Raw genomic sequence first — 57,671 nt, 5'->3', positions numbered from 1 at the left:
ACAAGCGACTTCTCATTTTCTTCCGATATTATTAATGGTTATTATTCCGGTAGTTGCCTGGTTGGTTTGGAATGTGAAAACAGGGAGATATACCAATATGGATGTTTCAAACCGGGTGCAGAGAAAATCTTTATATATTTTTATTGCAGTCTTCATTATTGCTTATCAAATTTACCATTATGTAATGAATGGTTTTCTTGATTTTGTCATGCTTTTTATTTTAATCTTACTTTTTGCACTTCAATACAGTAATCTATATATTAAAAGTTCGATGCACACTGCCTTTAATGTGTTTGTTGCCGCATTGTTTTATGCATTCGACTGGAAAGCAGGAATTTTTTGGTTCGGAATTGCAACTTTGGTAGGAATTACAAGAGTGATTTTAAAAAGACACACCATAAAAGAGGTATTTATGGGCGCAGGAATAGCTTTTCTGGTATCTTTTATTTATCTTTATTGCAATATTCAATTTCAACACTAAGAATTTTTTATGAAAATAAATCATCTTACTTCTGCCGAAGAAAATTTAATGAAGTTATTCTGGAAGCTCCAAAGCTTTTATTTAAAGGACGTTATGGAGCAGCATGCGGAACCAAAACCGCATCAAAATACTGTTTCAACTTACCTGAAAATACTGGTTGAAAAAGGCTATTTGTCCACCGAAAAAGAAGGCAGAATTTTCAAGTACTCAGTAATTGTACCTTTTGATGATTATAAAAAGTTTTTATTGAAAGAACTTTCACATAATTTCTTTAACGATTCAGGAAAAGAAATTCTGGAATTTTTATTTAATGAAAATTTGATTTCACAGAATGACCTTAGAACTTATTTTGACCTTAAAATCGAAATGAAACCTGTAAAAGTAAAAGAACCTAAATTGGAATATGCTGAAGAAATCTTAAATCCTAAAAAAGACAAGAAAGGAAAGGATAAGAAAAAGAAGAAGAAAAAGAATGAAAATTAGTTGATGGTTATTGGGTTTCTGGATTTTAAAGTTGAATAAAAGGTTTATTATAAAAACGCTTCGACTCCGCTCAGCGTGACATAAATTCAAATAAACTTTGATCAGACAATTATTATTAGAGATGTCATGCTAAGCGAAGTCGAAGCATATATTTAAAATAAAGACATAAAAAAAGCGGCTTAAAAAAGCCGCTTCAATTTTTTACCAACGACTTCCGCCGCCTCCGTTACCTCCACGGTTGTTGTTTCCGTAACCACCTCCAGAGTTACCTCCTCCACGGTTGTTACCATAACTTCCACCACCGCTTCTGTTATTATCAAAACTTCTTCTTGGTTTTTCTTCTCTTGGCTTAGCCTCAGAAACGTTAAGAATTTTTCCGTTAAATTCTTTCTGGTTAAGAGCCTCAATAGCTTGACCTCCTTCTTCGTCACCCATTTCGATAAAACCGAAACCTCTAGAACGACCAGTCTCTCTGTCTGTTACAATTTTAGCTGATGATACATCGCCAAATTCTGCGAATAAATCGTGCAACTCATATTCTTTAGTTGCGTAATTGATGTTTGAAACAAAAATGTTCATTTTAAAAAAAAATTAAAAATTAATATATAAAATTGGTATATAAAAGAAAAGCAACATAATAATGAACATGATATTGATTCCAAATATAAACAGGTGCAAGATACAATTAAAAACTTCAAATCAAAACTTTTTAAAGGTTTAATTCACTTCTATTCAAAACTTGTAATAATATTGCAAAAAAATGATGAATTTTTCATTAAATAATCTTTTGAAAAGCTTTTTTTTAAAACTAAATTTGTACTGAAAATAATCATAAAATGAATTATCATACTCGAAAATGGGTAAAACCAGAAGATCTAAACCCAAACCAATCATTATTCGGAGGAAAACTATTACAATGGATTGATGAAGAAGCAGCCTTATACGCGGTGATTCAGTTGGAAAATAAAAAAGTAGTTACCAAGTTTATTTCAGAAATAAATTTTGTGAGTTCAGCAAAACAGGGCGATATTATCGAAATTGGAATTGAAGTTTCATCTTTTGGCTCCACTTCTCTTACACTGAAATGTGATGTAAGAAATAAAATGACCCATCAAACAATCATCACCGTTGATAAAATTGTAATGGTGAATCTTGATGAAAACGGTAATCCTGCAGCACACGGAAAAACAAAAGTAGAATTTGTGAAAGACAGACTGAACAATTCATTATGAAAATTTTCATAAAAAATATGGTCTGTGGAAGATGTATTGCTGCAGTTTCAAATATTTTTAATGAACGTAATATAAAGATTACTCAAATTAGCTTAGGTGAAGTAGAAACCGAGGGTGAAGTTTCAAAAGCAGACATTCAATTCATTGAAAATCGATTAGAGGAAACAGGTTTTGAAAGAATAAAAGATGCAACGCACCAATTAGTCGATAAAATTAAAAACCTGATCATCATTAAAATCGGAAAACTTGATATTGATGAAAACTTTTTACTGTCGAAATTTTTAAGTGTAGAATTCCATAAAGATTACAGTTCATTATCAAAAGCCTTTTCACAAAATGAAAACATTACGGTTGAGCAGTTTTTTATTCTTCAGAAAATTGAAAAAGTAAAAGAACTTCTTCTTTATAATGAATTCAATTTAACAGAAATTGCCGGAAAACTAGGCTACAAAAGTGTGCAACATTTATCATCACAATTTAGAAGCACTACAGGATTTACACCTACGGAATTTAAAAAACTGAAAGTTCATAACAGAAGATCTTTGGATATGGTGCAAGAAACTGATACTAAAGATCAATAAAAAAAACCAAAGTTTTAAAGCCAAATAAAGAAAACACAAAATACAACAAAGTGAAAATAATAATTACTGGAACAACAGGAATGGTTGGAGAAGGCGTTTTAATTGAATGCCTTCAAAACAATAAAGTATCCGAAATACTAAGCGTAAGTCGTAAATCTTGTGGAATAAATCATCCTAAACTGAAAGAACTTATCATCAGTGATTTTTTACAGTTAGACAATTTCCATGATCAGTTGACAGACTATGATGCCTGTTTTTATTGTGCCGGAATTAGTTCGATAGGTTTAGACGAAGACAAATACACAAAAATAACTTTTGACACTACTCTTCATTTTGCTAAAACCCTGTTGGATTTGAACCCAAATATGACATTCAATTATATATCCGGTAAAAGTACAGACAGCACAGAAAAAGGTAAAGTAATGTGGGCAAGAGTAAAAGGAAAAACTGAAAATGCCTTAATGAAATTGAATTTTAAAGGACAATACAATTTCCGACCAGGTTTTATGAAACATTTTAAAGAGCAGAAAAACGTAAAGACTATTTTTAAAATTTTCGGAGCATTCTACCCTACACTTTTTCCGAAAAGCTCATTAACACTACAAGAAGTCGGTAGAGCAATGATTAATATTTCAGAAAAAGGCTATTCAAAACAAATTCTGGAAGTAGCAGATATTAAAAAAATTGCTCAATAAAACTTTTTATTTAACCACAAAAGAGGCAAAAGATTTAGATGCTTCTATTTAGCTAATGAGTATTGAGAAAAAAGCACACAAAAACCTTTAAAAATCTTTGATTTTTTGTTCTTTTGAGAACTTTGATTATCTAATAATAACTTTATAATTGTCTTTTGTTCCTTTTGTGGTTAAATCTCAAATTATTTTAAATAGACTTTCTATTAATACTATTTATAAAATTTCAACCACAAAATTTTATAACAATTATCCTTAAATCTGTAACAGCCTTCAATCTATATTTTGGAAATTTGTACCATAAATTATGACTTATGCTACAAAAATATAATATCCTCGGAATGACCTGTTCTGGTTGCCAGAAAAAAATTTCAGAAAAACTGAACAGTGTAAACGGAATTTCGGCTGATGTCAATCTTGAAACCAGCTCTGTTGAGATCACTTCTGATGCAGAAATCGATCTGAATGAGTTGAATAAAGCACTTTCAGAAATTGGAAATTATAAATTAGAAGATCCCAATAAACCTGAAAATACTTTTCTAAAACCTCAAGACCGGGTTTCACCTTCTTCCGTTTATTATTGCCCGATGGAATGTGAGGGTGATAAAGTATATTTCCAACAGGGAAAAAGATGTCCTGATTGCAATATGTATTTGGTTCCGATCGAGGAAAAATTAGCAAAAGATCCTAATCATAAACCAACATATTCTTCTACCAACTTGCCTGAAAATTTCAAAGACCATGTCGGAAGCTTTTATTGTCCGATGTTCTGCGAAGGCGATAAAGTGTACGAAGAAAAAACAGATTGCCCGGTTTGTCACATGCATTTAGAAGAAATTACCGAAGATTTGGTTAAAAATTCAGCTTCCCATTCACATCATCATCATCACAATCATCAACAACACGAAACCCCAAAAGTTACGGATGATATGGCAGGAAGATATTACTGTCCGATGTTTTGTGAAGGTGATAAAACTTACGACAGCAATGTTGGCTGCCCGGTTTGCGGAATGGATTTGGTAAAATATCCCGAAAAAGGCGAAGAAGAAACTGATGATACTTATCTTATTTTAAAAAGAAAATTTATTATTTCTTTGGTTTTCACTATTCCCGTTTTTATTCTTTCGATGGGTGGAATGTTGATTGATTTTCCTTTTTCACATGATATTCAGGGGATTTTTGAATTGATTTTAACAATTCCTGTTTTATTTTATTCCGGGTGGTTTATTATGAAAAGAGGTTGGGTTTCATTTAAAACATGGAACCTGAATATGTTCAGCTTAATTGCTTTAGGTGTTGCTGCAGCCTTTATTTTCAGCATCGTTGCTTTAATTTTCCCAGATTTGCTTCCTCATGAAATACAAGGTCACAATCAAAAAGCACCATTATATTTTGAAGCCGTTTCCGTTATTCTGACTTTGGTTATTTTAGGTCAGTTAATGGAAGCTTTAGCGCACAAAAAAACAGGAAATGCCATCAAAGAATTGATGAATCTTTCTCCTGATGAAGCTAATTTAATTGTAAATAATGAAGAAAAAAGAGTTCCGCTTTCTGAAGTAAAAATTGGAGACCTATTGAAAGTAAAACCAGGTGAAAAAATTCCTGTTGACGGAAAAATAATCGAAGGAAATTCTGTAGTTGACGAAAGCATGATTACCGGAGAACCGATTCCTGTTGAGAAAAATATTGATGATCAGGTAACTTCAGGAACAATCAATGGAAATCAGGTTTTCCTGATGAAAGCAGAAAAAGTAGGTGACGAAACTTTGCTTTCAAAGATTATAAAAATGGTGAACGACGCAAGCAGAAGCCGTGCTCCGATCCAAAAACTGACTGATAAAGTGGCTAAAGTTTTTGTTCCGACAGTTATTGTTGTTGCTGTTGTTACTTTTATTTTATGGCAATTTTTCGGCCCAGAAGGCCAGAAAACTCTATTTGCTTTTATTAATGCAGTTGCGGTTCTCATTGTGGCTTGCCCATGTGCTTTAGGCTTGGCTACTCCGATGTCTCTGATGGTCGGAATCGGTAAAGGCGCTAAAAACGGAATTCTTATAAAAAATGCCGAAGCGCTTGAATTAATGCACAAAGTAAACGTCTTAATTACAGATAAAACGGGAACTTTAACCGAAGGAAAACCATCTTTAGAACACATCGAAACTATTAATAATTCTTCTGAAAATACAATTTTAAAATTAGCTTATTCTTTAAATCAAAACTCAGAACACCCTTTATCAAGTGCTGTCATCAAGAAAGCAAAAGCCGATCATATTTCAGCTGAAAAAGTTGAAAAATTCGAAAACATTTCCGGTAAAGGCGTGAAAGGAATCATTAATGGAAAAACTGTTTATTTAGGAAACGAAAACCTTTTAGTTTCTAATGGAATTCAAATTCCGGAAAATTTAAAATTAAAAGCGAAAGAAGTTCAGTCAAAAGCACATACCCTTTCTTATATTGCTCAGGAAAATGAGACTTTAGGTTTTGTAAGTTTCAGCGATAAAATTAAAGAAAGTTCCAGAAAAGCTGTTCAGCATTTAATGAATGAAGGGATCGAAGTGATTATGATGACCGGTGACAACGAAAATACCGCAAAAGCTGTTGCAGATGAATTAGGAATTAAAAATTACAAAGCAAGCTGTCTTCCTGAAGATAAATTAAATGAAGTGAAAAAACTTCAGGAACAGGGAAAAATAGTAGCCATGACCGGAGACGGAATTAACGACTCTCCTGCTTTAGCACAATCCAACGTCGGAATTGCAATGGGAACAGGAACTGATGTTGCGATAGAAACTGCAGAAATCACATTACTAAAAGGTGATATTTTAGGAATTGCCAAAGCAAAAATATTAAGCGAAAAACTCTTAAGAAACATTAAAGAAAACCTGTTCTTTGCTTTTATCTACAATGTTTTAGGAATCCCGGTTGCAGCAGGATTGTTGTATCCATTTTTCGGAATTCTTTTATCACCAATGATTGCAGCAGCGGCAATGAGTCTTAGTTCTTTATCGGTGATTTTAAATTCATTACGACTGAATTCTGTAGATTTAGATATAAAAACTTCTCACTCTGATTAGAGTGAGAAGTTTTATTTCCAGCAAATATTTAGGTTGTATCTTTATGTTTAAATGATGTTTTTTATTTAGCTCTGCTTTTAGCTTTGATCATTTTACCACATTCAAAAACTCATCCTGATTAGAAATAACGATGATAGATTTTATTTTTCCATCTGCACCCACTTCGATATGCAGTGCCTCTCTTATTTCAAAGTCTTTTTGTGTAGGTTGATACGTATTATTTTTATAATTAAAAACGCCATCGTGCTTGCCGTGCATCGTATATCCAATAGACGATCGATTGGCTTCTACAACGCTTCTGTCAAGTTGGTAGGTGATGTTTGAAAATGAAGCGACACGACTTTTTATTCTTTTTATAAATGTATCGGCACCTTCAAGCATTTCTCCATTCATATTCACTTTAATATTATCTGCGAAAAGCTTTTGTAAACCTTCCCAATTGCGAAAATTAAAATGTCTTATATACAAATCAGTCGTTTTTGCCGTGGTTTCTTTCGGTACTGAATTATCAATGGGATAAAGCGTCACTTGTTGATGTTCTTTAACGGTTTCTTCACCTTTTATCTGTGCTTTTAACTTATCCAATTGTGTGATAGTAAGCAAGTCTTTCATCAGACCATTTTCGTCCATTACAAAAAATTCGGCACTCATTGCCTCCACATTTTTTCCGGTAGGTTCCAGGTCGCCGTATTTTCCGTTTTGCTTACCTTGTAATAAATAATGAACGGCAGCAATATTGTCTTCAACAATAACAATTCGGTCGGCTAGTTTCATTCCGGGAAATGGACCGTCGTAACGCTTAATTCGGGTTACAAAATTGTCTCGGCCTACCAAAATAGAATTGTTTGAGTTGACATAAATGTCTTCCGTTACCAACAAGCCGTTTTTATCAAAATCTCCCGCACTAAAGTTGATATGAAATGCAGCTCCGTTTTCTCGTACCAGTTGTGTGTATTCGGATTTTGTGTTTTCTTTTTTAATCATTGTTTGTTTGTTTTCTTTTGATTGATTGCAAGAATAAAATGTAAGTATTGTAATTACAAGTAGAGATAATTTTTTCATTTTTAAAATGTTTTTTTGGTTTTCATAATTTATATGTCATAAATGGTATAATCTATGCATCTATTTTTTTTACAAATAAATGCATGAAAAGAGATGGATTTACAGATCAATTAATTCTTCCTGCAAATGTATTTTTTACATTTTTCAGGTTATAGAAATAAGAAGGAATTTTAATTTTAGAAAAGATAATTTTTACTTATTTCTATAAATATAGGTTTTTTTTTATCAAATATCTAAAAAAAAGCCCTAAAATTTTATTTCTTTTAAATAATCTAAACCAAAACAGTTAAATTAAAGTATGAAAAAAGATAGTTTTTACATTGGCTGTTCAGGTTTCTATAACAACGATTGGAAAGGTTCTTTGTACCCTGAAGATGCTAAAAGTAAAGACTTTTTAATTTTATATTCAAAAGAGTTTAATGCTGTAGAAATTAATTCTACATTTTACAGAAAGCCAACCGCAAAAACATTACAAAAATGGTTTGATGAAACTCCTGTCAATTTTAGATTTTTCATTAAAATTCCTAAAACAATCTCTCACGAAAAACGATTGAAAGATTGCAAAGAAGAAATTTTAGAATTCTGCTTACATATTCAAAATAATTTAGGTGAAAAACTCTCAGGATTTTTATACCAGTTTCCACCATCGTTTAAAAATACAGAAGAGAATCTGAATTTAATTTTAAATAATTTAGATTTTCATTATTTGAATGTCATTGAATTTCGTCATGAATCATGGTGGCGTGATGAGATTTACAAAATTTTAAATTCAAAAAATATAATCTTTTCGGGAGTAAGCTTTCCAGGAAATCTTCCTGATGATTTCATTACCAATCATTCTGAACTATTCTATTACCGTCTTCACGGAAAACCAATCCTTTATAAATCTGAATATTCTGAAGATGAAATAAAATATTTAAGTGAAAACATCTTAAAATCAGGAAAGAAAGGCTTTATCTTTTTTAATAACACTTGGGGAAATGCAGCAGTAAAAAATGCTATTCAGCTAAAAAAATATTTAAGTAAATAATTTTAATTAAAAAATCCTTAAAAAGTGATATTTATATAAAAATTGGCATTATCTTTGTTAACTAAAATTTGTAAAATTTAACAATTTTTAACAACTTAATTTCCATCAATTTTTATGAAAAAAACTTTTGCGGAAAAGTCTGTAGGCAAGACTTTTCTAAGGATGATTACAGCGATGACTGTAACATCAACCCTATTTACAGGATGCAACCAGAAAACCGAAGTAAAAGAAACTGAAAAAGTTCTTGTCAAACTGCCTCCCGTCGCAAAAGTCTCCAAAATAGATGATGAAAATGTACCCACAGATAAAAGAGTGATTTACCTTACCTTCGACGATGGCCCAAATCGCGGCACCGAAAATCTTTTAAAAATATTACACAAAAGAAACGTTTGTGCAACAGCTTTTCTTGTCGGAAAACATGCAACAGACAGTAGAAAGCAAAAAGAAGATCTCGAAAAAATGAGAATCGATCATTTAATCGAGCTTGCTAATCACAGTCATACTCATGCACACAACAAATATTCAGAATTTTACAAAAATCCTGCAGCGGTAGTTAATGATTTTAATATTGCCAAAGACAGTTTAAAACTCCCCGGAAAAATCGCAAGAACACCCGGAAGAAATATTTGGAGACTCAATAATATTAATGTTACCGATATAAAAAGTTCTTCTGCGGCTGCAGACAGACTAAAAAGTGCAGGTTACAAAGTGATCGGTTGGGATCTGGAATGGAAACCGACTAATAAAATGACTTTAAAAGGAAATCATGAAGCAATGCTTAAAAAAGTAGACAGTATTTTCTTTAATGACCTTGAAAAAACATCAAGACATTTGGTTTTGCTTACCCATGATCAATATCTTAACGATTCAGATTCGATTAACGAGCTTGATTTATTTATCGAAAAACTACAGAAATCAAACCGATTTGTTTTCAGAAAAGTTTCGGCTTATCCGAAAATCAATGAGATTTTGAATTAATATTTCTCACACAGATTTTATAAATATTTTACAATAATAACTTTTAAAATTGAACCATTAAGGAAATTTAAGAAGTTAAGCATCATTAAGAAAAATCAAATAGATTTTAAAAAAGCAAAGCTCAACTTAATATTCTTAACTCCTTAATAAAACCTTAATGGTTTAAAAAATTATTTAAATCCTTAAAATTTATTTTAAAATTCAGAAATTTGCAGTTATGAGTATTCAGGAAAATTACAGAGATATAAAAAGCCGTCTTCCGGAAAATGTACAATTGGTTGCCGTTTCAAAAACGCATCCTTCTTCTGCTATTAAGGAGGTTTATGATTTGGGACAGAAAGTTTTTGGTGAAAATAAAGTTCAGGAATTGGTTGAGAAATACCCACTCCTTCCGAAAGATATTCAATGGCATATCATCGGGCACCTTCAGACCAACAAAGTAAAATATATTGCAGAGTTTGTTGATACCATTCAAAGTGTAGATTCTGAAAAGGTTTTAAATGAAATCAACAAAGAAGCGGGAAAACACAACCGTAAAATAAAAGTTTTACTTCAGGTAAAAATTGCTGAAGAAGACACAAAATTCGGACTTGAGATTTCTGAAGCTAAAGGTTTATTTCAAAAATTTATTAATGGAGATTTTCCCAATATCGAAATTACAGGTTTGATGGGAATGGCAACTTTTACTGAAGATGAAAATCAAATCAAAAAAGAATTTTCAGTTTTAAAAAATCTGTTTGATGAACTAAGCCAAATCAAAAAACTGGAAACATTATCGATGGGAATGAGTGATGACTTCCCGATCGCCATTGAATGCGGTGCCAATTCTGTGCGTGTAGGATCTGCAATTTTTGGAAGAAGAGATTACTCAAACTAAAGATTTAGGAATGATATTTGCTAATACTCAAGCAAAAAATACCTAAATTTGCAACTATGCAAAAAATCCTTATTGTAGAAGACGAAAAAGCAATTTCCGGAGTACTTCACAGTATCCTTTCGGACGAACTAACTGACTATGAATTTGTCATTGCCGACGATGGCTTAGAAGGCTATAAACAAATAGAGAAAGAAGATTTCGCATTGGTGATCTCAGACATCAAAATGCCAAAACTTTCCGGAACTGAGCTTTTAAAGCAAAGTTTAGCTCTTAAACCCGAGACTACTTTTATTATGATTTCCGGGCATGCCGACATTGATTCTGCGGTTTCTTGCTTAAAGGACGGTGCATACGATTTTATTTCTAAACCAATTGATATCAACCGATTGATTACAAGTGTGAAAAATGCTTTGGTGAAAGAAACATTAAAAAAAGAAAATAAAAATCTTCAGACCGAAAATAAAACCCTGAAAAAGAAAGTCAACAAGAAATACCAAATGATTGGTGAATCTGCGGCTTTGAAAAAAATTCAGGAAATGATCGAGAAAGTAGCTGTTTCTGATGCAAGAGTTTTGATTACCGGACCCAATGGAGCTGGAAAAGAATTGGTAGCTCATGCTATTCACAATTTAAGTGAAAGATCGAGAGGACCAATGGTGGAAGTAAACTGTGCGGCAATACCTTCTGAATTGATAGAATCTGAACTTTTTGGTCACGTAAAAGGATCATTTACAGGAGCTATCAAAGATAAGCAGGGAAAATTTGAACAAGCGAACGGCGGAACCATTTTCTTAGATGAGATTGGAGACATGAGCTTAATTGCACAGGCAAAAGTTTTGAGAGCATTGCAGGAAAGTAAAGTTTCTCCGGTAGGAAGCGACAAAGAAATCAAAGTTGATGTAAGAGTTTTGGCTGCAACCAATAAAAATATGCAGACAGAGATTGAAGCTGGAAGATTCAGAGAAGATTTGTATCACAGACTTTCTGTAATTGAAATCTATGTACCTCCTTTGGATGACAGAAAAGAAGATATCAGTCTTTTGGTAAGCCATTTTTCGGGAATGATTGCTGATGAGCACGGTACTGCTTTGAAAAAATTTGATGAGTCTGCAATTGACGCATTAAAAGCCCTTTCCTGGACAGGAAATATCAGAGAACTGAGAAATGTTGTGGAAAGATTAATTATTCTTGGAGGAGCTACGGTTTCTGAAGAGGACGTTGCAAGTTTTGTTAGAAAATAATTTAATTATTAATTAAAATACATTATAAAAATTTGCAGTACCTATACTGCAAATTTTTTTTGAACTATTATGAGCTTTTTAAATAAAAATTACACGAAAGAGGCCTTAACGCTGGCTCTTCCGGTAATGCTTACGCAAGTGGGACAGGTATCTGTCAACCTTTTTGATAATATCATTGTAGGAAAACTCTTGGGAGCAGATGCTTTGGCGTCGGTTTCTTTGGGAAATGCCGTGTTTTTCTCGATGTTTGTTTTGGCATTGGGTTTCTCTTTTGCCATTCCGCCATTGGTTTCTGAGGCACATTCCAGAAACGATCACAAAACGATTAACTCTGTTTTCAGTCACGGTTTTATCATCAATATGTCGGTCGGAATTATTCTAATGCTGATTTTATTTTTAGGATTACCGCTACTCTATCACTCAGGTCAGCCGGCAAAAATTATTCCTGATACGGTAGATTTCTTATGGATTATGGCAATCAGCATTGTTCCGTTTATGGCATTTCAGACTTTAAGAGAAGTTTCTGAAGGTTTATCTTACACAATTGGTGTAACGAAAGCAACGATTATTGCTAACGTAATCAACATCGTTTTAAACTATGTTTTCATTAAAGGTATTTGGATTTTCCCAGAAATGGGCGTAAAAGGTTCTGCTTTAGCAAGTTTAATTGCCAGAATTTTTATGGTGGTCTTTCTTTATTTTGTTTTAATGAAAGAGCCAAAAACCAAACAGTACATCAAAGATTTTTCATTAAAAATGCAGGTTTTTTCTAAGAAAATGTTCGAAAAAATGGTAAGATTAGGCTTCCCTACTGCATTGCAAATGTTTTTTGAAGTAACGGCTTTTGCAGGAGCAGCGTTTATCTGTGGACTGATTTCATCGCACGATATTGCTTCACACCAGATTGCTTTGAGTATGGCGTCATTTACCTTTAATTTATGTATTGGTTTTAGTGTGGCTTCAACGGTTATGATTGGTAGAAAATTGGGTGAACAAAATTTTGTGGAATTAAGAAAAATAGGAATTAACAATTTAAAAATAGCATTTCTTTTTATGTGTTTTTGTGGAGTTATATTTATTTTAGGACGAAATATTTTACCTACATTTTTCACAAAACTCGAAGAAGTAGAAGTAATTATGTTGGCTTCAAAACTAATGATTATTGCAGCATTATTCCAGCTTTCTGATGGAATTCAGGTAACAGCTTTAGGAATGTTGAGAGGTTTACAGGATGTAAAAATCCCGTCAATTATTACGTTTATTGCGTATTGGTTAATTACAATTCCTCTAGGATATTTCCTTTGTGTAACCTTGGAAATGGGTGCTTTCGGAATGTGGATCGCACTTGGCTTAGGATTAACGATTTCAGCTTTTATGCTCGTGAAACGTTTTCTTAATATGTCTGCCCGAAGAATTAAGGCAAACAAAATATAATATTGAAAGCGGTCTTTAGATCGCTTTTTTTATCTTTAAAATTCAAATATTTACCATGAAAACAATATTAGAAACCGACCGTCTTTTGCTTAGAGAATTTGAAGTTAGTGATGCAGAAAGTTTTTATGAATTAAATTTAAATCCAAACGTTATAAAATATACCGGAAATTCTGCTTTTAAAGATATTGAAGGGGCTAAAGTTTTTCTGGAAAACTATTCAGATTACCAAAGAAATGGTTTTGGAAGATGGGCAGTGATTAATAAATCTACTCAACAATTTATCGGTTGGTGCGGATTAAAATATGATGAAAATCTAAATGAAACCGATATTGGTTTTCGTTTTTTTGAACATTTCTGGAATCAGGGATTTGCTACCGAAAGTTCAAAAGCCTGCATCGATTATGGTTTTGAGATATTAAATTTAAAAACAATTGTAGGAAGAGCAATGAAAGAAAATACAGCATCTGTTAAAGTTTTAGAAAAAATCGGGCTTCGATATGAAAAAGGCTTCGATTTTGATGGGCAAGAAGGTGTGATTTATACAATTAAAAATAAAATGATAAGATAAATATGGAAAATATAGTCATTGAAAAAATTAAGATCGACGATATTGAAAAGCTTCAGCGCGTCGCGAAAAAGACTTTTTTCGAAACCTTTTCGCCCTATAACAGTGCAGAAAACATGGAAAAATATCTTAACGAGAAATTTTCTGAAGAAAAATTGCTGTCAGAACTTAAAAATAAAGATTCTGAATTTTTCTTTACTATCTATCTTGGTGATGTTGTCGGCTATTTGAAAGTCAACTCAGGAGATGCACAAACTGAATTACAGGATAAAAATGCTCTTGAAATTGAAAGAATTTATGTTTTAAAAGACTATCACGGTCAGAAAGTTGGGCAGATTTTATACGACAAAGCATTAGAAATTGCACAAAAAAAAAATCTACAATACGTTTGGTTAGGCGTTTGGGAAGAAAACCAAAGAGCCGTTCAGTTCTATAAAAAGAATGGTTTTGTAGAATTTGATAAGCATATTTTTAAGTTTGGTGATGAAGAACAGACTGATTTGATGATGAGAAAAGAGTTGTAAATAGTATTCATAAAAAAGTTTCAAAACAAAAAAAGTCGATAGATTTTAGATAATCTATCGACTTTTCTCTTTTCAGAATTACTTCTCAAAGTTTTACTTTTTCTTTACTATAAAACCTTGAGAAATAATTCTTTAAAATAAATTTACCACTCTATTTCATAAGAAACCTGAATCGATCAATATTTTTAAGGGCAATACCAGTTCCGCGAACTACAGCTCGCAGAGGATCTTCGGCTACAAAGATAGGCAACCCTGTTTTTCTGTGAATTCTGTCCGCTAATCCGTTAAGCAAAGCACCGCCTCCTGCAAGGAAAATCCCTGTTTTATAAATATCGGTTGCCAATTCTGGTGGTGTGATAGAAAGTGTTTCCAAAATAGCATCTTCTATTCTCATGATCGATTTATCCAAAGCTTTAAAAATCTCCTTATAATTCACCATAATTTCTTTTGGCTTTCCGGTTAAAAGATCTTTACCTTGTACCGAAATTTCATCTAAAGGAAATTCTAATTCTTCCAAAGCAGAACCAATTTCAATCTTTATTTTTTCAGCCGTTCTTTCACCAATATCCAAATTATGCTGTGATCTGATAAAATAAGCAATATCATTCGTGAAAACGTCACCTGCTAATTTCAGTGATCTGTCGCAGACAATTCCTCCCAGTGCAATTACAGCAATTTCTGTAGTTCCACCCCCGATATCAACAATCATATTCCCTTCCGGACTTTCAACATCAATACCTGCTCCAATAGCTGCAGCCATTGGTTCGTAGATCATGATAACTTCTTTGGCATTTACTTTTTGCGCAGAATCTCTAACCGCTCTTTTTTCAACCTCAGTAATTCCTGAAGGAATACAGATTACGATTCTGAGTGCAGGTTGTATGAATTTACCCTTGATTTCCGGAATTTTTTTCACAAATTCTTTAATCATATGTTCAGATGCATGAAAATCTGCGATAACCCCGTCTTTCAGCGGTCTGATTACTTTAATATCTTCATGTGTTTTACCCTGCATTAATTTTGCTTCCTGGCCTACAGCAATTGCTTTTCCGGTCAAACGGTCAATGGCAACAATAGAAGGTTGGTCAATGACAATTTTATTATTGTATATAATTAGGGTATTAGCCGTTCCTAGATCAATTGCAATCTCCGCTGTAAACATATCAAATAGCCCCATCTTTCATTTAAATTTATAGATGATAAATGTACGGCTATTCCTGATATATTCCCGCTAAAATAAATGGTTTAAGAAGTTAAACAAACGTTAAAATAAAGTTATGAATGCTAAGTTTTTGAATGTCATTAATGTAGCAACTACCTTAGTTTCTTTATTAAAATTCACATATACTCTATTATCCATTATAGCTTCAAATATTTAGTTTTTAAAACTTTATAATATTAGAAAAGAAAATTAAATTTAAAATTTTTCAGAAAAAACTTGTGTAGTTATTTGACTACACTTAAATTTGTAGTCAAATAACTTCATAATGAATTTAAGACGCGATGTTTTTCAGGCCATTGCCGATCCTACAAGAAGATCAATTTTGGCGTTGGTTGCAGCACAATCGATGACAGCCGGAGCAATTGCTTCAAATTTTGATACCGCAAGACCAACCGTTTCAAAGCATATTCAAATCTTAACAGAATGCGAGCTCTTAACTTCCGAACAAAACGGAAGAGAAATAATTTATCACCTAAATCCACAGAAAATGAAAGAAATAGCCGAATTTATCGAACCTTTCCGAAAAATGTGGGATGATCGTTTCAATACTTTGGAATCTATTATGAAAAACCACAAAAACAAAAATTAATATGGAACTTAAAACAAAAATTAAAGCAGAAGAAAACACGCAGGAACTTTTCATTACAAGAGAATTTGACCTGCCTTTGGAACTGCTTTTTAAAGCGTATGAAGATGCCGAAATTGTAGAACAATGGATGAATACAAAAGTAATAAAGCTTGAAAATCATAAATACGGAAGCTGGAGATTTGAAACTTCTCATGACGGACAAGTTGTCTTTTCGGCAAACGGAGTCATTCTGGAATTTATTCCGAACGAAAAGATTACCCGAACTTTCGAAATGGAAAACAGTCCTTTTCCGGTACAGCTAGAGTTTCTCACTTTCGAAGAAATTGGAAATGAAAAAAGCAAACTGACAATTCAGCAGATATTCAAATCGGTAGAATACAGAAATCAGCTTTTAAAAATGCCTTTCGCAAAAGGTTTGAGCATGGCGCACGACAAGCTTCAAAATATTTTCACCAATTAAAATAACCTAAAATGGAAAAAAGAAACAAAATCATTTATTGGATTCTCACAATTTTTCTTTCCATCGGAATGTTGGCAGGAGGAATACAACAAGCGCTTCAGATAGGCGGTTACAACGAAATCATTACCAAATTACATTATCCTTTATATGTATTATCAATCTTGGGAGTCTGGAAAATTTTGGGTGTAATCGCAATTCTCATTCCTAAATTTCCTTTGCTGAAAGAATGGGCTTATGCAGGGTTTTTCTTTGCAATGTCGGGTGCAGCAATCTCTCATTTTGCAGTAGGACAATCTTTTACAGAAGCATTTCCCGCTTTGATCTTATTGATTGTAACGATTTTATCGTGGTATTTCAGACCTTCAGACAGAAATATAATTTCTAAAAACATTTAAAATGAATCTACAAGCCGAACAATTTTTTGAAAAAGCCAAAAAATGGAAAGAAGAATTCTATTTGTTGCGGGAAATCATTTCTGAGATTGATTCTCTGGAAGAAGATTATAAATGGATGCATCCTTGCTACACATTAGAGGGAAAAAACGTGGTGCTCATTCATGGTTTTAAAGAATATTTTGCCTTACTTTTTCATAAAGGAGCATTAATGAAAGACCCTGATCATATTTTAATTCAGCAGACTGAAAATGTACAATCGGCAAGACAAATCAGATTTAAAAATATTGAGGAAGTAGAAAAACAGCGAGCAATTATCAAAAAATACATTCAGGAAGCTGTAAAAATAGAACAGTCAGGACAAAAAGTAGAATTGAAAAAGGCATCGGAATATCCTGTTCCTGAAGAATTCCAAAGAGCTTTGGATGAAGACAAAACTTTAAATGAATCATTTTATGCTTTAAGTCCGGGAAGACAAAAAGGATATTTATTCTATTTTAATCAGGCGAAACAATCAAAAACCCGCGAAACACGAATTGAAAAATATTATCAAAATATTCTCGACGGAAAAGGAATTGACGACTGATTTGACTACGCAACTGTCATTCTGAATGCAGCGAAGTGGAATGAAGAATCTCACGAATAAAGAGATTTCTCCTTCGTCGGAAGGACATTTAAAAATCATCTTTAAAAACTAAAAGAAAAAGAGGAATTTCTAAAATAGGAATCCCTCTTTTCTTTTGAAATAAACGATTATTTTTATTTTTCTTTTAAATCTTTGCTTACTTGTTTTTCAGCATTTTTAGCTTTCTGCTCCTGAGCTTCTTTTTCTTTTCGTTGCTGTCTTTTTGTTTTTTTCTCGGCACGTCTTTCTTCACGAATTACTTTGTTTGATTTTTCATTATACAAAGCATCAACAATTCCCTGCCCTTTTTTACTGAATATTTTTACCTGAGGTTTTTCGTGAGTTCCGGTAACAACAATTGGGAAACCAATCAATCCTCCCGGAAGAATTCCGACACGAACTCTCAAATCAAGCAAGCCATTAAAGCTGGTTGTTCCACTGATGGTAGGTCTTAAAATCGAAACTTTAAAAGTAAATTTATCAACGTGAATCAGATTATTTTTGATGTGCGTTTCAATATTCACTCCTTTCATATCGGGATTATTGAAAGCTTTTGCTCCAATATTATCTCCAACTGCAGAAAGCATTTTAAGATTTTTCACTTCTACGTCACGAAGATTCACCACTCCTCCGCCTTCTAAGGACGGATAAATCGGGGTCATATTTTTATCAAAATCTCCTTTTAATTTATAATCCAAAGAAACAATTCCTTTCACATTTTTAGCTGCGGTTGCCATTTCACGAACCATATCAATTTCATTATACGCTCTTTGAACATCAAAATCTAAAACATTCAAAGCAATATCATAATTCGCTGTCAATGGAGACTCATCCTGATAACGCGCATCTATTTTCATTCTGCTTCCTACAACATCAAATGAAGTATTTTTAAGAAAAACTTCACCTTTATTGACAGAAGCCAAGCCGAAAAGATTATTAAGATTCAAACCTTTAAACTCAACATTTTTCGCATCTGCTTCCAACGAAACATCCAGGTTTTTTGGGATAATCACGACGCCACTGCTCTTTGGGTTTTCAACTTTTGCATAATCAACTTCAATTGATTTTTTTGAATTATCACCGTCTTTCAATGCCATAAATTCATCAATGAGAATGTATCTCGATTTTAACTTAAATTTCCCGTGAAGCGTGCCTTTTCTTTCAATAAAATAATTGATTGTGTTTAAAAGATAGCCGTTTAAAGCAAAATCAGATTTTCCGTAGTTTGCAAAAAACTTTCTGAACCACATTTTTTCATTCTCAAACTCGAAGTTTCCTTCTTTAATGTAAAATGATTTCGGAAGATATTCTGTCGTGGCTTTTATATTCTTTAAAATTAAATTCCCACGATTGTCTAATCTGCTGTACTGACCGGTTGTTGCATAACTTTGTCGGCCGTTCAGAGACAAATCTGCCATAATTAATCCGCTTACATCTAAACCTTTTTTAGCAAAAACTTTATAAATTCGTCCTACATTCAAAGTTCCTTTTGCACGAACTTTATACAGAACATCTTCAAAATTCTGAAGATCGGCATTTACGAAAACAGGATTTCCTTCAAAATCAAATTTAAAAGGATCGAGCTTCACCCCTAAACTTTTAAAAGTACCGTCTGTATTGATAATATTTGCAACAATATTGATATTCTGAATCGGATTTGGATAATATTTTGTTTTCAGCCATCCATTTTTAAGATTGAGATAACCATTCGTTTTCGGGAATAATTTTTTATCTAAACTAAAAACTCCATTGGCTTTAATATTCGTATCCATCAAACCTCTCGCATCAATATCTTTTAAACCTAAAGCCTGACTTAAAGTCTGTAAATTCACCGCACCTTTTACATCTGCATTAATCTGCATTTCGTCTAAACCTTTTGTTTTTACAACGGCTTTGAAATTATTGTTCGGACCGAGATCGAAGTTTAGATTTTTCAGGTCAAGTCCCAATTTTTCAGTATTTAAATCGGGTAAATCTACATTAAGATCCATATTAAAATTGTTCATCGGAACCGGAGCTTTTCCATTGGAAACAAAACCATCTTTTAGCATTAATCGTGCTTTTAATCTTGGTTTTTGATTTTGCGGCTCGCTAAATCTGCCTTTCAGACTGAAAAACAAATCACTTTTCCCTTCAATTTTGGTGTCTTTTGCCCAATCTAAATATTGTGGTGGAAGTACAGAAATCATATCCCGAATCGTGGTTTTCTCAGATGCCGCATTGATGTCGAGATTGTAACCATCCTTTAGAATACTTACAAAACCTGTAAATTTTAATGGAAGATCATTAATTCTCAATTCATTTTTTCTCAACACAAAAGTCAACGCATTGGTATTGATTCTGGTAATTAAATCTGCGTGTAAAGTTTTTTGTTTGGCGTAATAAATTCTGTTTAAACTGAAATCTAATTTATCAATATCCAAATCGGTTTCAAGGTCAAAAATATCTTCACTTAACCCTCCTTTTCCAGTGTAATTTAGTCCTTTAGCATCAACCAAAACTCTTGCAGCGTGATCGTTATATTTGATATTCCAGTTTCTTAGTTTAATTAAATCAAGCTTTATTGAAGCTCCTGTACTTGTTGTATCTTTTGGTTTTTCTGAAGGTTTTGAAACATATACATTATAGTTTGCTTCACCTTTTGTGTTAACGAAAACATTCGCATAAGCGTCTGTAACATAGATTTCATCAATTTTCACTTCACCATCAAAAATTAAATTTTTAAGATTAATCCCGACTGCCACTTCTTTTGCTGCAAGCAAAGTGTCATTCTGAAAAGGTTTTGAACCTTTCAATAAAAAATCATCAACTGAAACCGTCAATGAAGGAAAATGCCTAAAAAAAGTAAGATGCGTTTTTTTATAGTCAAGTTTACCTGCAAGATGCTTATTAGCAAACAATTTTACCTGCTCAGAAACTTTTCCCGGGAATAAAATCGGAATGATGAACATCAAAAAAAGAATGGAAGCAATGGAAATTCCTATCCATTTCAGAATTTTCAAAATTATATTTTTAAACCTTTGCATGGCTGAATTATTTTGTGATTATACGTACGAATTTTGCACTAATATTTGATTATTATCTAAAATCGAGCCATTGAAAACCTTTTCTAGTATGTAAAACGTTTTATATTTCTAAAAATATTCGTCATTTATATTTACTGATGTAATACTTTAATCATTATGATTGTTAATAAGAATATAACCCACACTCGAATGACTAAATACCAAACCTTCTTATTATTCATTTTCAATTTTTTATTTTTTTCTGCGCAGCAAAAATTTAATATTAACGGAACTGTTTCAAATAGTAATAACACTAATTTGAGTACACCAATTGAGATCTATTTATATGACAACGAAAATCAACTCATTAAAACGATTATAACAAAAGAGTCTAAGTTTGAATTTAATGATCTGAGATCAAATACCTATTATCTTCAAATCTCTTCCGGCGAAACGGAACAAAAAGAAAAACCATTCTTACTGAATCGCGATGAAAATTTTAATATAATTTATCACCCGAAAATAAAAGATATTGAAGCGATAACCATCACCCGTGAGAAGAAGAAATTCAGTGTAGAAAACGGAAATATCACATTAGATATTACAGATTCACCTTTAAATAAAGTGGCTACTTCTTCAGAATTATTAACTAAATTACCATTTGTAACACTCGATGCCAATGGCGAAGGTGTTTCTGTTGTCGGTAAAGGAAATCCTTTATTGTATGTTGATAATCAACGGGTAGATTTTTCTACTTTGTCCGGAATTTCCGTGGAAGATATAAAATCTGTTGAAATTATCAGAAATCCGTCTGTAAAGTATGAATCTGAAGGTAAAGCAGTGATTAAAATCAATTTAAAAAAGAGCAAAAAAGACGGCTCTAAACTATCATTATCTGAAACGGCAACCTTTCAAAAAAGATTCAGTAATTATTTTAATGCTAATTTTCAACAGAAAAAAAATAAAACAGAATGGAAAATCAATGCTGCATTCAATGCTGTTCAACATTGGGAAAGTAACGGTTATAACTATACTGTTCCAAGCAAAAATATTTCTTCAGATTATACCATCGTTTCTATTACCAATCGCCCACAAACTATTTTCGGAGCAAGTTTGTATCAGGAATTAAGTAATGACGGAGATTATCTTACTTTGTCTTTCAACGGTAATTTCCGCCCGGATAAAGGTGATAACAATACCCATACAAAATACACTGAAAATGGAGTTTCTTCAAATATACTCACCTTAAATCATCAGGATAATAAACGGGCATCGATTAACTCGGTTTTTAATTATAATAAAAAATTGGCAGATTGGGACGCCAATATTTTCACAGGATTTCAATATACAAGAGAAAGCCGCAACGTTGACTACGAGTTTCTAAATAATATTGATGATTCCGGGTATGAATTCAGTCAATTCCGAAGACAATTATATTCCGGTGATGTTTATTCTGGAAGAATTGATTTTGAAAAAAAACTCAATGAAAATTATAAATTAGAATTGGGTACAAGCTTTACAAAAGCAGAAACTACTACTGATAATGTTACTAATTATGCTTCCATAAAAGTTCCAGAATTTTTTAATTACCTCTTTAAAGAAAGCAATACAGGATCATATGTCAATGTAAATGCTGAAAAAAACAAATGGAATTTTAAGGCAGGAATTCGCATGGAAACCACTTCTGCCAAAGGTTTTGATAATATTTTGAAAGACACTACTCTTTCCCGAAATGCTGTAGACTGGTTTCCGAATGCAGAAATTTCTTTTCAACAAAATAAAGATTATGTTTATACTTTAAATTTCAGAAAAACAATCTCAAGACCTGGTTACGGCAATCTCTCTTCAGGAGGATTATACGGAAGTCCGTACATAGAATATGAAGGAAATTCGAATTTAATACCGACTTATACCAATACTCTATCTTTTACTACAAGTTTAAAAAAATGGTCGCTTAATGCATCAGTTTACACCAGTAAAAATCCGATGGGTTATACTTTGGTTTATGACGATGCAAAAAATATTTCAAAATTTACACTGATCAATTTTGAAAAAGAAATTGGCGCAAGTCTCGGTGTAGACGTTCCTTTTGAATGGAAAATTTGGTCTTCACAGAACAGTATGTCTGTCAATTATGGTAAGACAGAAGACAGTTTAGCCTTCGTTAAAAGATCGACTCCATATCTTTATATTTATACCAATAATACGTTGAAAATCGCTAAAAACTTTTCGTTGTTGATGGATGGATATTACATCACCAAACGTACAGAAGGTTTATATGATAATAATGCCGTTTGTGTTGTTAATTTCGGAATCACCAAGTCTCTGTCTGATTTTGATTTTACGTTTAGATATAATGACCTTTTTAAACAGATGAATTATATTCAAAGTATGACGTATGATAAAATTAGTTCTACAGGAAATTTCTATGGAAATACACCTACAGTTTCGGTTGCTGTAAAATATAATTTTGGCAAGCTTGAAAAATCGAGTTATAAAGAAAATAAAGTTAATGAAACTTCAAACAGATTATAATTAAAAACTTGTGATAACTTTGGAAAGTTATCACAGACTTTAAATAAAAAGGGTTATTTGCACATTAATTTACAAATAAACCTTTTTAAATATTTTCTAAAAAATGATTATTTCAGATTTGTTTTAAAGAAACTTTCCAGTTTATCAAAAGGAATAACATCTACTTTATCATACAAGTCAACATGTACCGCATTAGGAATAATCATTAGCTCTTTCGGCTCAGCTGCAGATTTATAAATATCTTCACTGAAATACCTTGAATGGGCATTTTCACCCGCAATCAAAAGCATAGGTCTTGGCGAAATTTCTTTCACATACATTAATATCGGCATATTCATAAACGACAGCGGATTGGTAATCAACCACGCTCCATTAGAATTAAGCGAATTGGCATGAAAACCACGAGGTGTTCTGTAATAATCAAAATATTCTTTTACAAATTGCGGCTCGTCACCTTTCAAAGTTTCGGGTAAATTTCTTGTACCTTTGGCTGGTTTTCCGTTTTCAGCATCTTTCCATCGTTGTTGGTTCAAATCTTCCAAAGTCTGATTGCGCTGTTTTGGTGTTACAGAATCATTATAACCTTTCGACATTACTCGTGTCATATCATACAAACTTGTTGTAGCAACAGCTTTCACTCGTTTATCTGCCGCTGTTGCATTAAGTGCAAAACCACCAAAACCACAAATACCGATAATTCCTACCCTATTTCTGTCTACATTCTTTTGAAGACCCAGAAAGTCAACCGCTGCACTAAAATCTTCTGTATTGATTTCAGGTGATGCTAAATTTCTTGGCTCACCACTACTTTCTCCTGTATAAGATGGGTCAAAAGCGATGACTGCAAAACCTCTTTCGGCCATTTCGTTGGCGTACAAACCTGATGATTGCTCTTTTACCGCACCAAATGGACCACTAATTGCCAATGCCGCTAATTTTTCATTTCCCACGTTTTTTGGAAGATATAGATCTCCGCTCAATGTAATTCCGTATCGGTTTTTGAAAGTTACTGAGGTTCTGATTACTTTATTACTGAGCTTGAAAGTATAATGTTCTGTTGTATTCATTTTCTTTGAGCTTTTATCTAATGACTTTTGTTTGGTTTGAGCCGAAAATTGGCTTAAAGACAATATTATTGTCGCAAAAATTAAGGTGAGTTTCTTCATTTTATTTTTCATGATTAGCTTCATTAAATTCTTCATCTGTCACAGGTTTTAACCACGTTACCTGTACATCTTCTTTAAAGTTGGTGATAGCAATATGCGTCATTGCCGTCTTAGCAGATGCACCGTGCCAATGCTCAACATTTTCAGGAATATTTATAATGTCCCCTTTTTTGATGATTTGTGGCTGTTTCCCTTTTTCCTGATAAAAGCCGGAACCTTCCGTTACAATCAAAACCTGACCTTTCGGATGCGTATGCCAATTGGTTCTTGCTCTAATTTCAAACGTTACTGCGCCTGCAGAAAATTCATTATTTTTATCTTTACTTACCAAAGGTGATAAAAATGCATTTCCGGTAAACCATTCTTTGGGTAATTGGTCGCCTTTCGGAAAGAGTGCTGCGGTATTTTCTTGATCCATTTTTTCTTGATTTTTGTTATTACACGAGACTATTGTTATCACTATGAATGCAGATAGCAATAATATTTTATGATTAAATTTAAATAATTTCATTCTCAATTTTTTTGATGATTTTTGCAGGAATTCCACCAGCAACCACATTGTCTGGAACATCTTTGGAAACCACGGCTCCGGCCGCAATTACAGCATTCTCACCAATTGTAACTCCTGGTAAAACAGTGACATTTGCGCCGATCCACACATTTTTTTTAATATGAATAGGTTTGCCAATTAGTCCGTTTCTTAATTTCGGATCTAATGGATGGTTTTCAGTAATAAGACTCACTTTCGGACCTATCAATACATCATCTTCAATCGTTATTCCGCCTAATGCAAGAAAAGTACAGTCGAAATTGATGAATACATTTTTACCAATATTGATATTCTTACCGTAATTGATATAGAGTGGCATAAATACTGCGACATTTTGAACTTCCTGATTTAAAATTTCACTCAACAGTTTTGTAATCTCATCAGAATTTGATGAGTTATTCATTTCTATAAGTAATTTTTTGACTGCAAAAGATTCATCTCTTAATCGGGGCATTTCCGGATCATTGGGTAAGATCGTTTCTCCCCTCAATAATCTTTCAAAAATATCTAGTCGGGGCAGAATGGAAGTGGAAGTATTTTGTGAATTAGGCATCTTAAATTGTTTTGATAATAGAATACAAAGGTATTACGGCTTAGAAATAAGCCGTTAAAGATTATCAAACCAAAAAATAAGAATTTCAAACCTCAGTTAATCGAAAAGACTTGGGATTAGTTCCTGTTTGTTTTTTAAAAAAGTTGTTGAAGTAAGTTGGATATTCAAATCCGAGAGAGTAAGCAATTTCTGAAACACTCCAATCTGTGTGTTGCAAAAGTGCTTTGGCTTCTGTGATGATGCGCTCTGTAATATGATTTGTTGTTGATTTTCCGGTTATCTCTTTTACAGCACGATTTAGATAATTTATATGTACATTCAAATGCTGAGCATAATCTTGCGCTGTTTTTAGCTGAAGAGGATTTGCTGTTGTTTCAATTGGAAATTGTCTTTCCAGTAACTCCAGAAAAACTGAAGATAATCTTGAAGACGCATTTTTATTTTGTTCGTAATTTTCAGAGGGTTCCATCTTGAGAGATTCATGAATAATAAGACTGATATAATTTCTAATTAATTCATCTTTATACACATAATCACTTTCTTGTTCGGTAATCATTTTATGAAAAATAGTATTGAGAAAATCTCTTTGCTCAGATGTAATTTTTAAAACCGGGGTTCCGCCAATTTTAAAAAAAGAAGACTGCTGTAAGCTCTCCGAACGCTCTGAATTCTTAAAAAATTCAGCAGAGAAAAGAATTGTATATCCCACATATGTTGTAGAAATAGTTTCCCAAGAATAAGGGATATGCGGATTACCAAAAAATAGAATTGTACCTTCCTGCTCAAAGGTTTTATCAGAATAATGAATCTTGCTTTTTCCGGTGGTAAGACATATTTTATAGAACTCTTTTCGGCTGTAGGTACGTGTGTCATTGCTGTCATTTTCAATTTGAAATGCCTTAAATCCCTGAAGCTTCAGTTCACTATTAAATTCTGAAATTACTCTGATAATCTTCTCTTTCATTTGATAAAGTTAAGAAATTCAAACTTTAAAATACCATTTCATGTTCTTAAGTTTACTATCTACTCAGGAATATTTATTTTATAATGAAACATAAATTTTGCCATTTAAAATCATTTATATAATTTTGCATAATCAGTTATGTAATTAATTATGGAAATATTTAACCGTACAGGAAAAATGGCTTTAGGAAGCAGATTAAGATTGCTGACAAGCAAAGTTACTGAAGATGCAGCTCAAATTTATGAACTGTATAATATTGAAGGCTTTTCTCCAAAATGGTTCCCCGTTTTCTTTGTTCTCTCTGAAACAGAAGAAATAACCATTACCGAAATTGCTAAAGAAATCGGGCATTCGCAACCTTCTGTTACAAAGATCATCAAAGAGATGGCCAAGGCAGGCTTGGTTAATGACAAACTTAACTCCAATGACAAACGAAGAAACGTTGTTGGTCTTACAACTGAAGGAATTTCATTAGCCAAGAAAATGATTGAAGAACAATGCGCCGATATTGATGTGGCGATTGATGAGATCATCAGTGAAGCGACTAACAATCTTTGGGAAGCATTGGCAGAATGGGAGTTTTTACTGGAACAAAAATCTTTATTAAAAAGAGTGAAAGATCAAAAAAAGCTGCGTGAAAGTAAAGATGTTAAAATTGTAGAATACGAACCCAAATATCAATCAGCTTTCAAAGCTTTGAATGAAGAATGGATTTCTACTTTTTTTGAAATGGAAGAGGCCGATTATAAAGCATTAGACAATCCCAAAGAATATATTCTGGATAAAGGCGGAAAAATATTTGTCGCTCTTTATAAGAACGAACCTTTAGGAGTTTGCGCTTTAATAAAAATGAATGACCAAAATTATGATTTTGAAATGGCAAAAATGGCTGTTTCACCAAAAGCTCAGGGTAAAAATCTGGGTTGGCTTTTGGGACAGGCGATTATAGATTCTGCGAAACAATTGGAAGCATCAAAAATATATTTAGAAAGCAATACTATTCTGAAACCAGCCATTAATTTATATCATAAAATGGGTTTTGAAAAGATTGTGGGTCATCAAACGCCTTACAAACGCTGCAATATTCAAATGGAATTAAATTTAAAAAAATAATCAAAATCTAATTTTAGAGATTTTATTATCTTTAAATAATTTCAACTATCAAATTCTAAATAATGACTGAAGAACAAAAGATTAAAGTAAGAGAATTTAATAATCAAATCATAGCCGATAAAAATTACAGATTTAATTCGTGGCTTCCGGTTTTGGAAGATCCTAATATGAGAAGTTTAGACGAAATAAAAGGTAGAATGTCTGTAATGAATGCTTTGATTAATATTTCATTTGAAGCACCCATAACTTTCATCAGAAAATGGATTGAAAAGCATGATCTGACTTCACATCTTTCTAATTGGGAAAACGAGATTCTGCTTAAAGATAATGATGAATTAAGTGATTACGAAATCAATTCTCTACGTTGGTATCTTGAAGGACTTTGGGCATTAATGTGGGCAACAAAAACAGTTCCAAATCTTGATGAAACCGAGTGGTGTGGCGAAAATATGGCAACTTTTTTACCTGATCTTGAAGAAAATGAAACTAATGAAAAAATCAGCCAGTTAAAAGAACTGAGAACTGATGATGAAGTTTACAATATGCTTGATCTATATTACCGTTTTCATTGGTATTGTGTTGATGAGAGAATTAAAGGTGTAGAAGCTAAAATAAACGAAGGCATTGTCTACGAAAGAAGAAAGGCTTTGGAATGGCTCATCAACAAAGATTCTGATTGGGATGATATAGAAATGGGAACTTAAGGAATTTTTAATATTAGCCGGACAATAAAATAATCGTAACCCCGTTGTTTAGGCAAATGTAAGCTTATATTTCTCAAATCGATGAGTAAATAACAGGTGTTTAAATTTTAAACACTTGATTTTTTTTAATGATCAGAAACTTTAAGCTTATACTTCTATAAAAAAATAAACTAAAAAAATTGATACAGAAAACATCATTAAGAGCGGCAACAACAATTGCTGCGGTCTGCTTTAGTTCGGTCGTTTTTGCCCAGCAAAAGTACTCGGTAAGCGGTACCGTCAAGGATCATAAAAATGGAGAATTACTTCTCGGGGTTATCGTAAAAGTTGCAGAAGACCCTACCATATCAGTTGTAGCCAACGAATACGGATTTTACTCTCTTTCACTTCCTAAAGGTTCTTATACATTGGTGGTTTCCAATCTTGGGTTTAAAGATTTTCAACAGGTTATTAATGTTGAAGACGATATTAAACTTAATCTTCAGCTGAATCAGGACAATGATGAAAGAACAGCCAAAATTGACGAGGTTATAATTTCCGGTGTTAAAAAAGACAAAAATCTTTCATCAGCACAAATGGGAACCGAAACTTTAAGCATTAAACAAATTGATAAACTTCCTGTTTTGTTTGGTGAAAAAGATGTGATGAAAACCATTCAGCTTTTGCCCGGAATTAAAAGCAACGGTGAAGGAAGCAGCGGATTCTCTGTGAGAGGTGGCGCAACAGATCAAAATTTGATCTTATTGGATGAAGCAGCAGTTTACAATGCTTCGCATTTGCTTGGGTTTTTCAGTACATTTAATAGTGATGCATTGAAAGATGTAAGCATCATCAAAGGAAATAGTCCGGCTCAATATGGAGGCAGACTTTCGTCTGTTTTGGATGTAAAAATGAAAGACGGAAACAACAAAGATTACAACGTCAACGGAGGAATTGGTTTAATAAGCAGCCGTTTGAGTGTAGAAGGACCTATTCAAAAGGAAAAATCTTCATTCATTGTTTCGGGAAGACGAACGTATGCAGATGTTTTTCTGAAAGCAACAGACGATTTTAAAGACAGTAAACTGTATTTTTATGATTTAAATCTAAAAGCCAATTATCAAATCAATGATAATAACCGTTTATATCTATCTGGATATTTTGGAAGAGATGTTTTAGGTTTGGGCGATACTTTTTCGACAGATTGGGGAAATACAACCGCTACTCTACGCTGGAACAGTATTATCAACAGTAAATTATTTTCCAATACTTCATTTATTTACAGCAACTACAATTATAATGTAAGCTTAAGCAGCAACAACAATACTTTCGGATTGGATTCTGAAATTGAAGACTGGAATTTGAAGCAGGATTTTTCTTGGTTTGCAGGAAATAAGCATTCTGTTAAATTTGGTTTACAATCTATTTATCATACAATTACTCCAAGTAGCGCTTCGGGAACAAGTGTAAGCAGTTTTCCGAGAAATCCGAGATATTCTTGGGAAAATGCAGTCTACATCAATGATGATTTTAAAGCGACAGAAAAGCTGACGATTAATTACGGAGCAAGATTGGCAATGTTCTCTGTTTTAGGAGGTGATACTTTTAACACTTATGAAAATGGAGTATTAACAGATTCTGAATATTTAGAAAAAGGAAAATTCGGGAAAACGTATGTCAATATTGAGCCGAGAATTACAGCAAATTACAGAATTAATGAAGTAAGCAGTATCAAAGGAGGTTATTCCAGAAACACTCAAAATTTACATTTATTAAGCAACAGCGGAAGCGGAAACCCAACCGATCAGTGGATTGGAAGCAGCTATACCGTAAAACCTGAAATTGCAGACCAAATCAGTGCAGGTTACAGTCGAAACTTCAACAATAATAATTATGAATTGAATGCTGAGATTTATTACAAATCAATGCAAAATCAAATTGATTATAAAAACGGAGCGCAAATTTCTTTCGATACTGCAGCAGATGTTGAAAGTGAATTGCTATTCGGAAAAGGTAGAGCTTACGGTTTAGAATTAATTGCCAAAAAGAAAAGCGGAAAACTGACCGGATGGATTTCTTATACTTTATCTAAAACTGAAAGAAAAATCAACGGAATCAACGATAACGAATGGTATGATGCAAGACAAGACAAAACACATGATCTTTCTATTGTAGCAACATATCAGCTCAATCCGAAATGGTCTTTCTCAGGATTATTCCTTTACAGCACAGGAAATGCAGTGACTTTCCCAACCGGAAAATACGAACTGAACGGACAAACTGTTTTCCAGTACAGCAGCAGAAATGCAGACAGAATGCCCGCTTATCACAGAATGGATCTGAGTGCAACGTATGAACCAGGATCCAACAAACGTTTTAAAGGTTCTTGGTCCTTCGGAATTTACAATGTCTACGGAAGACAAAATGCTTACACCATTACGTTTGAAGACAATCCTGACAAACCAGGGACAACAAGAGCCATGCAGACATCATTATTCCGTTGGGTCCCGAACATTACTTATAATTTCAAATTTTAATTTATAGTAATTTAACAATATATTTTAGATTTAAAATTTTAGTGTTCAACTAATCTCTAAGATCTAATTTCTAACTTCTCTTTAATTTATGAAAAATATATTTTTAATCATATTATCCTTCTTTTTGGTAACCTCTTGTGAAAAAGAAATTGATCTCGATCTGGAGGACCAAAGCGGAACTATCGTAATAGAAGGAAACATAACCGACCAGGATGGCCCATATTATGTGAAAATTACAAAATCTGTGGCTTTTACTCAAGAAAATGAATATCCACCAGTAGAAGCTTCATTTGTGAATATAAGTGATGATTTTGGACAATCTGAGGTTTTACAATATGTGGGTAATGGATTTTACAAAACTAATTTTATTGAAGGAATCCCAGGCCATACTTACACTTTACAAATAATAGCAGAAGGAAAAGAATATTTTGCAAAAAGTAAAATGCCTGAAGCTGTTGATTTTGAAGGTTTGGAACAGGATTCTTTTATGGTAGGTGGTGAAACCAGCTATACACTTTTACCTATATTCACAGATCCCCAAGCTTTAGGGAACCGCTATTTATTCAGCTATACTGTAAATTATAAGCCAAAAAGATATTTTTCAGAGTTTTCTGATAATATTAATAATGGAATTCCTAATCAAAGACCTTTAATACTTCCAAACGATGAAGGCGATAAACCTGATGATGTAAAAGTGGTTGTAGGCGATACCATTCATGTAGAAATGCAGTGTATCGACAACAATGTTTACACTTTTTACTCAGCATTGCTTCAACTTTCCGGAGGCGGCGCAGGTGGAGGAATTACACCAAGTAATCCGCCAAGTAACATCAGCAATGGTGCTTTAGGCTATTTTTCAGCACATACCGTGAGGAAAAAAAGTATCGTGATCCAATAAAAATGAGATCTATTTTAAACTCAATTTATTGTAAAAAACATTAATTTTTATATAAAAAGCTATTTTGAATGATCAAAATAGCTTTTTTATTGAATTGATTTTTAAAGAGTTTACGTCAATAAATTAACGTTAACATAAATTAACACATTTTAAATGTAACGAATATTCCCCTATCGGTGTCTTATAATTAAATATATAACCTTTAATGAAAAAGATATTAGCACCAGTTGCTTTATTAATAGGAACACTCGCTTTTTCACAAGCTGCGAAAGATACCATAGAATCAAAAAAAGTAAATGAAATAGAAGAAGTCACTTTTGTTGCCAGAAAACCAACGGTAGAATCTAAGGTTGATCGTACAGTTTTTAACGTAGCAAACAGCTCTATTCTTGCAGGAAATACGACTTGGGATGTCTTACGAATGACGCCCTTGGTAAGCATTGATAACAATGATGCTTTAAAGGCAGAAGGTGAATCTGTAACTGTTTATATCAACGACAGAAAATCTGTTTTTACAGGAAAAGAACTAAAAGAATATTTACAGACAATGCCTGCAGATAATCTGATGAAAATAGAGGTTATCACAAGCCCGTCTTCAAGATATGAAGCATCGGGATCGGTCATCAATATTGTTCTGAAAAAACGTGATGATGAAGGACTGAAAGGAAGCGTAACATTTAACAACAGACAAAACACACAAAATTCTCAGTATACTAATCTTAATCTTAATTATCATAAGAAAAAATTTACACAAACACTCGTAGGAAGTTACAGCGACAATGTATGGGTGCAAAAAAACTCATTATTGAATACTTTGTACGAAAATAATGAGGTAACAAAAATTGATAATGATATTATTTACAAAGGTAAAAACCCTTCTATTTCTTCAACTTCTGAGTATGAAATTAATGATAAAAATAGTATAGGAGCCATTTTTGAATTTTATAAAGGAATAAGAAGCAACAGCTCTGAAACCAATGCAATTATTAACCAGAATGATAATTTTGAACGTTCGTATATTCAAAATCAAACTTCATCTTCTTCTAATCCGACTTTTGGAACGAATATTTTTTATAAATATTATGACAAAGAAAAAAACAGAATTCTAGACGTTAGTTTAGGAACAAACTATGATGCAGAATCTGATAATAGCTATTACCTTAAAAATACTTTAACCAAAACAGGTGCAACTTCTGTAGACGAAATCGGAGTATTAACTGATGTTGAAAACCGAAATTATTATTTAAAAATAGATTACACTCAATCTTTAGGGAAATCGGGAGGAACATTTGAAGTCGGTGGTAAGATGAATTTTAATAATAATGTTATTCCCAATTCATTGTATGGAATATTACCAAATGGACTGAGTAAGAACGACACATTCCGGTATGAAGACAATATCAATTCATTATACGCCAATTTCTCTAAAACTTTTTTCAAAAAATTAGAAACAAGAATTGGTATTCGTTATGAGTACATTGATTATAAAATCGGGCAGGATATTGCAGGAACTTCAAGAAAAGATTCCTATGGAAGTTTCTTACCCAATTTATTGCTTAAATATTCTTTCTCAGACAAATATGATTTAAGTTTAACCTATAACAGAAATCTTTGGCGACCTTGGTATTCTGAGTTTAATCCATTTTTATTGCCCCGAAACGATGGATTGTACACCCGAGGAAATATGGATTTGAATCCGAATCCTAGTGATCGAATTTATATGAAATTTGGCTTTCTCAAAAAGTACTTTCTTTCCGCAAGATATACCTTTACCGATCAGGACTATTGGACTGATTATGTCATAGAAAACGGAGCAAAACCGGAGGACAAAAAAACCATTTCGCAGGAAAGTAATTTTACCGGAAATGTTCACAAATATTTTTTATATGCCAATACCAATCAATCTTTCTTAAAAAATAAATTAAGTGTAAATATGAGTTTCGGTTGGAATTATATCGACAACAGCGATTTTAATGCAAAAAACGAATTAAAAGGAGATAGTTATTTAAGTTATTGGGCTGGTTCTACCAACTTAACGTACACCAATCTTTTTAATAAAAACATTAATTTGAGTGCATGGGTAGAAATTTCAAATCAGAATAATGGAAATTCTTATGCCAACAAAACAAATATTTTTCATAATATTTCGGCAACAAAAATTTTCCCAAAAACTCAGATGGAATTTAGCTTGCAGTTGATGAATATATTCGGAAGACCAAATTTCGATTCGACTTCATTTAGCCAAATCGGTACATTCAGAAATTCATCGAAATCTGATTGGTATGGGTTTTCATTAACATTTGTAAAAAGATTCGGAAACCAGAAAGTAAAAGAAAATACCAAAACCGATGTTGAGAAAAATAGCGGTGGTGGAAAATAAGAAGTAGTTTATTTTATCATTGGGAACGGATGGTGAGCAATTCACTGTCCGTTTTTTTATATTTAAATTATTTGCAGTTCTTTTTTTAACAAACAAACAATTTTAGCAGTAGACATAGGTGTTTCACGTACTGAAGTAAAGCAGATTTGTAAATAGATAACAGGCTGATTTGAAATAAAAACTGTTAATTATTTATAAAAACTCTGTATGGCATAGAAATTATTATACTAATAGTAAAAACACCTAAGAGATGGAAATTACAGAACAAAATAAAGATACAATAGAATACTATTTAGCTTTAAACATACAACAGCAGTTTGGCAGTCACATTGATTTGAAAGACGAGTTTATTTTTACAGAAAATCTCGTTTCAAAGAAAACAATTATAGCTCCCACTTTTTCGGATAAGATTTTATCACAACCGGAAATTAAAGAATTTTTATCAGCTTTAATCAGTGATATCAATAATGAAGAGCAACCCCGAAAGTTGCCGAATTCAGATCAGAATCAAATGAGAAATGTAGTATAAAAAGAAAATCCCTTTCAGTAAATGAAGGGGATTTATATTTTTTGAGAAATTATTCTAAGCTTTTTCCTGTAAAAACATCGCAACTTTATCTTCCAAATCTTCAAGATTAAAAGGTTTTGCAACGTAATCATCTGCGTGAGCTTCTTTCGCCAAAGCAACTATATCATTATTTGCCGTTACATAAATTACCGGAATCGATTTAAATTCTTCATGACTCTTTAAAAGCTTTGTTGCCTCTACTCCACCAATTCTGGGAATCCAGTTATCCATGAGAATTACATCAGGTTTGAAACTTGAAACCTTTTCGATAATATCATGAGATGTTTCTGAAATTTCGACCTGATAACCGTTTTCTTCAAAAATGATCGTAATCACTTCCAGAATGGTTTTATCATCATCAAAAATCAAAATTTTCTTCTTACTCATATTCTTTATTTAGCTTTAATTAGTTTATTTTTTATAATTCATTGATATAATCTGCCAGATTATCTGGTGTGATGAGCAGATCATATTTTACTTCTTCCACAGCGTGTTTTGGCATATAATTTACCTCGGCTGTTTCCGGATTCTGAATCCAGACTTTGCCGTTATTTTTTTTAATATAAGACAAACCTTCTACTCCGTCTGCATTGGCTCCTGAAAGCAAAATCCCGACCAAAGTTTTTCCGTAAACTTCTGCAGCAGACTTAAAAGTGACATCAATTGACGGCCTCGAATAATTCATCTTCTCAGAACTGTCCAGAGACATCGTTTTTTTGTTTTCAAATAAAAGATGATAATCTGCGGGAACGATATAAATTTTATTTTTTTTAATATCCGTTTTATCATCAATCTCTACCACTTCAGTTGAAATAAACTGTTGAAGTAAAGTCTGCAAAATATTGGTTGATTGTGCTTTTCTGTGTAGCACCAATATGATGGGAAAGTTTAATTTCTCATTGATGTTTTTAATCATTTCCAAAATAACCTGCAGACTTCCTGCAGATCCACCGATCAAAACCAATTCTGTATTTTTGCCTTCAGTTTGCATATAAAAAAATATTAGTGATGATCTATTTTTTTCCAGATTCTCTGATCATCAATCTGGTGGAAATTTTTGTCTAATTTAGAAAATCTAATCGTCTCTTTTGCTCCTAAAGCCAAAAAGCCTAAATTTTCTAAACTGTTATCAAAAAGTCTGAAAACTCTTTCCTGCAAACCACGGTCAAAATATATAAGAACGTTTCTGCAAATAATCAACTGAAAGCTGTTAAAAGAGCTATCTGAAACCAGATTATGGGTCGATAAAATCAATTTTTCCTGCAGGCTTTTATCAAATTTTACACTATCATAATTCGCAGTATAATAATCTGAAAAATCTTTTTTCCCGCCAGAAAGCATATAATTTTCAGAATATAATTTCATTTGCTGCAAAGGAAAAACTCCTGCTCTTGCTGTTTCTAAAACCGAAGGATTCAAATCTGTTCCGTAGATCAAAGATTTATGATACAAATTGGCTTCTTTCAATAAGATTGCCATAGAATATGCTTCTTCGCCTGTAGAACAACCTGCAACCCAAATTCGGATCAAAGGATAAGTTCCCAACTGCGGTAAAATTTTTTCTCTTAATCCTTTAAAAAAATGAGGATCACGGAACATTTCGGTAACATTTACCGTTACTTCTTCTACAAAACGTTTCAAATATTCCGGCTCATTGATGAGGGTATAACGCAATTCTGCAAAGCTTGTGAATCTTTCTATCAAGCAAATACGGTTTACCCTCCGTTTAAAAGAAGCTCTGCTGTACCCGGAAAAATCGTATCCGTACAGTTCGTAGACATCTTTAATAAGAAATTCTACTTCTTCATCTTTTATGATACTTGGTTCGAGCATTTTTAAGAAAGTTTTTCGACAGCCGTTAACAATATATCAACATTGATCGGTTTTGAAACATAATCCTGCGCTCCCGCATCCAGACATTTCTGACGATCTTCGGGCATTGCCTGCGCGGTAACTGCAATAACAGGAATCTGGCTGATTTCCGGTGTATTTCGGATAATTTTTATCGCTTCATAACCATCCATTTCGGGCATCATCATATCCATCAAAACAACAGAAATATCTTGATCTTTTTTGAGCATATCAATTGCTTCCAAAGCCATTGTAGAGCTCTCAATCTGATATCCTCTCGCTTTTAAAGTCAGTTTTAGGGCAAATATATTTCGCGGATCATCATCCACTATTAAGATTTTCTTATTCATCAGAATTTTATCTGTTTAAATTTCATACAACCACACTCTAAGCAAGGACAATAGCTGATCAATATCTACAGGTTTTGAAATATAGTCTGAAGCTCCTGCATCAATGCATTTCTGGCGGTCTCCAATCATTGCTTTTGCGGTAATGGCAATAATAGGAAGTTTTGCAAATTTCGGCATTTTTCTGATTTCCTGAATGGTTTCATAACCATCCATTTCGGGCATCATCATATCCATTAAAATCACGTCGATATCAGGATTTTGCTTGATCTGTTCCAAGGCGTGCTTTCCGTCCATTGCAACGATCGCTTCCACTTTATATTTTTCTAAAGATTTGGTTAGAGAGAAAATATTTCGGGCATCATCATCTGTAATTAAAATCTTTTTACCACTCAAAACTTCTGTTAATGAGCCTAAAGTTTTTGTTCTTACATTTTCTAAAGAATTATTTTTTTCTTCAACTAAATGTAAAAATAAGCCGACTTCATCTAAAATTCTCTGATAAGAATGCGCAGTTTTCACTACGATAGAATCTGCATACTGCTTAATTTTAAGCTCTTCAGACTGAGATAAGTTTCTTTCCGTAAAAATAATGATCGGCAAGTTTTCGAGACCATCATAACTTTTAATAGATTCGATTACCTGATATTCATTTCCACGAGAGTCCCCGATGTCTAAGATCACACAATCTGTTTGGTTTGAGGTTAATGCTTTCACCACATCTTCAACGTTGTTCTCAATAGATAAAGAGATATTAAAGTTGCTTAAGAAATAAGACAATGCACTTGCGTGTTTTGCATTTTCTTCCACAATCAGCACTTTTTGAGGAGATTTTCTGATCGCTTCTTCAATTTTTTTGAAAACATCTGCCATCTGATCTAAAGCCATTGGCTTGTTAATGAAATCAATAGCACCTTTCATCAGGCTTTCTTTTTTCACATGAAGTACAGACATCATGTGTACAGGAATATGCTTGGTTTCAGGATTAGATTTTAGTTCATCCATTACTTTCCAGCCGTCTTTTACAGGAAGCTGTACATCCAATAAAATCGCTTGTGGATGATATTGTTGTGCAGCAGCTAAAGCATGATCACCTCTTACCACAACGATTCCTTTGTAATCCTGGGTTCTTGCGTATTTCAATAATGCTTTTGCAAAATTGGTATCGTCTTCAATAATTAAAATTACTTTATCGTCTTCATTGATCTGATCTCTGTCGTCATCAACACTTTCAGGGATTTCAAGAACAATTTTTTCATAATATTCCGTTTCACCATCGTCCAGAATATTCTGAATTACTTCTACATCTTCACGAATAATATCTACCAATTGCTGATCGGTTTCATGAGTTACGATTTCTGCAACCGGCTTAATCGGAATATTAAAACTAAACTCACTTCCTTCATTTACTTTACTCGTTAAGCTTAATTCTCCACCCAATAATCTTGCAATTTCACGGCTTATCGACAGTCCTAAACCGGTTCCTCCAAACTTTCTGCGGGTAGAACCATCTGCTTGCTGGAAAGCTTCAAAGATAATTCTCTGCTTGTCTTCCGGAATTCCGATTCCTGTATCTTTCACAGAGAAAATGATGAAATCTTTATTTTTAGGATCTTTTTTAATGTTTAAATCAATGCTTCCATGTTTTGTAAATTTCAATGAATTGGAAAGAAGATTTCGTAAAACCTGATCAACACGCAAACGGTCTGTTTCGATAACGTTTTCAACTTCTTTATCAATATTGATATTAAATTGAAGCTTTTTATCTAAAAACACAGGATTAAAAAGACTTTTTAAATCTTTTACAACTTCAGAAATTTCAACATCATGATATTCTAAGGTCATTTTCCCGGATTCTATTTTAGCTAAATCTAAAATTTCGTCAATCAATGTCAACAAACTACTTCCGGAACTTTGAATCACTTTTGCAGATTCTATCTGATCTTCATTCAGATTTTCTTCAGGATTTTCTACCATTAATCGTGAAAGAAGAAGAATCGAGTTCAAAGGAGTACGCAATTCATGAGACATATTTGCCAAAAACTCAGACTTGTATTTAGTGCTTAACGCCAGTTCTTCAACCTTTTTCTGAATTTCATTATTTCGTTCGGCAATCATATGATTTTTATCTTCCAGCAATCTTGAACGTTCTTCCAGTTCAGCATTTGCCTGCATCAGTTCTTCCTGCTGTACTCTCAGTTCTTCTTCAGAAGCCTGAAGTTTTTGAGTTTGAGCTTCCAGTTCTGTATTAAGGTTTTCCAATTCAGAATGTTGCACCTGTAATTCTTCAGACTGAGCCTGAGTTTCTTCTAATAATTGCTGTTCTTTTTCACGTCCTTTTGCAGCATTAAGCGCAATTCCGATATTTCTTGTGCATTCTACAAAAAAATCGATTCTGTCTTCATCAAAATTAGTCAGTGAAGCTAATTCTAACACACCAATACTGTGACCATCAAAAAGTACAGGAATTAATAACAATCCATTTGTTTTAAGTTTGCTGCTTGAAAAGCTTACTATAAAATCTTCTTCTTTAAGATCATTATAAACTGTAGGTCTTTCGTTAACGAAGGTTTGACCAATCATTCCTTCTCCTGGCTCAAAACTTTTTTTCATATTGCTTTCTAAACCGAAAGCTGAATTGAGTCTTAAAATTCCTTCATCAAATACATATAAAGATCCGTTGATGCATTTTCCGTAATCGATGATTTGATACAGAGAATTTTCTGATATTTCTTTTACCGATTGGTTTCCTACTAAAGATTCGTTTAATAAAGCCAAACCTTTTTGTCGCCAATCACTTTTATTAATGGTTTCAAAAGATAATTTTAAAGATTCTGTCATGTGATTAAGAGAACCTACCAAATCTCCCAAATCGTCTTGAGAATTATCTACCGCTTTTTGACTGTAATCACCATTCGCTACTCGGTTTGCAATCTGCTGAATAGCGGTTACACGTCTCGATATTTGTGCATCTTTATCTCTTAAATCTTTTTCAAGTTTTTCTCTGCGTACAAGATCCGATCTTAATTTCAGATAGAAAAACACGGTTACTACAATTGCAGAAAGCGCTGAAAACATGATGAATAACACCGTTGTATTCGAGGAACGATTGAGGTCTTTGTTTTTTATTTCAAGCTGAGATTCTTCATACTTTACAAAATCATTGACCACTTCACGGCATTTATCCATGTAAATCTTACTCTCTAAGATCTGATCTTGAGTCATCACAATACCTTTGCGTCTGTTTTCAACATAAAACTTCAGATTATTGATGCTTTTTTCAACATTCTGTTCTAAAAGATCTAAACGTTTTTGCTGCTTTGGATCTGCAACATCCATATTTTTTGCAAGCTCAATCGCTTTTGAATATTCATTTAAACTACGATTGTAAGGTTCCAGAAAACTTTCTCTTCCGGTAAGCTGATAACCGCGACTTCCGGTTTCCGCATCTAAAAGCGCTACCAAAACATCTTTTACGGCAGTTGCTGCACGTCTACTTTTTCCTACACTTTCACGATGATTCATCTGATTCTGAATACTCAGATATGAAGCAATTGAGCTTGCAATCAGTATCAACAATGAAAAACCGACACCGAACTGCAGATTTCTTAATATTTTTTTCGGCATAAAATTAATTTAATGGTAATGTGAAATAAAAGGTAGAACCCTCGTCTATAATACTCGAAACTCCAATATTCCCGTGATGTTGCTTAATAATTTCAGAACAGATATAAAGTCCAATTCCCATTCCCTGAAACTGAAGCGAAGACTCTTCTACACGGTAAAACTTATGAAACACAGCTTCCTGCTTGAAATCCGGAATACCAATTCCAAAATCGGTAACACTTACTTTTACTTCCTGCTCTTCTTCATCTACAAATGTGGTAACAATTACCTGATGATTTTCCGGAGAGTATTTGATGGCATTGGTTAAAAAATTAATCAAAACCTGCTCAATACGAATCGCATCCAAAGGAATAAGAATATCCGGAATGTAACCGTGACGATCAATTTTTACCTTTTTCTCATCGTGAGTCTGAAGAATGGTTTCGATTGCATTTTGTATTAACTGATCAAGATTGGTAGGTTTTTTATTGATTTTGAGCTTCCCGTTTTCAATTTTAGAAACATCTAACAAGTCTGAAATTAACGTATTAAGCTTCTCTATCTGATCCTGAACTTTAACCAAGAATCCAGATTCTGCGCTTTCTTTGCTGAGTTTTAATTTTCGGTCTAAAAGCTGAACATAAGCTTTAATACTCGTTAAAGGAGTTTTTAGTTCGTGACTTGCGATACTCAAGAATTCATCCTTCTCTTTCTCTACTTTTTTTTGATCATCAATATCGGTAAACGTTCCTACCCAGTTTTTGATAACATTTTCTTCCCGCACCGGAGTGACGCGAAGGAGATGATATCTAAAGTCTCCGGATTTTATATTTTTAATTCTGATTTCTAATTCAAGTGCTTTTCCTTTCTTTTTGCAACGTGAAAATTCTTCTGTAATACTGAAATCATCAGGGTGAGTTTCAGGAAAAGTAGTGTAAGAATGAGAATATTCGTACCATTTTCCGTTGACAAAATCTACCGTTCCTTCTTCGTTTAGAGTGAATGCAATTTGCGGTAAGGACTCCAACATCAAGTGAAAATGATCGATTTGCGATTTCATCGTCACCTGTGATTCTCGTCTGCCTTTTACTTCAAGCTCAAGACTTTGCTGAGTTTTTCGCATCGCAATATTCTGTTCCTGAAAATTGTAAAAGGTTTTTACTTTCAACAATAAAATTTCAGGATCTACAGGTTTGGTAACATAATCTTTTCCTCCCGAAGCATAACCTTTTGTAATAAATCTTTTCTCTGTATTAACAGCCGATAAAAAGATGATGGGAATATCTTTGGTTCCGCTGTATCCTGCAAGTGTTTCGGCAACTTCAAAACCGTCCATTTCCGGCATTTGTACATCCAAGATAATTAAGGCGTAATCATTTTTCAATGCTTTCCCTAATGCTTCCGGCCCGGAATCTGCGGTATCTACCTGAAAATCTTTAGATTCTAATAATTTTTTTAATGAAAAAAGATTGTTTTGATTGTCATCAACGATTAAGATCATATCTAGGGTAAAATCAATTGTTTGTTAATTTTTTTCTGACTCAAAAATACTGACAATAATTCGATAAACAGTTATTTGTAAACCATTTTTATCATAATCTGTATTATCAGTAATTAATTCAAAAAATTCTTTGAAAATATTTCGAAAATCACAAATTTGTTTAATGATTTATCAGATAAAATTTATGTAACCGTACAAAAAGTAGAGATTACATATATTTTATAAATATTAAATATTTCCTTCCCATTCGCAACAATGATGCCAAGAAAACCAAGTAATTTATCTTAATAATATATTCGATTATTATCATGATTTTGTTTATCTTGTCCTTCAAAATCTTGATTATTTTTATTTAGAATTTTATATCTAATTTGAATCATAAATAGAAACATCAAAATATTTTATTCGAAAAAACTTTTATTTAAACCATGAAAAACACATTGCTGATATTTTTAGTTCTGATTTCTGTAAATATTTATTCGCAACAACAGAGTAATACTGAACATTTCACCGTGCGTGTAAGAGAAGTAATGGGAGACCTGAACAGGGACGGATTGCAGGATAAGGTCATTTTAACCATGGATACCGTTAATGCACAACAACCCTTAAAGCTGCAGATTTTTTTATTGCAACCCAACCGAAAACTTAGACTAGAATTTTCTTCTAAAGACGTTTTCAATCCTCAATATCCTAATGGAAAATATGGTGGCGATCAGGTTCCGAACATACTTATTGAAAACGGAAATCTTATTCTTTATTGTGAAATAAAAGATGTAAAAGAATATTATACATTCTTTTATCAGAACGGAAAATTTGAATTAATTCAAATAAAAAAAATCGTTTGGGACGGCAAAGATACAACGACCGAAACAAAATTTGATCTTGTAAAAGGAGAAAAAACTGAAGTCAGCCAATTATTGGGTTCAGAAAAAGCTAAAAAGAAAAAGCCAACAAAAATTGCTTTAAAAGCTTTACCTACTTTACAGAATTTCAGAAGTCCTGAAAATCAATTCGAATAAATCATATTGAATTATGATTAACAATAATATGATCATATATAATCATAATTAAAGTTTAGATACCACACGAATTATGCATGGCATACGAATTGATATATGCAATGCACACCACAATCAATTATATTATTATGATTTTGAATTGCCTACATTACGTAGGCAATTTTTGTATACAAGAATCTGAAAATGATTCAAATACGGAAAAAGGAAAATTTGTGGGCATGTTTATTGTTAAAAATCTTTTGATTAAGAACGTAAAAATTAATACAATTTTAAAAATATAAATTTATGACCCATAAAGAAGCATTATTGCATAAAAAAGAATCTCTGAAAAATGCCGACGAATCGGTACTAAAACAATATCATCTTGTGATTTCACCAGCGAATACCGATGAAAGCAAAAAATTCATCGATGATTTCCTGAAAAATCCTGAAAAATTTGATGATGACAGCTGTAAAAAATATTCTTCTGATGATGCTTTTGAAGTCATCAGTTTTAAGAAAGAAGAGGAATAATATTTTTATTTAAATCCTTATTTTACAATACATACCACATTGTAAAGATTTTACCTTCGATGGTCTGAAAATTGTAATTTTAAAAGGTAAACCACCTAACAAAATTTTTTATGAAAACTAAAAGTGTATCTACTAAAAAAGATTCAGCTAAAAAAACGACAAAAGCTCCTGTAAAATCTACCGCTAAGACTCCTGCAAAAAAAGATGCTGCAAAAAATCTGAGTGATTTATTTGAAGATGCTTTAAAGGATATTTACTGGGCAGAAAAAGCGCTTACAAAAGCATTACCCAAAATGCAGAAAAATGCAACTGATCCAAAACTTAAAAAAGCCATCGGCGACCATTTGGAAGAAACCAAAGAACAGGTAAAAAGACTTGAAGCATGCTTTAAAGCATTAAAGAAAAAACCACAGGCAAAAAAATGCGATGCAATGCAAGGACTTTTAGACGAAGGTAAAAGCATTATGGAAGAAACAAAACCAGGCGCAGTACGTGATGTAGGAATTATCGCAGCTTCACAAAAAGTTGAGCATTACGAGATAGCAACTTACGGAACTTTGGCAGCATACGCAAAAATCCTTAAAGAAAAAGATTGTCTTAAACAGTTGCTTTCTACCTTAGATGAAGAAAAAAACTGTAATAATCTGCTCTCGAAACTTGCAGATACCAATCTCAATTCCAAAGCTATAAACGATTAATCGTTCACTATAAAAGATCCTTAACGGGATCTTTTTTTATGCTTAATTAAAAATAAAAAATACCACATTTTAAAAATTAAACCTCTGTAAATCAAATATAAAAGGAATTAATATTTTTTAAGAATAATATCTAAAACCATTTAAGGCACAGAAAATGCATATAACTAAATAACCAACCAAAAATTTATTATTATGAGAAGTATATTATGGCTTGTTGCAGTAATCTGCATCGCAGTCTGGCTTTTAGGAATGCTGGGCGTAATTCCAGGAATGGATACAGGAAGTTTAATTCACGTTCTTTTAGTTATTGCAATTGTTGTTGTATTAATTAATGTTATATCAGGACGAAAGCCACTCAATTAAGAGTAAAACAAAAAGATAAAAAGTAGCTGAAAATATTTTTCCAGCTACTTTTTTATTTTAGATCATATTGCATTTCCTTTCAGTTAAAAACACAATTTTATTATTTTCACATTAATTTTTTAAAATAAAACTAAATACACTTCCCTTTCCTACTTCACTTTCTACAGCAATGCTTCCGCGTTGTGCTTCAATAAATTCTTTACTGATGCTGAGTCCTAAACCAGTTCCTTCAGCTTTTGTTCCGGGAACCCGAAAATATCTTGTGAAAATATGTTTCAGATATTGCTCATCAATCCCTAAACCTTGATCTTCAACAGAAAATTTCACGTGATCAGAATCAATTTTCTCAACTTTTATAGTGACAGTTGATCGTTCATAAGAATAACGAATTGCATTAGAAACAATATTATTAAGAACCCATAAAGTCTTTTCCTGATCAGCATTGATGATATCTAGGCCTGAATCTATATCAGTAATCATAGAAATTTGTCTTTTATCTGCTGCAGATCTATTGGTTTTAATAACTTCTTCAAGCATTTCATTAATCTTAAACGGACGAATATTCAATTGACTTACTCCGGTTTCCAATTGAGCTACATTTAATAGTTCACCTGTGATCTTTAGCAATCGTAATGTATCTTCATCAATCCCTTTAATCAATTTTTGCTGCTCTTCATTAAGGCTCCCAATTTTTTCATTTTCCAATAATTGTAATCCCATTTGTATTGAAGAAATAGGAGTTTTAAACTCATGTGAAACAGTTCCTATGAAACGGGTTTTAGCAAGATCAAGCTCTTTAAAAGGTGTAATGTTTCGAAGCATGATCACCTGACCAATAAAACGGCTGTCATTTTCACCGGTTGGAATCACATTGATATCTAAAATTTCTTTTTCGAAATAGTTTTCTTTTCCTTCCACAAAAATTTTTAATAATTCGGAAGGATTTTTCTCTGCATCCGGATTGATGATCTCTTTAATAAGATCACGCACCAAATCGTTACTCACAGCAACATCCTGAATGAGTTTACCCACAAAATTTTCTTTTTTAAGACCGGAAATTTTTAAAGCTTCATCATTTACAAAAAGAACTTTTCTGTTTTCATCAATTCCTATTACGGCATCGTGCATATTGTCAATCAAAGTCTCGATGCGTTTTTTTCCTTTTAATATTTTATCAATTCGGCTTTCAGAATATTCCTGAAGTTTTTCAGCCATCGTATTAAAAGATCTCGCCAGTTCACCAAATTCACTGTTACTTTCAAACTGTACTCGCTCTCTGTAATTCTGATTGGCAATCTGATGAATACTCGAAGTCAATTCACGGATCGGATTTGAAATATTGGCCGGAAGATTCACCATCAAAATAAAAGCAATTAAAAAGCACAAGGTTCCTGCAATAGAAATAACTGCAATTGCATTTTGTGCGGTTGTATTGGCAATTCCGCTTTTAATTTGGATGGCATTCATATTCAGCTGCATCAATTCTGCAATATCTTTTCGAATAGCTGAATGTAAATTTAAATTTTCTTTATCATTTTTTAAATCTGAAAAATGAGCGAGTATATTTTTCGTAGCTTCTTTTTCCCCATCTTCTGTAATATTCTGACGCTGAAGATCAAGATTTTTCTGAAATTCTGCTATTGCAAAAGGTTCTTTACCAATTTCTTCGAGCGACAACAGCATATTTCGGGAATACTGCAATGTATTGTAATTGTCAGTAAGAATATTCTGTGTGTCTTTTTTAAGCTGATAAATAAACCATCCACCCAAAGTAGACAGTACAATTATCATAAAAAACAGGAGACCAACGCCTGCGTTAAGCTTTGTTTTTATTTTCATTACGACAAAATTACTAAATCTACGTTCTGTTTTGAAAGTCTTTTGAGTAAGGAATTAAAAGTATCTGTAGCCAAAATAATTCTCCAGATATCCAGATGTGGTTTGCCGATGCATACGGTTGTAATTTTACGTTCTTCGCACTGCTCCATAATCGTCATTGCAATATTTTTACTTTGAATTTTTATGATTTCAGCGCCTAATTCGGTAGCCAGTTTAAAATTATTGATCAAATGTCTTTGCTTGTTAAGTGCAATTCTATCAGCCGATTCACGAGGAACCTGCACATACAGTAAAAACCACTGACTGTTGTAATAACTTGCCAGTCTCGCCGTTTTTCTGATCACATTTTTAGCCGTTGTTTCGTTTGAACTGATACATGCAAGGAATTTTTCTTTCCTTAAAGTTTTTCCGGTTATAATTTCGGTTTCTACTTTTCTGGTTACCTGTGATGCGACTTCTTTCAACGCCAACTCACGAAGCTGAAGAATATTTTCGTTTTTAAAAAAATTATCTAATGCTGAAGAAATTTTACTTTTATCGTAAATTTTTCCTTCTTTTAATCTGGTAATCAATTCATCGGCAGTAAGGTCGATATTCACAACCTCATCGGCAGAAGCCAAAACGGTATCAGGAATTCTTTCGGTAACTTCAATTCCTGTCACCGTTTTCACCTCATTATTTAGACTTTCTAAATGTTGGATATTTACAGCGCTGATAACGTTAATTCCAGCGTCTAAAATCTCAAAAACATCCTGCCATCTTTTTTTATTTTTACTCCCTTCAATATTGGTATGAGCCAATTCGTCAATAATAACAATCTCAGGACGCAATACGATAATTGCCGGAACATCGAGCTCATCGAGCTCTTTTCCTTTGTAAAATAATTTTCTTCTGGGAATGATCGGAAGACCTTCCAACAAATCATGGGTTTCTTTACGATTGTGCGTTTCTACATAGCCAATTTTTACATCAATCCCGTTTTGAAGAAGCACATGAGCTTCCTGCAGCATTCTGTAGGTTTTTCCTACACCTGCACTCATTCCGATGTAAATTTTCAGTTTACCACGTTTTGAACTGTTAATTAGCTGCAGAAACTCTTCCGCTGATTTTCGTGATTCATTCATTTTTTTTCATTTAAAATGAAATTGCTAAAGCTGTAGTGGCTGTCAAACTGTTTTTATTAAACTCATCTGTTCTGTTCATAAAGATAGCATCTTTACTGCTTAAATTTCTAATTTCTGTTCGCCAGACAAGATTGGGGAAAATCTGATAGTCTGCATTGAAAGAATATCCGAAAGTTTCGAAACCATTTTCTGTACCTGTAGAAATGATTACTCCTTTTTCATCCTGATAATATTCTCCTCTTGCTGTAAAACTCAATTTATCGGTAACATTGTATTTTGCAATTAAAACTGGCGTGTACCAAATAGTATATTGGTCGCTTCCTTTTGTTTTTTGTTCGGCTCCGATATCAAAACCTGCAGTAAGCCCAAACTTTTTGTTGATTTGATATACCGCATACAGATTGTGGAAATATCGCATTTGGCGAATACTATCGGGTTTATCATTTCCTATGAAAGAACTGCTGTTAATCGTCAGTTTTTCATTAGGTTTAAATATCAACTGATGACCGAATGCAGGAGTAGAATTTCCGTCAACTCTCTGAATTCTTTGCCAACCGTTGAGTACCAATCCGCTTACAAACCATTTCCCACTTTCAGAAGTGTAAGAAATTTTTGCACCCGTTTCGAAATAAGGAGAATTGTCGGCAAAAAGACTTCGGGTAAGCGTCCAGTTATCTTTTCCTACCGCACTTTCAAAACCTAAATGCGATGGGAAAATTCCGGCATCGATCCATAAATTATGTTTTTTAGAGATTTTCAAACCTACATTTGCCTCATAAACATTTTTCATCACGCCTTGTTCGGCTGCATAATTTGCATTCATATAAGTTCCCACAGCGAGAGCCAGATTAGCTCGTACATTTTCTGTGTTGTAAGCAGTTTTTATATATGCTAAATTCACGTTCACTTCGTTATTTCTATTGTGGCTATACACAAATCCTGGTCGGTTATTGTTTTTAGGATTATTAAAATCTACTGTGTAATAAACTTCAGCGTATCCGCCTATTGTAAGTGATTTTTTGATTGAATCGTTTTGAGCATATACAGTGATTCCGCATACAGCTAACAAAACAAAAAGTATTTTTTTCATTTATTTTAAATTAAAAAGTGTGGGAGAATATCATTTAGAAAATCATTGTTGTCCGATGAAAAACATAAACCAATTGACCAATAATTGTATTTAATTTTTATCGGACAAAATGTAAAAAATGAAATTTAAGATGAGAAATATTGATTTTTAAAACTTATTTTCCACTTAATTGGTCTAGTGCGATATTCAATTCAAGAACATTGATTTTTTCAGGACCAAATAGTCCAATCAATGATTTTTCTGTATGTTCAGCGATGAGGTTATTGATTTCTCTTTCATACAGATTTCTGCTTTTAGCAATTCTTTTTGCCTGAATTTTTGCAGCTTGTACCGAGATATTTGGGTCAAGTCCACTTCCACTTGCCGTTACAATATCTGCAGGGATTTCTGACTTTGCAATTCCCGGGTTTTTCATCATAAAAGTATCGATACGAGCCTGGACTTGTTTTAAATACTCTTCATTTGATGGACCTTTGTTGCTTCCTCCAGAACCTGCAGCATTGTAATCTACCGAAGAAGGTCTTGACCAAAAATATTTATCGCTGGTAAAAGACTGTGCGATATTTGCGTAATAGGTTTTGTTATTGTGAGTAATCAAATCTCCTTTCCCACGATTAGGTGAAAGCTGAGCAATTGCCCAAATAGAAACCGGATAAATAATTGCAAGAAGGATGATGCACAAAGCTGTCAGTTTTATTGCAGGTAAAATATGTGTTTTCATTTTGTAATAATTTAATGAAAGGCAAATGGCAAGAAGAAATGAGGTCGTTAAAAGGACGAAAAGTATGATAAGATAATAAAGCTTCTCCTTGCCAAGCCAGTTAGATATTTAGAAAAATAAGGAAACGATGAGGTCTATAATTTTAATACCGATAAATGGAATTACCACACCACCCAATCCGAAGATGAATAGATTACGTCTTAACAAAGCCGATGCGCCGATTGGTTTGTAAACAACCCCTTTCAAAGCTAATGGAATCAATATCGGAATGATAATCGCATTGAAGATTACCGCAGATAAAATTGCACTTTCCGGGCTGTGAAGATTCATAATATTTAAACCTTGTAAAGCAGGAATTGCCGTAATAAATAATGCAGGAATAATCGCAAAATATTTGGCAACGTCATTGGCAATACTGAATGTCGTTAATGTTCCTCTCGTCATCAGTAATTGTTTACCAATTTCTACAACTTCAATTAATTTTGTAGGATCGTTATCCAGATCAACCATGTTTCCGGCTTCTTTTGCAGCCTGAGTTCCACTGTTCATTGCAACACCCACATCTGCCTGAGCTAAAGCGGGAGCATCATTGGTACCGTCTCCCATCATCGCAACCAAACGACCTTCAGTTTGTTCTTTCTTGATGTAATTCATCTTATCTTCAGGTTTTGCTTCTGCGATAAAATCATCAACTCCTGCTTTTTCTGCGATAAATTTTGCGGTAAGCGGGTTATCTCCGGTAACCATTACGGTTTTAATACCCATTTTTCTTAGACGGTCAAAACGTTCGCTGATTCCGGGTTTGATAATGTCCTGAAGTTCAATAACTCCCAAAACTTTTTCATTTTCTGAAACCACCAATGGCGTTCCACCATTTTGAGAAATTTCTTTAACCTTTAAATCTATTTCTTGTGGGAAAGTGTTTCCAGCTGCTTCAGATATTTTTCTGATAGCATCTGTTGCTCCTTTTCTAATGCGGGTTTCATCAAAATCAATTCCTGAGCTTCTGGTTTCTGCCGTAAATTTGATAAATTGAGGGTTATTTATTTCGTAGCCTAAAGGATTAATTCCTGCCAATTCAATAATCGATTTTCCTTCAGGAGTTTCATCTGCCATTGAACTTAAAACCGCTGCTTTTATCAATTGCTTTTCATCAACCTGATGTGCAGGATAAAAACTTGTTGCTTTACGATTTCCTATGGTAATTGTACCGGTTTTATCTAAAAGTAAAACATCAATATCTCCGGCTGTTTCTACTGCTCTACCACTTTTTGTAATCACGTTTGCTCTCAAAGCTCTGTCCATTCCAGCAATACCAATCGCAGATAATAATCCGCCAATAGTTGTTGGAATAAGACATACAAATAGAGAAATAAATGATGCAATCGTAATCGTTACATTAGAATAATCGGCAAACGGTTTTAACGTGACGCAAACAATTATAAACACCAATGTAAAACCTGCCAGTAAAATGGTCAATGCAATTTCGTTTGGAGTTTTTTGTCTGGAAGCACCTTCTACCAAAGCAATCATTTTATCTAAAAAACTTTCTCCCGGTTGTGTAGTTACCTGTACAACAATTTTGTCGGACAAAACTTTTGTACCTCCAGTTACAGAACTTTTATCACCACCCGCTTCACGAATTACAGGAGCAGACTCTCCGGTAATCGCACTTTCATCTATTGTAGCAAGACCTTCAATGATTTCTCCGTCTGAAGGAATAATATCTCCAGCTTCACAAACAAAAACATCTCCTTTCTGTAATTTAGATGAAGAAACGATTTGCCCGTTCTGCAGTTTTGCAGGGGTTTCTTCTCTGGTTTTACGAAGGCTGTCTGCCTGAGCTTTTCCTCTCGCTTCGGCAATTGCTTCTGCAAAATTTCCAAACAGAACAGTCAATAAAAGAATGATGAAAACCGTAAAATTGTAGGCAAAACTTCCCTGAGATTTTTCCCCCGTCAAAGTCCAGATACTTACGAAAAACATCACCAATGTACCGAGCCATACAAGAAACATGACAGGGTTTTTAAACATCAGTTTAGGATTCAGCTTCACAAAAGATTGTTTCAGTGCTTCCTGAACCAATTCTTTTTGAAACAAAGATTTATTTTGAGTCATTTTAATTTCTTATTTAAATTATTTCATTGAAAAATATTCTGCAATTGGTCCTAAAGCCAATGCCGGGAAGAAAGACAGTGCCGCAATAATGGCAATCACTGCAAAAGTCATGAGTCCAAATGTTGAAGTATCTGTTTTTAAAGTTCCTTCACCTTCCGGAATATATTTTTTCTGAGCTAATAATCCTGCAATTGCTACAGGGCCAATAATCGGTAAGAAACGCCCCAACAACAAGACAATTCCTGTCGAAATATTCCAAAAAAGATTGTTATCGCCTAAACCTTCAAAACCACTTCCGTTATTGGCTGCAGAAGATGTATATTCATACAATACTTCGCTGAAACCGTGGAATTCTGGATTGTTGAGAGTAGAAGTTCCGACTTCCGGAAAATAAGTCGCGATCGCAGTTCCAACAAGAATAAGAAACGGATGAAATAACGCTACGATCATCGCAATTTTCATTTCACGGGCTTCAATTTTTTTACCCATAAATTCCGGAGTACGACCTACCATCAATCCGCTGATGAAAACGGCAAGAATAATGTAGATGAAGATATTCAGAATACCTGCTCCGTCGCCGCCATAGAAAGCATTGACCATCATTGCAAGCATTTGAGTCATTCCTGACAGCGGCATCGCACTGTCATGCATTGAATTGATAGATCCTGTAGAAATAACCGTAGTTACAATACTCCAAAAACCTGAAGCGGCTGATCCGAAACGAATTTCTTTACCTTCCATTGCGCCTAATGACTGATCAATCCCCATTTGGCTGATCGCAGGATTACCATTCATTTCCATAATAACCGTTGGTACAGCCAACAAAAGAAAACCAACCGTCATGACTCCAAAAATCATGTACCCGAATTTTTTTCTTCGGATAAAATGCCCAAATGCAAAAACCATCGCCATCGGAATGATAAATTGGGCAAACATCTCCACCATATTGGTAAAGTAAGTGGGATTTTCTAAAGGATGTGCTCCGTTGGCTCCAAAAAAACCTCCACCATTGGTTCCAACGTGTTTTATAGGAACAAATGCTGCAACTGGTCCTGTAGAAACCTCTACATTTTTACCTTCTAGCGTGATCATTTTATCTTTTCCGCTGAAGGTCATCGGCATTCCCTGAAATACCATTATTGTTCCCATTAAAAATGAAAGAGGTAGTAAAATTCTGGTCGTAGATTTAAGTAAATAGTCGTAAAAATTTCCAAGCTTTGTAGTGGATCTTTCTCTGAAAGCTTTAAAAATAACTATTGAGGCCGCCATTCCTGTTGCTGCGGAAACAAATTGAAGAAACATCAACCAGATCTGTCCTAAATAACTCATTCCTGTTTCTCCAGAATAATGCTGCAAATTACAGTTGACTAAGAAAGAAATGGTTGTATTGAAGGCTAAATCCGGCGACATATCCGGATTTCCGTCTGGGTTGAGCGGAAGCCAGCTCATATTCATCAAAATCAGCATGCTCATAAAAAACCATAAGAAATTGATGGTTAAGAGTGCTACTAAATGTTGCTTCCAATTCATTTCATGATCAGGATTAATTCCTGATATTTTGTAGAATAACCTTTCTACGGGTTTGAAAACAGGATCAAGAAAGGTTTTTTCTCCTGTGTAGACTTTTGAAATATACTTTCCAAAAGGTATCGCCAACAGTAATGTTATTAAAAACATCGCTACAACGCCTAAGATTTCAGTGTTCATAGTTTGTTTAATGAATTAATGCAAATTCTTTTACGGAAATCACCAAATACAAAAAAGCAATGACGAAACTGATCCAAAAAATCAGAATTCCCCACTCTTTCATTTGATGTATAATCTTGCGGTTCATTTGCTTATTAAATTATTTTTAAAATTTTTCAGGTTTTACAAGCACATAGCAGATATAAATGAATATGGCTATTGAAATAAGAAATAGAATGGTCATTTTTTAAAATTTTAAGTTTTGATCTTTTTTTGTTTGTTCGCTATACACATTTCTAAAATCTTTTGGAATTTCCTGATAGAGAAATTTCCATTGTTGCGGTTTCAGATTTTTTCTCAGATTTCCGAATGAGCGTACAAAAAGATTTTCTATAATGTATCTGATGTAGGAATTTCCGTTTTTGTAAATCCAGTACATTCTTTTGATTGAAATATTAATCTTCTGTACGTTTGATTTTTCTGTAAGAACTTTAATATCATCTACTGCAATTTGCACTACTCCCGGAAAATTGTTTTGCTCAGAAAGCGTTACAATCTCTTTTCGAACCGCCGGAAAAAATACTTTCAGATATTCTACAGCAGTAAATCTGTTTATTTTATTCAACATTTTAAATTTTGTCGAAATATTCTACGAGACGATAAAACAAAACGAACAACACACTTGCCGTAATTAATAGAATAATTGTTGTCATTTTTTTATTTATTTTAGTTTACCTGTAAAATCGCAGCGGCTACAAAAACTCCAAGGATTACAGCAATATTGATGGTAATGATTTCAAGATTATGTTTTTCACGAGTAGACTTTAAAAGTTTCCAATCTCCGATTTTTCTGATTTTTGATTTCATTTCTTTAATTTTTTAAATTCCTGATTTATAAACCTGACGTAGATAGTTATTTTGCAGAGTCGGTGACATTTTTGCGAAAATCAAATTTTTGTATGATGGTTCGCAACAAAACGTGAGACTATCTAAAGAGTAAACAAAAATGTTTTCGATAGCGTTTTTTAAGGCCTGATCTCCTTTGCTGTAAAGCAGATTCATCTTGATGATCGATTTCATCAGAATTTTCTGATCATGATCTTTTATTAGTTTTTTGATTTGCTTGGTGAAAACACTGATCACCATAAACGGTGTTTTTGTTTTGTAAGAATCTTTAAACTCTTCCTGAGATTCAGGAATCAATTTTATGATTTCTCTTACGGCATCTGTATGATTCATTTTTAGATTGTTTTGAATACTTATGCCAAGATTTATTCCTTTAAACGAAATAAAAACACAATATACTGAACAACAACAAATTAAGACAGAAGCAATAATTTAGAAAACACAAAAAACCCTATCAAAATGATAGGGTCGTTATCAGAATGGAAATATTTTTTACGAAATTTTGTACTCTTCTACTTTTCTGTACAAAGTTGCAATACCGATTTCCAGTAATCGTGCTGCTTCGGCTTTATTACCTTTGGTATGATTGAGGACTTTCTGTATCTGCATTTTTTCGGCACTTGCCATAGAAAATGCCGACATTATTTTTGTCTGTGCGGAATCTTTATCGCCGCTATATACGGAAATATCTATTGGAAGACTTTCTATTCCTATTTCTGGGGAATCTGTAAGAATAACGCTTCGTTCAATGACGTTTCGAAGCTCACGAATATTACCTTTCCAAAGATGGTTTTTTAAGGCTTTTAAATAATCTGGAGAAATCGAAGTTATGTTTTTCCCTGTTTTAAGTGAAAAACTTTTCAGGAAAAATTTAACCAACAATTCAATATCAGCAATTCTTTCCCGCAATGAAGGAAGTTTTATTTGAAAAATATTGATTCTGTAATATAAATCTTCACGGAAACTTCCTTTTTCGATTTCAGCTTCCAGATCTCTGTTGGTTGCTGCAATAATTCTTACATCGGTTTTCGTAGGTTTACTGTCTCCTACTTTCAGAAACTCTCCGGACTCTAAAACACGCAATAGTTTTGCCTGAAGATCTAACGGCATTTCACCTATTTCATCCAGAAAAACCGTTCCCTGGTTGGCTTCTTCAAAAATCCCTTTACTGTCTTTCAAAGCGCCTGTAAAAGCACCTGCTTTGTGACCAAATAATTCGTTTTCCAACAAATCTTTTCCAAAAGCAGAACAGTTGATGGCAATAAAATTATTTTTATTTCTCTTGCTTGCATGATGAATTGCCTGAGCAAAAACTTCTTTTCCGGTTCCGGTTTCACCAGTTAAAAGCACCGTTGCATCTGTTGCCGCTACTTTTTGAGCCGAATTAATAGTCGAAATGATCATTGATGATTCACCGATAATACTGTCAAAAGATTGTTTTCTATTGAGTTGTTTTTCAAGATGCAATACTCTCTTATTGAGTGCTACCTTTTCGGCTGCCTTATAAATTAACGGGAGAATTCGGGTATTGTCGTCACCTTTTGTAATATAATCGAAAGCACCATTTTTAATAGCAAGAACGCCATCGGGAATGTTTCCAAAGGCTGTTAAAAGAATGATTTCAACGGTAGCAAACTTCTCTTTAACCGTTCGGGAAAATTCTACTCCATTTCCATCGGGAAGTTTAACATCGCAAATCACAATATCAATTTCTGAAGTTTCGAGTTTTCTTAAGCCACTTTTCAGATTACTGGCTTCGAAAACTTCAAACCCTTCAAGACTTATGATGCGTGACAGAAGCGACCTTATTTTGGCTTCGTCGTCGATAATTAAAATAGTATTCAATCGTGGAAATTTTAAACTTCAAAATTATAACTAAAATTGAGTTGTTGATCAAATAAATTTTCTCTTTACAAAAAAATTTCGTTTAAAAGATGATGAATATTAATGTTTGAAGAAATAGTTAAATGGTCTAGTAAGGATTTTTACAATTATAAACATGGAATCATTCGATATTTATATTGCTGAAAATTAGCTTATTCCATTTAATTGTTGTAGATTAGTAGAAAGGCTCACTCCTTTTTAGTTAAAAAAAAACAGAAGACTTTTACCGGTTTTCGATTCTATAGCAAATTCATGCATCATGATTGGTGATAATTAATCAAATGCATTGAAAGCATAATTCTATTTTTTAACTTTAAAAAAACATACAATGAAAAATTTAATTTTCGGTCTACCGGTAGCTTTATTGGCTACTTTATTCACAAGCTGCAGCAGTGATGATTATTACTACAGTGATTCTCCTAAAATTTACGAAGAAAAAGTAGTTGTAGCAAACAGAGGCGCAGGAAGCGTAAGCTTTATTGATGCCACTTCCAACCAAGTGAGTACTCTTGCAATCTCAGGTTCTGAGCCGATGTATGTAGTGTACGTTCCTACCAAAGACAAAATATTTGTTGGAGACAGAGCGGGGAAAAAAGTCCATATTATAAACCCACAAACCAAAGCTGTTGAAAGTTCTATAACAGTTGGTAACGGTGTTTTTCATATGTGGGCAGATGGTATGGGAAAACAGTTATGGGTAAGTAACGATATAGACAATACTATTTCGGTGATTGATCTCAATACAAATACTGTCGTTAAAACAATTAATGTTGGGATGAAACCACATGATGTATTCTTAAGCAAAGATGCAACAAAAGCATACGTTTCTGTTTTTAATGTTGATGCGGCAATGCCTGACAAAGTGTACATGTATTCTACTTCAGATTATTCTAAAACTGGCGAAGCAAACGTTGGAAAAGATCCTCATTTGTATCATTTACCCAATACTAACAAATTGTTTGTTGCTTGTCAATCAGGTCAAGTATATGCTTTGAATGGCAGTAATCTGACTGTGATTTCTAATAATGCTTTCACTGGTGCGCACGGAATATTTCCTTCAGCAGACCAAAACACTGTTTTTGTAACCAATATTACTGGACAGCAATTGTACTCTATAAATGCAGCCACAGGAATGCAAAACGGAATGCCTTTAATGGCTTTGAGTACCACACCTCATAATATTGTAGTGAATGAAGACGGAAACAAAATGTTTGTCACCCATTCCGGAGGTACCGCAACCGCTGTATCAACTTATACAATTAGCGGAACTTCTTTAACTGCAGGTACAACAATTACAGCGGGAACCAATCCTTTTGGTTTAGCTTATTATAAAAGAGAGGTCAAATAAGATAATAAACTTTTCAATATATGATTTCATAAAGTTCTTTTAAATTTAATTTTAAAAGAACTTTTTTATTCTGTGGAAAGTTCTATTTTCAAGTATTATAATTGAGATAATTACAATAATTTCAGTTAGACACAAAAAAAGACTGCCATTGTATGACAGTCTCGAATAAGAGAAGTTATTATTTTTATTTTGCTTTAAAATACACTCTTCTATTTGCTTTGTTTTTCCATTCAGGACATTTTGAAGCTGGGTCACACTCAGGATATTTCAAATCTGTTTTTCCATTTCCTTGTGCATCAAGTTTGTGCGATTCTACTCCATTTTTGATCAAATACTGCTTTACATTATTTGCTCTTTTTTCGGATAGGTTTTTATTGTACGCTTCAGTTCCTCTTGCATCTGTAGCACCAACAACGGTGTAAGATCCGTTTGAAGAATTGATATAGCTTACAGCATTATTCAAAATCGGAGTATTGTTTGATAAAATTTTATCTGAATTAAGTTCAAACTCAATTCCGTCCAATTTTGTTTCTGCTTCAGATACCGTTCCTGTATTTTGATTTTCC

The 57,671-nt window shown here is 33.2% G+C and carries 55 protein-coding genes (2 of these 55 only partly in view); 29 read left to right on the top strand and 26 right to left on the bottom strand.

Annotated features, from left to right (window positions below):
- Positions 1–481, top strand: the 3' portion of a protein-coding gene (locus BUR17_RS02535; protein ID WP_074228503.1) for a phosphatase PAP2 family protein. 122 nt of this gene lie to the left of the window's left edge; 481 of the gene's 603 nt are visible here — the last part of the coding sequence; its start codon lies beyond the left edge, outside the window; it ends in the stop codon at positions 479–481.
- 9 nt (positions 482–490) lie between these two features.
- Positions 491–964, top strand: coding sequence for a BlaI/MecI/CopY family transcriptional regulator (locus BUR17_RS02530; RefSeq protein WP_074228501.1), 474 nt, complete (start codon positions 491–493; stop codon positions 962–964).
- Positions 965–1,165: 201 nt separating this feature from the next.
- Here the strand turns inward: BUR17_RS02530 and BUR17_RS02525 are convergent, their stop codons facing one another.
- The gene (locus BUR17_RS02525) at positions 1,166–1,543 is read right to left on the bottom strand and encodes an RNA recognition motif domain-containing protein (protein ID WP_074228499.1); all 378 of its coding nucleotides are present in this window, start codon (positions 1,541–1,543) and stop codon (positions 1,166–1,168) included.
- 257 nt (positions 1,544–1,800) lie between these two features.
- Between BUR17_RS02525 and BUR17_RS02520 the strand changes: the two genes are divergently transcribed.
- The 4 genes from BUR17_RS02520 (at position 1,801) to BUR17_RS02505 (ending at position 6,540) form a co-directional block, all read left to right on the top strand.
- Positions 1,801–2,196 (top strand): acyl-CoA thioesterase, encoded by a 396-nt coding sequence (locus BUR17_RS02520; protein ID WP_066680486.1) that lies wholly within the window; start codon positions 1,801–1,803, stop codon positions 2,194–2,196.
- Positions 2,193–2,777, top strand: coding sequence for a helix-turn-helix domain-containing protein (locus tag BUR17_RS02515; RefSeq protein WP_074228497.1), 585 nt, complete (start codon positions 2,193–2,195; stop codon positions 2,775–2,777). Before BUR17_RS02520 ends, BUR17_RS02515 begins: the two co-directional genes overlap by 4 nt.
- 50 nt (positions 2,778–2,827) lie before the next feature.
- Positions 2,828–3,472 (top strand): NAD-dependent epimerase/dehydratase family protein, encoded by a 645-nt coding sequence (locus BUR17_RS02510; RefSeq protein ID WP_074228495.1) that lies wholly within the window; start codon positions 2,828–2,830, stop codon positions 3,470–3,472.
- Between the two features lie 311 nt (positions 3,473–3,783).
- A complete protein-coding gene (locus BUR17_RS02505) occupies positions 3,784–6,540 on the top strand; it encodes a heavy metal translocating P-type ATPase (protein ID WP_074228493.1) in 2,757 nt (918 codons plus the stop codon).
- A gap of 87 nt (positions 6,541–6,627) precedes the next feature.
- Here the strand turns inward: BUR17_RS02505 and BUR17_RS02500 are convergent, their stop codons facing one another.
- A complete protein-coding gene (locus BUR17_RS02500; RefSeq protein ID WP_159437582.1) occupies positions 6,628–7,524 on the bottom strand; it encodes a nuclear transport factor 2 family protein in 897 nt (298 codons plus the stop codon).
- A 376-nt stretch (positions 7,525–7,900) separates the two neighbouring features.
- Here BUR17_RS02500 and BUR17_RS02495 point away from each other — a divergent pair, with 376 nt between their 5' ends.
- The 7 genes from BUR17_RS02495 (at position 7,901) to BUR17_RS02465 (ending at position 14,251) form a co-directional block, all read left to right on the top strand.
- On the top strand, positions 7,901–8,632 hold the full coding sequence (locus BUR17_RS02495) for a DUF72 domain-containing protein (protein WP_074228489.1): 732 nt from the start codon (positions 7,901–7,903) through the stop codon (positions 8,630–8,632).
- Between the two features lie 114 nt (positions 8,633–8,746).
- Complete coding sequence (locus BUR17_RS02490) at positions 8,747–9,610, top strand: polysaccharide deacetylase family protein (protein ID WP_074228487.1); 864 nt, start codon at positions 8,747–8,749, stop codon at positions 9,608–9,610.
- Positions 9,611–9,827: 217 nt separating this feature from the next.
- The gene (locus BUR17_RS02485) at positions 9,828–10,487 is read left to right on the top strand and encodes a YggS family pyridoxal phosphate-dependent enzyme (protein WP_074228485.1); all 660 of its coding nucleotides are present in this window, start codon (positions 9,828–9,830) and stop codon (positions 10,485–10,487) included.
- A gap of 56 nt (positions 10,488–10,543) precedes the next feature.
- On the top strand, positions 10,544–11,728 hold the full coding sequence (locus BUR17_RS02480; RefSeq protein WP_074228483.1) for a sigma-54-dependent transcriptional regulator: 1,185 nt from the start codon (positions 10,544–10,546) through the stop codon (positions 11,726–11,728).
- 69 nt (positions 11,729–11,797) lie between these two features.
- Positions 11,798–13,162 carry an MATE family efflux transporter gene (locus tag BUR17_RS02475; protein ID WP_074228481.1) on the top strand — a complete coding sequence of 455 codons (1,365 nt, stop codon included), beginning with the start codon at positions 11,798–11,800 and terminating at the stop codon, positions 13,160–13,162.
- Between the two features lie 55 nt (positions 13,163–13,217).
- Positions 13,218–13,730, top strand: coding sequence for a GNAT family N-acetyltransferase (locus BUR17_RS02470; RefSeq protein ID WP_074228479.1), 513 nt, complete (start codon positions 13,218–13,220; stop codon positions 13,728–13,730).
- Between the two features lie 2 nt (positions 13,731–13,732).
- Complete coding sequence (locus tag BUR17_RS02465; protein WP_074228477.1) at positions 13,733–14,251, top strand: GNAT family N-acetyltransferase; 519 nt, start codon at positions 13,733–13,735, stop codon at positions 14,249–14,251.
- Between the two features lie 151 nt (positions 14,252–14,402).
- Here BUR17_RS02465 and BUR17_RS02460 read toward each other — a convergent pair whose 3' ends face one another.
- Positions 14,403–15,428 (bottom strand): rod shape-determining protein, encoded by a 1,026-nt coding sequence (locus BUR17_RS02460; RefSeq protein WP_074228475.1) that lies wholly within the window; start codon positions 15,426–15,428, stop codon positions 14,403–14,405.
- Between the two features lie 310 nt (positions 15,429–15,738).
- Between BUR17_RS02460 and BUR17_RS02455 the strand changes: the two genes are divergently transcribed.
- The 4 genes from BUR17_RS02455 to BUR17_RS02440 are packed head-to-tail and all read left to right on the top strand — an operon-like array spanning position 15,739 to position 17,500.
- Entirely contained in the window at positions 15,739–16,062 is a 324-nt protein-coding gene (locus tag BUR17_RS02455) for an ArsR/SmtB family transcription factor (RefSeq protein ID WP_074228473.1), read from the top strand.
- Between the two features lies 1 nt (position 16,063).
- Positions 16,064–16,522 (top strand): SRPBCC domain-containing protein, encoded by a 459-nt coding sequence (locus tag BUR17_RS02450; RefSeq protein ID WP_074228471.1) that lies wholly within the window; start codon positions 16,064–16,066, stop codon positions 16,520–16,522.
- 11 nt (positions 16,523–16,533) lie between these two features.
- Positions 16,534–16,917: a DoxX family protein gene (locus BUR17_RS02445; protein WP_074228469.1), complete on the top strand. Its 384-nt coding sequence runs from the start codon at positions 16,534–16,536 to the stop codon at positions 16,915–16,917.
- A 1-nt stretch (position 16,918) separates the two neighbouring features.
- Positions 16,919–17,500, top strand: a complete 582-nt coding sequence (locus BUR17_RS02440) for a YdeI/OmpD-associated family protein (RefSeq protein WP_074228468.1) — start codon at positions 16,919–16,921, stop codon at positions 17,498–17,500.
- A 173-nt stretch (positions 17,501–17,673) separates the two neighbouring features.
- Here the strand turns inward: BUR17_RS02440 and BUR17_RS02435 are convergent, their stop codons facing one another.
- Positions 17,674–20,541 carry an AsmA-like C-terminal region-containing protein gene (locus BUR17_RS02435; RefSeq protein WP_228418585.1) on the bottom strand — a complete coding sequence of 956 codons (2,868 nt, stop codon included), beginning with the start codon at positions 20,539–20,541 and terminating at the stop codon, positions 17,674–17,676.
- Between the two features lie 321 nt (positions 20,542–20,862).
- Between BUR17_RS02435 and BUR17_RS02430 the strand changes: the two genes are divergently transcribed.
- A complete protein-coding gene (locus tag BUR17_RS02430; protein WP_159437581.1) occupies positions 20,863–23,079 on the top strand; it encodes an outer membrane beta-barrel family protein in 2,217 nt (738 codons plus the stop codon).
- A gap of 107 nt (positions 23,080–23,186) precedes the next feature.
- On the opposite strand, the gene BUR17_RS02425 is transcribed toward BUR17_RS02430, so the two are convergent.
- From BUR17_RS02425 to BUR17_RS02410, 4 genes are all read right to left on the bottom strand, one after another.
- Entirely contained in the window at positions 23,187–24,245 is a 1,059-nt protein-coding gene (locus tag BUR17_RS02425; protein ID WP_074230195.1) for an alpha/beta hydrolase, read from the bottom strand.
- 1 nt (position 24,246) lies between these two features.
- Positions 24,247–24,663 carry a (R)-mandelonitrile lyase gene (locus BUR17_RS02420; RefSeq protein ID WP_074230196.1) on the bottom strand — a complete coding sequence of 139 codons (417 nt, stop codon included), beginning with the start codon at positions 24,661–24,663 and terminating at the stop codon, positions 24,247–24,249.
- Positions 24,664–24,742: 79 nt separating this feature from the next.
- Complete coding sequence (locus tag BUR17_RS02415) at positions 24,743–25,348, bottom strand: sugar O-acetyltransferase (protein ID WP_074228462.1); 606 nt, start codon at positions 25,346–25,348, stop codon at positions 24,743–24,745.
- 85 nt (positions 25,349–25,433) lie between these two features.
- Positions 25,434–26,312 (bottom strand): helix-turn-helix domain-containing protein, encoded by an 879-nt coding sequence (locus BUR17_RS02410; RefSeq protein ID WP_074228460.1) that lies wholly within the window; start codon positions 26,310–26,312, stop codon positions 25,434–25,436.
- A 150-nt stretch (positions 26,313–26,462) separates the two neighbouring features.
- Between BUR17_RS02410 and BUR17_RS02405 the strand changes: the two genes are divergently transcribed.
- The 6 genes from BUR17_RS02405 (at position 26,463) to BUR17_RS02380 (ending at position 34,452) form a co-directional block, all read left to right on the top strand.
- Positions 26,463–27,425 (top strand): bifunctional helix-turn-helix transcriptional regulator/GNAT family N-acetyltransferase, encoded by a 963-nt coding sequence (locus tag BUR17_RS02405; RefSeq protein ID WP_074228459.1) that lies wholly within the window; start codon positions 26,463–26,465, stop codon positions 27,423–27,425.
- A gap of 62 nt (positions 27,426–27,487) precedes the next feature.
- Complete coding sequence (locus tag BUR17_RS02400; protein ID WP_074228457.1) at positions 27,488–28,129, top strand: DUF4272 domain-containing protein; 642 nt, start codon at positions 27,488–27,490, stop codon at positions 28,127–28,129.
- 179 nt (positions 28,130–28,308) lie between these two features.
- Positions 28,309–30,645, top strand: coding sequence for a TonB-dependent receptor (locus BUR17_RS02395; protein ID WP_228418583.1), 2,337 nt, complete (start codon positions 28,309–28,311; stop codon positions 30,643–30,645).
- A gap of 88 nt (positions 30,646–30,733) precedes the next feature.
- Positions 30,734–31,543 (top strand): DUF4249 domain-containing protein, encoded by an 810-nt coding sequence (locus BUR17_RS02390; protein WP_074228455.1) that lies wholly within the window; start codon positions 30,734–30,736, stop codon positions 31,541–31,543.
- A 205-nt stretch (positions 31,544–31,748) separates the two neighbouring features.
- Entirely contained in the window at positions 31,749–33,923 is a 2,175-nt protein-coding gene (locus BUR17_RS02385) for an outer membrane beta-barrel protein (RefSeq protein WP_074228453.1), read from the top strand.
- A gap of 250 nt (positions 33,924–34,173) precedes the next feature.
- Positions 34,174–34,452, top strand: coding sequence for a hypothetical protein (locus BUR17_RS02380; RefSeq protein ID WP_074228451.1), 279 nt, complete (start codon positions 34,174–34,176; stop codon positions 34,450–34,452).
- A 54-nt stretch (positions 34,453–34,506) separates the two neighbouring features.
- On the opposite strand, the gene BUR17_RS02375 is transcribed toward BUR17_RS02380, so the two are convergent.
- The 6 genes from BUR17_RS02375 to BUR17_RS02350 are packed head-to-tail and all read right to left on the bottom strand — an operon-like array spanning position 34,507 to position 41,796.
- Positions 34,507–34,878, bottom strand: a complete 372-nt coding sequence (locus BUR17_RS02375) for a response regulator (protein WP_074228449.1) — start codon at positions 34,876–34,878, stop codon at positions 34,507–34,509.
- 31 nt (positions 34,879–34,909) lie between these two features.
- On the bottom strand, positions 34,910–35,482 hold the full coding sequence (locus BUR17_RS02370; protein ID WP_074228447.1) for a chemotaxis protein CheB: 573 nt from the start codon (positions 35,480–35,482) through the stop codon (positions 34,910–34,912).
- Between the two features lie 11 nt (positions 35,483–35,493).
- Positions 35,494–36,324, bottom strand: coding sequence for a CheR family methyltransferase (locus BUR17_RS02365; protein WP_074228445.1), 831 nt, complete (start codon positions 36,322–36,324; stop codon positions 35,494–35,496).
- Positions 36,325–36,326: 2 nt separating this feature from the next.
- Positions 36,327–36,692 carry a response regulator gene (locus BUR17_RS02360; protein WP_074228443.1) on the bottom strand — a complete coding sequence of 122 codons (366 nt, stop codon included), beginning with the start codon at positions 36,690–36,692 and terminating at the stop codon, positions 36,327–36,329.
- A gap of 15 nt (positions 36,693–36,707) precedes the next feature.
- Complete coding sequence (locus BUR17_RS02355) at positions 36,708–40,316, bottom strand: response regulator (protein WP_074228441.1); 3,609 nt, start codon at positions 40,314–40,316, stop codon at positions 36,708–36,710.
- 4 nt (positions 40,317–40,320) lie between these two features.
- Positions 40,321–41,796, bottom strand: coding sequence for a hybrid sensor histidine kinase/response regulator (locus BUR17_RS02350; RefSeq protein ID WP_074228439.1), 1,476 nt, complete (start codon positions 41,794–41,796; stop codon positions 40,321–40,323).
- Between the two features lie 428 nt (positions 41,797–42,224).
- Here BUR17_RS02350 and BUR17_RS02345 point away from each other — a divergent pair, with 428 nt between their 5' ends.
- The 4 genes from BUR17_RS02345 (at position 42,225) to BUR17_RS20620 (ending at position 44,389) form a co-directional block, all read left to right on the top strand.
- Positions 42,225–42,815, top strand: coding sequence for a hypothetical protein (locus tag BUR17_RS02345; RefSeq protein WP_074228437.1), 591 nt, complete (start codon positions 42,225–42,227; stop codon positions 42,813–42,815).
- 285 nt (positions 42,816–43,100) lie between these two features.
- The gene (locus tag BUR17_RS02335; RefSeq protein WP_074228434.1) at positions 43,101–43,328 is read left to right on the top strand and encodes a hypothetical protein; all 228 of its coding nucleotides are present in this window, start codon (positions 43,101–43,103) and stop codon (positions 43,326–43,328) included.
- A 110-nt stretch (positions 43,329–43,438) separates the two neighbouring features.
- Complete coding sequence (locus BUR17_RS02330; protein WP_074228432.1) at positions 43,439–44,026, top strand: YciE/YciF ferroxidase family protein; 588 nt, start codon at positions 43,439–43,441, stop codon at positions 44,024–44,026.
- Positions 44,027–44,218: 192 nt separating this feature from the next.
- Positions 44,219–44,389 carry a lmo0937 family membrane protein gene (locus tag BUR17_RS20620; RefSeq protein WP_116095019.1) on the top strand — a complete coding sequence of 57 codons (171 nt, stop codon included), beginning with the start codon at positions 44,219–44,221 and terminating at the stop codon, positions 44,387–44,389.
- A gap of 111 nt (positions 44,390–44,500) precedes the next feature.
- On the opposite strand, the gene BUR17_RS02325 is transcribed toward BUR17_RS20620, so the two are convergent.
- From BUR17_RS02325 to BUR17_RS02285, 11 genes are all read right to left on the bottom strand, one after another.
- Positions 44,501–46,228, bottom strand: coding sequence for a sensor histidine kinase (locus tag BUR17_RS02325; protein WP_074228430.1), 1,728 nt, complete (start codon positions 46,226–46,228; stop codon positions 44,501–44,503).
- On the bottom strand, positions 46,228–47,352 hold the full coding sequence (locus BUR17_RS02320) for a histidine kinase (protein WP_074228428.1): 1,125 nt from the start codon (positions 47,350–47,352) through the stop codon (positions 46,228–46,230). Before BUR17_RS02320 ends, BUR17_RS02325 begins: the two co-directional genes overlap by 1 nt.
- Before the next feature lie 10 nt (positions 47,353–47,362).
- On the bottom strand, positions 47,363–48,442 hold the full coding sequence (locus tag BUR17_RS02315; protein WP_074228426.1) for a porin: 1,080 nt from the start codon (positions 48,440–48,442) through the stop codon (positions 47,363–47,365).
- 154 nt (positions 48,443–48,596) lie between these two features.
- Positions 48,597–49,163: a K(+)-transporting ATPase subunit C gene (locus BUR17_RS02310; protein ID WP_074228425.1), complete on the bottom strand. Its 567-nt coding sequence runs from the start codon at positions 49,161–49,163 to the stop codon at positions 48,597–48,599.
- A gap of 108 nt (positions 49,164–49,271) precedes the next feature.
- Positions 49,272–51,281 (bottom strand): potassium-transporting ATPase subunit KdpB, encoded by a 2,010-nt coding sequence (gene kdpB / locus BUR17_RS02305; protein ID WP_074228423.1) that lies wholly within the window; start codon positions 51,279–51,281, stop codon positions 49,272–49,274.
- Positions 51,282–51,299: 18 nt separating this feature from the next.
- Entirely contained in the window at positions 51,300–52,988 is a 1,689-nt protein-coding gene (kdpA, locus tag BUR17_RS02300) for a potassium-transporting ATPase subunit KdpA (RefSeq protein WP_074228421.1), read from the bottom strand.
- A 145-nt stretch (positions 52,989–53,133) separates the two neighbouring features.
- Complete coding sequence (locus BUR17_RS21210; protein WP_084550507.1) at positions 53,134–53,211, bottom strand: potassium-transporting ATPase subunit F; 78 nt, start codon at positions 53,209–53,211, stop codon at positions 53,134–53,136.
- Positions 53,212–53,214: 3 nt separating this feature from the next.
- Positions 53,215–53,595, bottom strand: coding sequence for a DUF7674 family protein (locus BUR17_RS02295; protein WP_074228419.1), 381 nt, complete (start codon positions 53,593–53,595; stop codon positions 53,215–53,217).
- A 98-nt stretch (positions 53,596–53,693) separates the two neighbouring features.
- Complete coding sequence (locus BUR17_RS20835; protein WP_167494288.1) at positions 53,694–53,834, bottom strand: hypothetical protein; 141 nt, start codon at positions 53,832–53,834, stop codon at positions 53,694–53,696.
- Positions 53,835–53,846: 12 nt separating this feature from the next.
- Entirely contained in the window at positions 53,847–54,206 is a 360-nt protein-coding gene (locus BUR17_RS02290; RefSeq protein ID WP_074228417.1) for a DUF7674 family protein, read from the bottom strand.
- Positions 54,207–54,365: 159 nt separating this feature from the next.
- On the bottom strand, positions 54,366–55,718 hold the full coding sequence (locus BUR17_RS02285; protein WP_074228415.1) for a sigma-54-dependent transcriptional regulator: 1,353 nt from the start codon (positions 55,716–55,718) through the stop codon (positions 54,366–54,368).
- 367 nt (positions 55,719–56,085) lie between these two features.
- On the opposite strand from BUR17_RS02285, the gene BUR17_RS02280 reads away from it, so the two are divergent.
- Positions 56,086–57,105, top strand: coding sequence for a YncE family protein (locus BUR17_RS02280; RefSeq protein ID WP_074228413.1), 1,020 nt, complete (start codon positions 56,086–56,088; stop codon positions 57,103–57,105).
- 184 nt (positions 57,106–57,289) lie between these two features.
- Here the strand turns inward: BUR17_RS02280 and BUR17_RS02275 are convergent, their stop codons facing one another.
- Positions 57,290–57,671 carry the 3' portion of an OmpA family protein gene (locus BUR17_RS02275; RefSeq protein ID WP_074228411.1) on the bottom strand. Its footprint extends 1,076 nt past the window's final position, so the window shows 382 of its 1,458 coding nt (coding positions 1,077–1,458); its start codon lies off the right edge, out of view; its stop codon occupies positions 57,290–57,292.

Origin of the sequence: Chryseobacterium scophthalmum (assembly GCF_900143185.1) — a bacterium.
Classification (GTDB): domain Bacteria; phylum Bacteroidota; class Bacteroidia; order Flavobacteriales; family Weeksellaceae; genus Chryseobacterium; species Chryseobacterium scophthalmum.
This window is presented reverse-complemented; position numbering and strand designations above follow the sequence as displayed.

Excerpts from the sequence above, each read along its gene's own strand:
- BUR17_RS02330 (WP_074228432.1), top strand. The coding sequence starts at position 43,439 with ATGAAAACTAAAAGTGTATCTACTAAAAAAGATTCAGCTAAAAAAACG.
- BUR17_RS02410 (WP_074228460.1), bottom strand. The coding sequence starts at position 26,312 with ATGAAAGAGAAGATTATCAGAGTAATTTCAGAATTTAATAGTGAACTG.
- BUR17_RS02390 (WP_074228455.1), top strand. The coding sequence starts at position 30,734 with ATGAAAAATATATTTTTAATCATATTATCCTTCTTTTTGGTAACCTCT.
- BUR17_RS02375 (WP_074228449.1), bottom strand. The coding sequence starts at position 34,878 with ATGAGTAAGAAGAAAATTTTGATTTTTGATGATGATAAAACCATTCTG.
- kdpB (WP_074228423.1), bottom strand. The coding sequence starts at position 51,281 with ATGACTCAAAATAAATCTTTGTTTCAAAAAGAATTGGTTCAGGAAGCA.
- BUR17_RS02450 (WP_074228471.1), top strand. The coding sequence starts at position 16,064 with ATGGAACTTAAAACAAAAATTAAAGCAGAAGAAAACACGCAGGAACTT.
- BUR17_RS02500 (WP_159437582.1), bottom strand. The coding sequence starts at position 7,524 with ATGATTAAAAAAGAAAACACAAAATCCGAATACACACAACTGGTACGA.
- BUR17_RS02355 (WP_074228441.1), bottom strand. The coding sequence starts at position 40,316 with ATGCCGAAAAAAATATTAAGAAATCTGCAGTTCGGTGTCGGTTTTTCA.
- BUR17_RS02420 (WP_074230196.1), bottom strand. The coding sequence starts at position 24,663 with ATGGATCAAGAAAATACCGCAGCACTCTTTCCGAAAGGCGACCAATTA.
- BUR17_RS02485 (WP_074228485.1), top strand. The coding sequence starts at position 9,828 with ATGAGTATTCAGGAAAATTACAGAGATATAAAAAGCCGTCTTCCGGAA.
- BUR17_RS02460 (WP_074228475.1), bottom strand. The coding sequence starts at position 15,428 with ATGGGGCTATTTGATATGTTTACAGCGGAGATTGCAATTGATCTAGGA.
- BUR17_RS21210 (WP_084550507.1), bottom strand. The coding sequence starts at position 53,211 with ATGACCATTCTATTTCTTATTTCAATAGCCATATTCATTTATATCTGC.
- BUR17_RS02380 (WP_074228451.1), top strand. The coding sequence starts at position 34,174 with ATGGAAATTACAGAACAAAATAAAGATACAATAGAATACTATTTAGCT.
- BUR17_RS02290 (WP_074228417.1), bottom strand. The coding sequence starts at position 54,206 with ATGAATCATACAGATGCCGTAAGAGAAATCATAAAATTGATTCCTGAA.
- BUR17_RS02480 (WP_074228483.1), top strand. The coding sequence starts at position 10,544 with ATGCAAAAAATCCTTATTGTAGAAGACGAAAAAGCAATTTCCGGAGTA.
- BUR17_RS02350 (WP_074228439.1), bottom strand. The coding sequence starts at position 41,796 with ATGATCTTAATCGTTGATGACAATCAAAACAATCTTTTTTCATTAAAA.
- BUR17_RS02445 (WP_074228469.1), top strand. The coding sequence starts at position 16,534 with ATGGAAAAAAGAAACAAAATCATTTATTGGATTCTCACAATTTTTCTT.
- BUR17_RS20835 (WP_167494288.1), bottom strand. The coding sequence starts at position 53,834 with ATGAAATCAAAAATCAGAAAAATCGGAGATTGGAAACTTTTAAAGTCT.
- BUR17_RS02360 (WP_074228443.1), bottom strand. The coding sequence starts at position 36,692 with ATGAATAAGAAAATCTTAATAGTGGATGATGATCCGCGAAATATATTT.
- BUR17_RS02440 (WP_074228468.1), top strand. The coding sequence starts at position 16,919 with ATGAATCTACAAGCCGAACAATTTTTTGAAAAAGCCAAAAAATGGAAA.
- BUR17_RS02520 (WP_066680486.1), top strand. The coding sequence starts at position 1,801 with ATGAATTATCATACTCGAAAATGGGTAAAACCAGAAGATCTAAACCCA.
- BUR17_RS02405 (WP_074228459.1), top strand. The coding sequence starts at position 26,463 with ATGGAAATATTTAACCGTACAGGAAAAATGGCTTTAGGAAGCAGATTA.
- BUR17_RS02425 (WP_074230195.1), bottom strand. The coding sequence starts at position 24,245 with ATGAAGAAACTCACCTTAATTTTTGCGACAATAATATTGTCTTTAAGC.
- BUR17_RS02475 (WP_074228481.1), top strand. The coding sequence starts at position 11,798 with ATGAGCTTTTTAAATAAAAATTACACGAAAGAGGCCTTAACGCTGGCT.
- BUR17_RS02325 (WP_074228430.1), bottom strand. The coding sequence starts at position 46,228 with ATGAAAATAAAAACAAAGCTTAACGCAGGCGTTGGTCTCCTGTTTTTT.
- BUR17_RS02310 (WP_074228425.1), bottom strand. The coding sequence starts at position 49,163 with ATGAAAACACATATTTTACCTGCAATAAAACTGACAGCTTTGTGCATC.
- BUR17_RS02280 (WP_074228413.1), top strand. The coding sequence starts at position 56,086 with ATGAAAAATTTAATTTTCGGTCTACCGGTAGCTTTATTGGCTACTTTA.
- BUR17_RS02335 (WP_074228434.1), top strand. The coding sequence starts at position 43,101 with ATGACCCATAAAGAAGCATTATTGCATAAAAAAGAATCTCTGAAAAAT.
- BUR17_RS02470 (WP_074228479.1), top strand. The coding sequence starts at position 13,218 with ATGAAAACAATATTAGAAACCGACCGTCTTTTGCTTAGAGAATTTGAA.
- BUR17_RS02295 (WP_074228419.1), bottom strand. The coding sequence starts at position 53,595 with ATGTTGAATAAAATAAACAGATTTACTGCTGTAGAATATCTGAAAGTA.
- BUR17_RS02415 (WP_074228462.1), bottom strand. The coding sequence starts at position 25,348 with ATGCCTAATTCACAAAATACTTCCACTTCCATTCTGCCCCGACTAGAT.
- BUR17_RS02365 (WP_074228445.1), bottom strand. The coding sequence starts at position 36,324 with ATGCTCGAACCAAGTATCATAAAAGATGAAGAAGTAGAATTTCTTATT.
- BUR17_RS02400 (WP_074228457.1), top strand. The coding sequence starts at position 27,488 with ATGACTGAAGAACAAAAGATTAAAGTAAGAGAATTTAATAATCAAATC.
- BUR17_RS02530 (WP_074228501.1), top strand. The coding sequence starts at position 491 with ATGAAAATAAATCATCTTACTTCTGCCGAAGAAAATTTAATGAAGTTA.
- BUR17_RS02345 (WP_074228437.1), top strand. The coding sequence starts at position 42,225 with ATGAAAAACACATTGCTGATATTTTTAGTTCTGATTTCTGTAAATATT.
- BUR17_RS02490 (WP_074228487.1), top strand. The coding sequence starts at position 8,747 with ATGAAAAAAACTTTTGCGGAAAAGTCTGTAGGCAAGACTTTTCTAAGG.
- BUR17_RS02385 (WP_074228453.1), top strand. The coding sequence starts at position 31,749 with ATGAAAAAGATATTAGCACCAGTTGCTTTATTAATAGGAACACTCGCT.
- BUR17_RS02505 (WP_074228493.1), top strand. The coding sequence starts at position 3,784 with ATGCTACAAAAATATAATATCCTCGGAATGACCTGTTCTGGTTGCCAG.
- BUR17_RS20620 (WP_116095019.1), top strand. The coding sequence starts at position 44,219 with ATGAGAAGTATATTATGGCTTGTTGCAGTAATCTGCATCGCAGTCTGG.
- BUR17_RS02525 (WP_074228499.1), bottom strand. The coding sequence starts at position 1,543 with ATGAACATTTTTGTTTCAAACATCAATTACGCAACTAAAGAATATGAG.
- BUR17_RS02315 (WP_074228426.1), bottom strand. The coding sequence starts at position 48,442 with ATGAAAAAAATACTTTTTGTTTTGTTAGCTGTATGCGGAATCACTGTA.
- BUR17_RS02515 (WP_074228497.1), top strand. The coding sequence starts at position 2,193 with ATGAAAATTTTCATAAAAAATATGGTCTGTGGAAGATGTATTGCTGCA.
- BUR17_RS02465 (WP_074228477.1), top strand. The coding sequence starts at position 13,733 with ATGGAAAATATAGTCATTGAAAAAATTAAGATCGACGATATTGAAAAG.
- BUR17_RS02370 (WP_074228447.1), bottom strand. The coding sequence starts at position 35,482 with ATGCAAACTGAAGGCAAAAATACAGAATTGGTTTTGATCGGTGGATCT.
- BUR17_RS02455 (WP_074228473.1), top strand. The coding sequence starts at position 15,739 with ATGAATTTAAGACGCGATGTTTTTCAGGCCATTGCCGATCCTACAAGA.
- BUR17_RS02495 (WP_074228489.1), top strand. The coding sequence starts at position 7,901 with ATGAAAAAAGATAGTTTTTACATTGGCTGTTCAGGTTTCTATAACAAC.
- BUR17_RS02320 (WP_074228428.1), bottom strand. The coding sequence starts at position 47,352 with ATGAATGAATCACGAAAATCAGCGGAAGAGTTTCTGCAGCTAATTAAC.
- kdpA (WP_074228421.1), bottom strand. The coding sequence starts at position 52,988 with ATGAACACTGAAATCTTAGGCGTTGTAGCGATGTTTTTAATAACATTA.